At 59.0% G+C, this 55,316-nt stretch carries 60 protein-coding genes and 1 tRNA gene; 36 read left to right on the top strand and 25 right to left on the bottom strand.

Features of this window, described 5'->3' with window-relative positions:
- Positions 1-28 precede the first annotated feature (28 nt).
- Both ACTIEN_RS06880 and ACTIEN_RS06875 read right to left on the bottom strand, forming a co-directional pair.
- Entirely contained in the window at positions 29-778 is a 750-nt protein-coding gene (locus ACTIEN_RS06880) for an EcsC family protein (protein WP_439522382.1), read from the bottom strand.
- Positions 779-808: 30 nt separating this feature from the next.
- Positions 809-1,294 carry a GNAT family N-acetyltransferase gene (locus ACTIEN_RS06875; protein WP_439522381.1) on the bottom strand — a complete coding sequence of 162 codons (486 nt, stop codon included), beginning with the start codon at positions 1,292-1,294 and terminating at the stop codon, positions 809-811.
- A gap of 100 nt (positions 1,295-1,394) precedes the next feature.
- Here ACTIEN_RS06875 and ACTIEN_RS06870 point away from each other — a divergent pair, with 100 nt between their 5' ends.
- The 3 genes from ACTIEN_RS06870 (at position 1,395) to ACTIEN_RS06860 (ending at position 2,772) form a co-directional block, all read left to right on the top strand.
- A complete protein-coding gene (locus ACTIEN_RS06870) occupies positions 1,395-2,000 on the top strand; it encodes a flavin reductase family protein (protein ID WP_439522380.1) in 606 nt (201 codons plus the stop codon).
- A gap of 77 nt (positions 2,001-2,077) precedes the next feature.
- Positions 2,078-2,428 carry a Lin0512 family protein gene (locus tag ACTIEN_RS06865; protein ID WP_439522379.1) on the top strand — a complete coding sequence of 117 codons (351 nt, stop codon included), beginning with the start codon at positions 2,078-2,080 and terminating at the stop codon, positions 2,426-2,428.
- The gene (locus ACTIEN_RS06860; RefSeq protein WP_439522378.1) at positions 2,425-2,772 is read left to right on the top strand and encodes a Lin0512 family protein; all 348 of its coding nucleotides are present in this window, start codon (positions 2,425-2,427) and stop codon (positions 2,770-2,772) included. Before ACTIEN_RS06865 ends, ACTIEN_RS06860 begins: the two co-directional genes overlap by 4 nt.
- 30 nt (positions 2,773-2,802) lie before the next feature.
- Here the strand turns inward: ACTIEN_RS06860 and ACTIEN_RS06855 are convergent, their stop codons facing one another.
- Positions 2,803-4,119, bottom strand: a complete 1,317-nt coding sequence (locus ACTIEN_RS06855; protein WP_439522377.1) for a glycine cleavage T C-terminal barrel domain-containing protein — start codon at positions 4,117-4,119, stop codon at positions 2,803-2,805.
- 122 nt (positions 4,120-4,241) lie between these two features.
- On the opposite strand from ACTIEN_RS06855, the gene ACTIEN_RS06850 reads away from it, so the two are divergent.
- Genes ACTIEN_RS06850 through ACTIEN_RS06840 form a run of 3 tightly spaced genes read left to right on the top strand, consistent with a single transcriptional unit; the run spans position 4,242 to position 6,318 of the window.
- Positions 4,242-5,138, top strand: coding sequence for an S-methyl-5'-thioadenosine phosphorylase (locus tag ACTIEN_RS06850; RefSeq protein ID WP_439522376.1), 897 nt, complete (start codon positions 4,242-4,244; stop codon positions 5,136-5,138).
- Between the two features lie 6 nt (positions 5,139-5,144).
- Positions 5,145-5,768, top strand: coding sequence for a LysE family translocator (locus ACTIEN_RS06845; protein ID WP_439522375.1), 624 nt, complete (start codon positions 5,145-5,147; stop codon positions 5,766-5,768).
- A 7-nt stretch (positions 5,769-5,775) separates the two neighbouring features.
- Positions 5,776-6,318: an adenine phosphoribosyltransferase gene (locus ACTIEN_RS06840; RefSeq protein ID WP_439522374.1), complete on the top strand. Its 543-nt coding sequence runs from the start codon at positions 5,776-5,778 to the stop codon at positions 6,316-6,318.
- A gap of 142 nt (positions 6,319-6,460) precedes the next feature.
- Here the strand turns inward: ACTIEN_RS06840 and ACTIEN_RS06835 are convergent, their stop codons facing one another.
- The 8 genes from ACTIEN_RS06835 to tldD all read right to left on the bottom strand — a co-directional run bounded on the left by ACTIEN_RS06835 (position 6,461) and on the right by tldD (position 15,603).
- On the bottom strand, positions 6,461-7,087 hold the full coding sequence (locus ACTIEN_RS06835) for a CoA transferase subunit B (protein ID WP_439522373.1): 627 nt from the start codon (positions 7,085-7,087) through the stop codon (positions 6,461-6,463).
- 44 nt (positions 7,088-7,131) lie between these two features.
- Positions 7,132-8,202: a PAS domain-containing protein gene (locus ACTIEN_RS06830; protein WP_439522372.1), complete on the bottom strand. Its 1,071-nt coding sequence runs from the start codon at positions 8,200-8,202 to the stop codon at positions 7,132-7,134.
- Positions 8,203-8,225: 23 nt separating this feature from the next.
- On the bottom strand, positions 8,226-8,930 hold the full coding sequence (locus ACTIEN_RS06825) for a CoA transferase subunit A (protein WP_439522371.1): 705 nt from the start codon (positions 8,928-8,930) through the stop codon (positions 8,226-8,228).
- Between the two features lie 156 nt (positions 8,931-9,086).
- A complete protein-coding gene (locus tag ACTIEN_RS06820) occupies positions 9,087-9,647 on the bottom strand; it encodes a L,D-transpeptidase (RefSeq protein ID WP_439522370.1) in 561 nt (186 codons plus the stop codon).
- A gap of 114 nt (positions 9,648-9,761) precedes the next feature.
- Complete coding sequence (topA, locus tag ACTIEN_RS06815; RefSeq protein WP_439522369.1) at positions 9,762-12,377, bottom strand: type I DNA topoisomerase; 2,616 nt, start codon at positions 12,375-12,377, stop codon at positions 9,762-9,764.
- A gap of 278 nt (positions 12,378-12,655) precedes the next feature.
- Positions 12,656-12,799, bottom strand: a complete 144-nt coding sequence (locus tag ACTIEN_RS06810) for a hypothetical protein (RefSeq protein WP_439522368.1) — start codon at positions 12,797-12,799, stop codon at positions 12,656-12,658.
- A gap of 120 nt (positions 12,800-12,919) precedes the next feature.
- The gene (dprA, locus tag ACTIEN_RS06805) at positions 12,920-14,053 is read right to left on the bottom strand and encodes a DNA-processing protein DprA (RefSeq protein ID WP_439522367.1); all 1,134 of its coding nucleotides are present in this window, start codon (positions 14,051-14,053) and stop codon (positions 12,920-12,922) included.
- A 128-nt stretch (positions 14,054-14,181) separates the two neighbouring features.
- Entirely contained in the window at positions 14,182-15,603 is a 1,422-nt protein-coding gene (tldD, locus tag ACTIEN_RS06800) for a metalloprotease TldD (RefSeq protein ID WP_439522366.1), read from the bottom strand.
- A 189-nt stretch (positions 15,604-15,792) separates the two neighbouring features.
- Between tldD and coxB the strand changes: the two genes are divergently transcribed.
- From coxB to ACTIEN_RS06745, 11 genes are all read left to right on the top strand, one after another.
- Entirely contained in the window at positions 15,793-16,671 is an 879-nt protein-coding gene (coxB, locus tag ACTIEN_RS06795) for a cytochrome c oxidase subunit II (RefSeq protein ID WP_439522365.1), read from the top strand.
- A 74-nt stretch (positions 16,672-16,745) separates the two neighbouring features.
- On the top strand, positions 16,746-17,687 hold the full coding sequence (gene cyoE / locus ACTIEN_RS06790) for a heme o synthase (RefSeq protein ID WP_439522364.1): 942 nt from the start codon (positions 16,746-16,748) through the stop codon (positions 17,685-17,687).
- A complete protein-coding gene (locus ACTIEN_RS06785; RefSeq protein WP_439522363.1) occupies positions 17,684-17,848 on the top strand; it encodes a hypothetical protein in 165 nt (54 codons plus the stop codon). The genes cyoE and ACTIEN_RS06785 overlap by 4 nt, the downstream gene beginning before the upstream one ends.
- The gene (locus ACTIEN_RS06780; protein WP_439522362.1) at positions 17,845-18,432 is read left to right on the top strand and encodes a cytochrome c oxidase assembly protein; all 588 of its coding nucleotides are present in this window, start codon (positions 17,845-17,847) and stop codon (positions 18,430-18,432) included. The genes ACTIEN_RS06785 and ACTIEN_RS06780 overlap by 4 nt, the downstream gene beginning before the upstream one ends.
- A 25-nt stretch (positions 18,433-18,457) precedes the next feature.
- A complete protein-coding gene (locus tag ACTIEN_RS06775) occupies positions 18,458-19,258 on the top strand; it encodes a cytochrome c oxidase subunit 3 (protein ID WP_439522361.1) in 801 nt (266 codons plus the stop codon).
- A 101-nt stretch (positions 19,259-19,359) separates the two neighbouring features.
- Positions 19,360-20,043: an SURF1 family protein gene (locus tag ACTIEN_RS06770; RefSeq protein ID WP_439522360.1), complete on the top strand. Its 684-nt coding sequence runs from the start codon at positions 19,360-19,362 to the stop codon at positions 20,041-20,043.
- The gene (thrC, locus tag ACTIEN_RS06765) at positions 20,043-21,431 is read left to right on the top strand and encodes a threonine synthase (protein WP_439522359.1); all 1,389 of its coding nucleotides are present in this window, start codon (positions 20,043-20,045) and stop codon (positions 21,429-21,431) included. Before ACTIEN_RS06770 ends, thrC begins: the two co-directional genes overlap by 1 nt.
- Complete coding sequence (locus ACTIEN_RS06760; RefSeq protein WP_439522358.1) at positions 21,428-22,690, top strand: M16 family metallopeptidase; 1,263 nt, start codon at positions 21,428-21,430, stop codon at positions 22,688-22,690. Before thrC ends, ACTIEN_RS06760 begins: the two co-directional genes overlap by 4 nt.
- Positions 22,690-23,274 (top strand): GNAT family N-acetyltransferase, encoded by a 585-nt coding sequence (locus tag ACTIEN_RS06755; protein ID WP_439522357.1) that lies wholly within the window; start codon positions 22,690-22,692, stop codon positions 23,272-23,274. The genes ACTIEN_RS06760 and ACTIEN_RS06755 overlap by 1 nt, the downstream gene beginning before the upstream one ends.
- A gap of 139 nt (positions 23,275-23,413) precedes the next feature.
- Positions 23,414-24,250 (top strand): MBL fold metallo-hydrolase, encoded by an 837-nt coding sequence (locus ACTIEN_RS06750; protein ID WP_439522356.1) that lies wholly within the window; start codon positions 23,414-23,416, stop codon positions 24,248-24,250.
- 17 nt (positions 24,251-24,267) lie between these two features.
- A complete protein-coding gene (locus ACTIEN_RS06745; RefSeq protein ID WP_439522355.1) occupies positions 24,268-25,689 on the top strand; it encodes an FAD-binding oxidoreductase in 1,422 nt (473 codons plus the stop codon).
- Here ACTIEN_RS06745 and ACTIEN_RS06740 read toward each other — a convergent pair.
- A complete protein-coding gene (locus ACTIEN_RS06740; protein ID WP_439522354.1) occupies positions 25,681-26,490 on the bottom strand; it encodes a lytic transglycosylase domain-containing protein in 810 nt (269 codons plus the stop codon). The genes ACTIEN_RS06745 and ACTIEN_RS06740 overlap by 9 nt on opposite strands.
- Positions 26,491-26,848: 358 nt before the next feature.
- On the opposite strand from ACTIEN_RS06740, the gene ACTIEN_RS06735 reads away from it, so the two are divergent.
- From ACTIEN_RS06735 to ACTIEN_RS06665, 15 genes are all read left to right on the top strand, one after another.
- Positions 26,849-27,034, top strand: coding sequence for a Flp family type IVb pilin (locus tag ACTIEN_RS06735; RefSeq protein ID WP_439522353.1), 186 nt, complete (start codon positions 26,849-26,851; stop codon positions 27,032-27,034).
- A gap of 80 nt (positions 27,035-27,114) precedes the next feature.
- Positions 27,115-27,303, top strand: a complete 189-nt coding sequence (locus ACTIEN_RS06730; protein ID WP_439522352.1) for a Flp family type IVb pilin — start codon at positions 27,115-27,117, stop codon at positions 27,301-27,303.
- A 229-nt stretch (positions 27,304-27,532) separates the two neighbouring features.
- Entirely contained in the window at positions 27,533-28,390 is an 858-nt protein-coding gene (gene cpaB, locus ACTIEN_RS06725) for a Flp pilus assembly protein CpaB (RefSeq protein ID WP_439522351.1), read from the top strand.
- A 194-nt stretch (positions 28,391-28,584) separates the two neighbouring features.
- Positions 28,585-30,006, top strand: a complete 1,422-nt coding sequence (locus tag ACTIEN_RS06720; protein ID WP_439522350.1) for a type II and III secretion system protein family protein — start codon at positions 28,585-28,587, stop codon at positions 30,004-30,006.
- A gap of 4 nt (positions 30,007-30,010) precedes the next feature.
- Positions 30,011-30,667 (top strand): OmpA family protein, encoded by a 657-nt coding sequence (locus ACTIEN_RS06715; RefSeq protein ID WP_439522349.1) that lies wholly within the window; start codon positions 30,011-30,013, stop codon positions 30,665-30,667.
- Positions 30,668-30,860: 193 nt separating this feature from the next.
- On the top strand, positions 30,861-32,102 hold the full coding sequence (locus ACTIEN_RS06710) for an AAA family ATPase (protein WP_439522348.1): 1,242 nt from the start codon (positions 30,861-30,863) through the stop codon (positions 32,100-32,102).
- 11 nt (positions 32,103-32,113) lie between these two features.
- Positions 32,114-33,556, top strand: coding sequence for a CpaF family protein (locus ACTIEN_RS06705; protein ID WP_439522347.1), 1,443 nt, complete (start codon positions 32,114-32,116; stop codon positions 33,554-33,556).
- A 2-nt stretch (positions 33,557-33,558) separates the two neighbouring features.
- Entirely contained in the window at positions 33,559-34,527 is a 969-nt protein-coding gene (locus ACTIEN_RS06700) for a type II secretion system F family protein (protein WP_439522346.1), read from the top strand.
- Between the two features lie 10 nt (positions 34,528-34,537).
- Positions 34,538-35,512, top strand: a complete 975-nt coding sequence (locus ACTIEN_RS06695) for a type II secretion system F family protein (RefSeq protein WP_439522345.1) — start codon at positions 34,538-34,540, stop codon at positions 35,510-35,512.
- A 4-nt stretch (positions 35,513-35,516) separates the two neighbouring features.
- Positions 35,517-36,077 (top strand): tetratricopeptide repeat protein, encoded by a 561-nt coding sequence (locus ACTIEN_RS06690; protein WP_439522344.1) that lies wholly within the window; start codon positions 35,517-35,519, stop codon positions 36,075-36,077.
- Between the two features lie 28 nt (positions 36,078-36,105).
- The gene (locus ACTIEN_RS06685; RefSeq protein WP_439522343.1) at positions 36,106-36,966 is read left to right on the top strand and encodes a tetratricopeptide repeat protein; all 861 of its coding nucleotides are present in this window, start codon (positions 36,106-36,108) and stop codon (positions 36,964-36,966) included.
- 8 nt (positions 36,967-36,974) lie between these two features.
- The gene (locus ACTIEN_RS06680; protein WP_439522342.1) at positions 36,975-37,466 is read left to right on the top strand and encodes a prepilin peptidase; all 492 of its coding nucleotides are present in this window, start codon (positions 36,975-36,977) and stop codon (positions 37,464-37,466) included.
- Positions 37,467-37,563: 97 nt separating this feature from the next.
- Positions 37,564-38,868, top strand: coding sequence for an ATPase (locus tag ACTIEN_RS06675; RefSeq protein ID WP_439522341.1), 1,305 nt, complete (start codon positions 37,564-37,566; stop codon positions 38,866-38,868).
- Positions 38,869-39,004: 136 nt separating this feature from the next.
- Positions 39,005-39,081, top strand: a tRNA-Met gene (locus ACTIEN_RS06670).
- A gap of 134 nt (positions 39,082-39,215) precedes the next feature.
- On the top strand, positions 39,216-40,163 hold the full coding sequence (locus ACTIEN_RS06665) for a DMT family transporter (RefSeq protein WP_439522340.1): 948 nt from the start codon (positions 39,216-39,218) through the stop codon (positions 40,161-40,163).
- A gap of 126 nt (positions 40,164-40,289) precedes the next feature.
- Here the strand turns inward: ACTIEN_RS06665 and ACTIEN_RS06660 are convergent, their stop codons facing one another.
- Together ACTIEN_RS06660 and ACTIEN_RS06655 are read right to left on the bottom strand one after the other, a co-directional pair.
- The gene (locus ACTIEN_RS06660) at positions 40,290-41,015 is read right to left on the bottom strand and encodes an STAS/SEC14 domain-containing protein (protein ID WP_439522339.1); all 726 of its coding nucleotides are present in this window, start codon (positions 41,013-41,015) and stop codon (positions 40,290-40,292) included.
- A gap of 366 nt (positions 41,016-41,381) precedes the next feature.
- The gene (locus tag ACTIEN_RS06655) at positions 41,382-42,080 is read right to left on the bottom strand and encodes a winged helix-turn-helix transcriptional regulator (protein ID WP_439522338.1); all 699 of its coding nucleotides are present in this window, start codon (positions 42,078-42,080) and stop codon (positions 41,382-41,384) included.
- A 187-nt stretch (positions 42,081-42,267) separates the two neighbouring features.
- Here ACTIEN_RS06655 and ACTIEN_RS06650 point away from each other — a divergent pair, with 187 nt between their 5' ends.
- From ACTIEN_RS06650 to ACTIEN_RS06640, 3 genes are read left to right on the top strand one after another with little or no spacing between them, the layout of a single operon-like run.
- Positions 42,268-42,489, top strand: coding sequence for a tautomerase family protein (locus tag ACTIEN_RS06650; protein ID WP_439522337.1), 222 nt, complete (start codon positions 42,268-42,270; stop codon positions 42,487-42,489).
- A gap of 33 nt (positions 42,490-42,522) precedes the next feature.
- Positions 42,523-42,924, top strand: a complete 402-nt coding sequence (locus ACTIEN_RS06645; protein WP_439522336.1) for a group I truncated hemoglobin — start codon at positions 42,523-42,525, stop codon at positions 42,922-42,924.
- Positions 42,925-42,966: 42 nt separating this feature from the next.
- Entirely contained in the window at positions 42,967-43,332 is a 366-nt protein-coding gene (locus tag ACTIEN_RS06640) for a cupin domain-containing protein (RefSeq protein ID WP_439522335.1), read from the top strand.
- Between the two features lie 104 nt (positions 43,333-43,436).
- On the opposite strand, the gene ugpC is transcribed toward ACTIEN_RS06640, so the two are convergent.
- From ugpC to ACTIEN_RS06590, 10 genes are all read right to left on the bottom strand, one after another.
- The gene (ugpC, locus tag ACTIEN_RS06635; protein WP_439522334.1) at positions 43,437-44,435 is read right to left on the bottom strand and encodes a sn-glycerol-3-phosphate ABC transporter ATP-binding protein UgpC; all 999 of its coding nucleotides are present in this window, start codon (positions 44,433-44,435) and stop codon (positions 43,437-43,439) included.
- A 3-nt stretch (positions 44,436-44,438) separates the two neighbouring features.
- A complete protein-coding gene (gene ugpE, locus ACTIEN_RS06630; protein ID WP_439522470.1) occupies positions 44,439-45,275 on the bottom strand; it encodes a sn-glycerol-3-phosphate ABC transporter permease UgpE in 837 nt (278 codons plus the stop codon).
- A gap of 17 nt (positions 45,276-45,292) precedes the next feature.
- Complete coding sequence (gene ugpA, locus ACTIEN_RS06625; RefSeq protein WP_439522333.1) at positions 45,293-46,174, bottom strand: sn-glycerol-3-phosphate ABC transporter permease UgpA; 882 nt, start codon at positions 46,172-46,174, stop codon at positions 45,293-45,295.
- Between the two features lie 49 nt (positions 46,175-46,223).
- Entirely contained in the window at positions 46,224-47,534 is a 1,311-nt protein-coding gene (gene ugpB, locus ACTIEN_RS06620) for a sn-glycerol-3-phosphate ABC transporter substrate-binding protein UgpB (protein WP_439522332.1), read from the bottom strand.
- A gap of 100 nt (positions 47,535-47,634) precedes the next feature.
- Positions 47,635-48,573 carry a TIGR01459 family HAD-type hydrolase gene (locus ACTIEN_RS06615; protein WP_439522331.1) on the bottom strand — a complete coding sequence of 313 codons (939 nt, stop codon included), beginning with the start codon at positions 48,571-48,573 and terminating at the stop codon, positions 47,635-47,637.
- Entirely contained in the window at positions 48,537-49,352 is an 816-nt protein-coding gene (gene phnE, locus ACTIEN_RS06610) for a phosphonate ABC transporter, permease protein PhnE (RefSeq protein WP_439522330.1), read from the bottom strand. Before phnE (ACTIEN_RS06610) ends, ACTIEN_RS06615 begins: the two co-directional genes overlap by 37 nt.
- Positions 49,352-50,167 (bottom strand): phosphonate ABC transporter, permease protein PhnE, encoded by an 816-nt coding sequence (gene phnE / locus ACTIEN_RS06605; protein WP_439522329.1) that lies wholly within the window; start codon positions 50,165-50,167, stop codon positions 49,352-49,354. The genes phnE (ACTIEN_RS06610) and phnE (ACTIEN_RS06605) overlap by 1 nt, the downstream gene beginning before the upstream one ends.
- Positions 50,164-50,961 (bottom strand): phosphonate ABC transporter ATP-binding protein, encoded by a 798-nt coding sequence (gene phnC, locus ACTIEN_RS06600; RefSeq protein WP_439522328.1) that lies wholly within the window; start codon positions 50,959-50,961, stop codon positions 50,164-50,166. The genes phnE (ACTIEN_RS06605) and phnC overlap by 4 nt, the downstream gene beginning before the upstream one ends.
- A 62-nt stretch (positions 50,962-51,023) precedes the next feature.
- Positions 51,024-51,998: a phosphate/phosphite/phosphonate ABC transporter substrate-binding protein gene (phnD, locus tag ACTIEN_RS06595; protein ID WP_439522327.1), complete on the bottom strand. Its 975-nt coding sequence runs from the start codon at positions 51,996-51,998 to the stop codon at positions 51,024-51,026.
- 50 nt (positions 51,999-52,048) lie between these two features.
- Positions 52,049-52,864 (bottom strand): DeoR/GlpR family DNA-binding transcription regulator, encoded by an 816-nt coding sequence (locus tag ACTIEN_RS06590; protein WP_439522326.1) that lies wholly within the window; start codon positions 52,862-52,864, stop codon positions 52,049-52,051.
- 169 nt (positions 52,865-53,033) lie between these two features.
- Between ACTIEN_RS06590 and ACTIEN_RS06585 the strand changes: the two genes are divergently transcribed.
- Positions 53,034-54,695 (top strand): Na/Pi cotransporter family protein, encoded by a 1,662-nt coding sequence (locus ACTIEN_RS06585; protein ID WP_439522325.1) that lies wholly within the window; start codon positions 53,034-53,036, stop codon positions 54,693-54,695.
- A gap of 200 nt (positions 54,696-54,895) precedes the next feature.
- Here the strand turns inward: ACTIEN_RS06585 and rpsU are convergent, their stop codons facing one another.
- Positions 54,896-55,096 carry a 30S ribosomal protein S21 gene (gene rpsU / locus ACTIEN_RS06580; protein WP_114869331.1) on the bottom strand — a complete coding sequence of 67 codons (201 nt, stop codon included), beginning with the start codon at positions 55,094-55,096 and terminating at the stop codon, positions 54,896-54,898.
- Positions 55,097-55,316: the final 220 nt, after the last annotated feature.

Genomic DNA, 55,316 nt, shown 5'->3' with positions numbered 1-55,316 from the left:
TGAACCGGGCGGGCGATTTACCAGAAATTCAGACGGTTTTCACAGCCCGCTTCAATTCCGCGACCAGCAAAGCCTCGGACATGCCGCTGTCGATCGCGAGCCGTCGCAGCCCGAAATGCACATGCGCCATTTCCTGGTAATAGCTGGTGTAGGCGTAATTCGTCGCCGCCCCCACAGCAGCCCCCAAAATGGGCACCGTCTGCGCCGCGAGTTTCTGGCCCAGCACGGTCGCCAGCCGTGGGGCCACCGATTTCAGGATGCCATGCACCGCCGCGCCGTTCAGGGTCACGCGCGTCGACAGGAAGGCCATGTTGGCCCCGTCGTCATCCGCCAAGGGTCCGGCGCTGGCAAAGACAGTCAGGCAATCGGCCAGAATCTCCGGATCGTTCGGATCAAATTCGTACTCTGCCGCGATCCCCTGAATCGCGCGCAACAGCACGGTCGTCGTCACCGGCAATTCCGCCAAGGCCGTGGGCAACCCACCTGCCCCGCCAAAAGCCCCCATCGCGGTCGTCATCGCGGTGTTGAGCCAGCCCTTCTGGTCCGGCACCACTCCGCGCGACTGTTTCGCAGCGTTCAACGCCACCCGCAGCGCACGTTCGGTCGCGCCCTCTAGTCCCTGCTTCACAGGATCGGGCAGCCGTTCAAGAAGGTTCTCGGCCCGCCCACCGATCATGTTGAGCACTTGCAGCCCCACCCCTCCGGCGGCCTTGTGGCGACGGGCAAGCGAGGCGATGGCGGTCTGGGTGTCCAGCGGGACAAGATCGGTTCCGGTCATAGACTACAATTGGGGGTTTTTCCGTCCGGTTCAAGCGTCCCGCTCCACATGCCCCGTCACGCCGTCCCACGCACCCGGCTCAAGCTCAAGTCCCAACACCCGGTCCGGGTTGGTCGGCGGCGGCATCTCGACCCCGTCCAGCCGGGCAAATCCGAACCGCCGATAATAGGGCGCATCCCCCACCAGAAGCACCCGCGACCAGCCGTCGCGGTGCGCCTGATCCAGACTGTCCCGGATCAACGCTCCCCCCAGACCTTCGCCCTGTGCGGTCGGGTGAACAGCCACCGGGCCAAGCAGCAAAACCCTGTGTTCTGAAATCCTTACCGGCCAGAACCGGATCGCCCCACCAAGGATACCCTGATCGTCCCGCGCCACGCGCGACAGGCTGGCCACTGGCGGCACGCCATCCCGCAACCGATACGACGACAACGCCTCGCGCCCCGGTGCAAAACACAGGTCATAGAGGGCTTCGACCTCCCACCAATCGTCTTTGGTTTCCGGGCTCAGGGTGAACATGACACCGCTCTTTGTTGACGCGCGGCACACCCCCGTGCATTCCGCTGCGAAACCGCCTATCACGCAGGGTAACAATCGGCAAACAGGGACCTTTCTCCAGATGTTCTACCGCCCCGAAGACGGCCACGGCCTGCCCCACAACCCGTTCAACGCCATCGTGACCCCGCGCCCCATTGGCTGGATCTCGACACGGGGAAGCGACGGGCAGGACAATCTTGCCCCCTACTCGTTCTTCAACGCCGTCGCTTATGTGCCGCCACAGGTGATGTTCGCGTCGACCTCGGCCAAGGAAGACCGCGGCGACACCAAGGACAGCGTGGCGCAAATCCGTGACACCGGTGTGTTCGCCGTAAACATCGTCGAATACGCGATGCGCGACGTGATGAACCTGTCCTCAGGTCCGTGGGACCGCGATGTGGATGAATTCGCCAAGGCAGGCATCGACAAGGCCGAATGCGACACCATCACCTGCCCCCGCGTGGCGAATGCGCCGGCCACGCTGGAATGCAAGCTGACGCAGATCGTGCAATTGCCCGGAGAGGCGAATTTCGCCGTCTTCGGCGAAGTCACCGGCGTGCACATGCGCGACGATTGCATCAAGGACGGCGAGTTCGACGTGTTGAGCTTCAACCCGCTGACCCGCATGGGCTACCGCGACTATTCGGTGATCCGCGAGAAATTCAGCCTGAAACGCCCCGGCGAATAGGTCACCTCTTGCACCCTATTGTTTCGCGCGCGAAACATTGGGTCCGTTCCGGTCCTTTAACAAAAGAGTAACACGCCATGGCCGTCAAACGTCTGCTCACCGAATTCGGCATGGGATCGTCCCTGCGCCGTCAGGATTACACCGAAGCGGCGTCCCGCGCGGTCAAGGACGCGCTGTGGCACAATTCGATCAACCTTGCAGAGCTGTACGGCACCGACAAATCCGACATGATGATCACCGTCGAGGTGGGGGTCCAGAACCCCGACGCGGTCGATACCAACGCCATCGCGGCGATCTTTCCTTACGGCCAGATCACCGTCACCGCACGCAAAGGCGGGCTGGACGTGCCGCGTGCCGATGGAGGCAAGCCGACGGTGATCGCCAATGTCGCCATCTCGGTCGCACTTGATCTGGAGGGCGTGGCATGAGCGACCAGCGCTTCATCATCGAAATGGGCATGGGCAACGACCAATACGGCATGGATTACACCAAGGCCGCTGCCCGCGCGATCGAAGACGCGATCCGCCATTCGTCGATCCCGCTCTTCGACGCCACCGGCCTGCCGCATGACCAGATGCGCGTCCAGGTGACGGTGGGTGTGGCCGACCCCGACAAGGTGGATTGCGCCGAACTGGCCAAGGGACTGCCGCGCGGTCGCGCCACCGTGACTGCTGTGACAGGTGGGCTGAACGTCACAAACCCCGACAGCGGGGCAACGCTGGTGATCGCCACCGCCGCAGTCGAGGCGTTCTTGCCACGACAGGCGGGTTAGGCAAACAATCGGTCATTCCCTGCTGGTCACCTAGACAGCAATGGCCCTTTCGCGGGCGCTCGGGTGCGCAGACGGGCGGAACGGGACATCGCAGACCTCTGCCGCGACGGCTTGGCCCGAGTTCTCGCTGTAGGATTCGGGCAATTCGACCTTCAACGGCGTGCCGATATCCGCAAGCTCGGGCGGAACCTGCGCCAAGGCGATGTTCACGCCAAGTTCGGGCGACCACCAGGCCGAAGTCACATAGCCGACGCGGTGACCGTCCTGGTCCTGAACCAGCCAGAAATCCGACGCGTAATCGGTGATCGCAAGGCCACCCAGCTTGAGCCCCGCCAGCTTCAGCTTGAACGGAAAACCACCCGCGTCGATCACGGCACGTTGGCGTTCAAGCTCTTGCTTGCCGATGTAATCCGCCTCTTTCTTCTTTGGCACCTGGTAGCCAAGATTGACCTGAAACGGACTGGTTTCGTTGTCCATGTCCTGCCCCCAGGACAGGATGCCCGCCGCGATCCTGCGATGGTGGCCGGGCGCGATGATCCGCAGCCCGTAAGGCGCCCCTTGGCCACGGATCGCGTACCAGACCGCCTCGGCGTTTTCAGACGCGTCCCTGACATAGACCTCATAGCCTTTCTCGCCGGAAAACCCGGTCTGGCTGATCACAACAGGCGCGCCGCCGATCGTGGCTTCCATCATGCCGTAATAGGGCACGTCGCGCAGCTCGGGTCCAACGATGTCGACCATCAGGTCTTCTGACAACGGTCCCTGTACCTGCAATGGCGCAACGTCGATCTCGTCGATCTCGACCTGCCAGTCTCCCCGGATGTTCACGCCCTTAAACCAGAGCAGGACATCGGAGTCCGAAATGGAAAACCAGAACTCGTCTTCGGCAAGCCTCAGCAGAACCGGATCGTTCAGGATCCGACCCTCCTGATCGCACAGGATACAGTATTTGCCACGCATCGGCGCGATCCGGGTCGCATCGCGGGTGATGACGAAATTGACGAAGGCTTCGGCATCCGGTCCGCGCACCCGAATCTGCCGTTCCACGGCGACGTTCCAAAGCGTGACGCGATGCACAAGGCTGCGATATTCGGCCATTGTGCCGCCGTCCTTGTCTTTGACGTACCCACGGGGATGGTACATGCGGTTGTAGACGGTCGCCCGCCAGGCGCCTGCTTCGACGGACAGGTGCCAGAACGGCGACTTGCGCACCCGTGTCGAAATAAGCATCTCGACGGGCGTGGGCCCGGTCTGTCGCAGGTTGATCGGCACGAAGCGATCACTTTGATCGACGTCCGGAACATTGGGGTGGCTGAAGCTGTGTGCGGCTGAATTGCGTGTCGGCATAATCTTCTCCTCCTGACGCCTGAGACCAACGCATCAACGCGATTCGCGTTCCAACCAGACCGCTTGAAGACACGCCCCCCGCCTGCCAGAGTATTCACAAGGGCAAGGATGGAGCGGACATCATGGCAGGCCGAAAACTGGGCGTGATCGGCGGATCGGGACTCTATGGTGTGGACGGGGTGCAGCACGGCAAATGGACCGCCGTGGACACCCCGTGGGGCGCGCCGTCGGACCAAGTCTATTGCGGAACGCTCGACGGGCTCGAGATCGTGTTCCTGCCCCGTCACGGGCGCGGCCATGTCCACAGCCCCTCGGACGTGCCCTACCGCGCCAATATCGACGCGCTGAAACGGCTGGGTGTAACGGATGTGATCAGCGTCAGCGCCTGCGGGTCGTTCCGCGAACACATGGCGCCTGGCGATTTCGTCATCGTGGACCAGTTCATCGACCGCACCTTTGCCCGGCCCAAAAGCTTTTTCGGTTCGGGATGCGTCGCCCATGTGTCGATGGCGCACCCGGTCTGCGAAGGCCTCGGTGCCGCCTGTGCCACAGCGGCCCGCGCCGCCGGCGTCACGGTGCATGACGGCGGCACCTATCTGGCGATGGAAGGCCCGCAATTCTCCACTCTGGCCGAATCCAACATGTACCGCGATCAGTGGGGCTGTTCGGTGATCGGCATGACCAACATGCCCGAGGCGCACCTCGCCCGCGAAGCAGAGCTGTGCTACGCCAGCGTCGCGATGGTCACCGATTACGACTGCTGGCACCCGGATCACGATGCGGTCGAGGTGTCCGACATCGTTCGCGTGCTGACACGCAATGCCGACGCCGCCCGCGCCATGATCCGGGGACTGCCACAGCTGTTGGGACCGGATCGCACGCCTTGCGCGCAGGGCTGTGACACGGCCTTGACCCACGCGCTGATCACGTCACCCGAAGCGCGCGATCCGGAGATTGTCAAAAAGCTGGACGCGGTTGCGGGTCGTGTGCTTTCTGGGGCAGCTGACCCAATAGGATAACCGCATATGAGTCTTGATCTCTGGCTGACCTTCGTCGCGGCATCGACCGCCTTGTTGCTGATCCCCGGCCCCACCGTCCTTCTGGTGCTGTCCTATGCGCTCAGCCAGGGCAAGCGGGTTGCCATCGCGTCGGCCAGCGGTGTCGCTTTGGGCGATTTCATCGCGATGAGCCTGTCTCTGGCCGGTCTGGGTGCGCTGGTTCTGGCCTCTGCCACGCTGTTCACGGTGCTGAAATGGGTTGGCGCGCTCTATCTTGTCTGGCTGGGGATCAAGCTGTTGCGCTCGGCTCCGGGCGCGGCCCTGCCCCTGACCGACCGCGATGTGCAGCCGAGGTCAGTGTTTTCGCACGCGGCGCTGGTCACGACGCTCAACCCGAAATCCATCGCGTTCTTCATCGCCTTCGTGCCGCAGTTCATCACACCCGGGGCACCCCTCTTGCCGCAATTCGCCATTCTGATCGCCACCTTCGTGGCCCTTGCCGCCTTCAACGCCTTTGCCTATGCGCTGGCCGCCGACCACCTGCGCGGCTGGATCGGACGCGAGAGCGTCATCACATGGCTGACCCGCGCCGGAGGCGTCACCCTCATTGCCATGGGCGCGCTGACCGCCATGGCTCGTCGCACAAACTGAGACTGACATGACCAAAAGCACCAAGACCGTCAAAGACTACATCCGCACCATCGTCGACTTCCCACATGAGGGGATCATGTTTCGCGACGTGACCACGCTCTTTGCCGATGCGCGCGGGTTTCGCATGGCGATTGACCAATTGTTGCACCCCTATGCCGGGGTCCGTTTCGACAAGGTGGTCGGCCTCGAGGCGCGCGGTTTCATCCTGGGCGGCGCAATTGCGCATCAGCTGTCGGTCGGCTTTGTTCCGGTGCGCAAGAAGGGCAAGCTTCCCGGCGCGGTGATCTCGGAAGACTACGCGCTGGAATATGGCGAGGCGGTGGTCGAAATCCACGACGACGCCATTCAGCCGGGCGAGAAGATCCTGCTGGTGGACGATTTGCTGGCCACCGGCGGCACGGCGGAAGCCGGGCTGAAACTGATCGAACGGCTGGGTGGAGAGGTGATCGGCTGTGCCTTCATCATCGACCTGCCAGAACTGGGAGGACGCAAGAAACTCGAGGCGATGGGCATGGATGTCCACGCGCTCTGCGCTTTCGAGGGGCTCTAGAGCTTCTTCTTTTTGAAAATATGCTGGGGGTTTGGGGGTGAAACCCCCAAGGTGATCGTTCGGCCATCCCGCATTTCGTTTGGGAAGGGGATGCAATTCTTCGAAGAATTGCATCCGAATTTTCGAAAATTCGTCCGCCGCCTCAGACGATGGTCGCCTCGGTGGCCGCCTTGATTTCATCCTCGGTCACACCATCGGCGGTTTCCACAATCTTCAACCCGCCGTCAACCACGTCCAGAACACCCAGATTGGTGATGATCCGATCGACGACGCCCGCGCCGGTCAGCGGCAGGGTGCATTCCTTCAGCAGCTTGCTGTCGCCGTGCTTGTTGGTGTGATCCATCACCACGACCACGCGGCCAACACCGGCGACAAGATCCATCGCGCCACCCATGCCCTTGACCAGCTTGCCGGGGATCATCCAGTTCGCCAGATCGCCCTTTTCGTCCACTTCCATCGCCCCAAGGATGGCCATGGCGATCTTGCCGCCCCGGATCATGCCGAAAGATGTGGCGCTGTCGAAATAGCTGGTGTGCGGCAGTTCGGTGATGGTCTGCTTGCCCGCGTTGATCAGGTCGGGATCCTCTTCACCCTCGTATGGGAACGGCCCCATGCCCAACATGCCGTTTTCGGATTGCAGGGTCACGGTCACCCCATCGGGGATGTAGTTCGAGACCAGCGTCGGGATGCCGATCCCGAGGTTGACATACATGCCATCCTTAAGCTCCTGTGCCGCGCGTGCGGCCATCTGGTTGCGGTCCCATGCCATAGTTGTCTTCCCCTCGTTTGTCGTCAGAGCCGCGTCATGCGGCATTATTTCCTGGAATCGGTGAATCCCACCGGGACGTCGATCATGATGACCGTCCCCGCCGCACCGCGTGCAACATTGAGCGTCGCATCCAGCCCCTGAAGCAGCGAGGAGACCAGTTGCCCCCCAACCGACTCCGAGGACGGAAACGCAATCTTGGCCGGAATGCCCACGCCGTCATCCGCAATGGTCATCCGCATGCCACCTGCCGCAAGCCTGTTGACGCGCAGTTCAAGATAGCCCTGATCCAATCCGTCAAACCCGTGCTGAAACGCGTTCGAAACCAGTTCGAACATCACCAGAGACACCCGGATCGCGGTCTCGAGATTGACCTCGAGCGGTTCGACAAGGGACACAAAGCGCACGCCGGGGCGGCCTTCGTTGTGGGCGATCGTGTGCGAAATCCGCGACAGCAGAGACCCAAGGTCAATGCCGTCACGATCCCATTGCGCATCGGCCAGCTTCATTTCCTCGTAGACGAATTGCAGGCATTCAAGCCTGCGTGGCAACACGTCAAGCATCCGAAGCTGCAATTTCCCGGTCGTTTTTGTCGCCGCAAGATCCGCATTGCCGCGTTTCACCAAAGAGCTGACGATCAGCCCGAGATCCTGATTGACGCGGGAACAGACCGTATCAAGATGCTGGCGCGTGGTCTCGATGGATTTGTCTTTCTCGTCGTCGCGCAGTTCCTTCTGCACGCCCAGAAAATACATCGGCTTGCCCTGTCCGTCCAGAATCGGCGCGATCAGCAGACGGTTCGTGAAGGCCTCACCGGTGGCGCGGTAATTCACGACATCAACGCTCACTTCTTCACCGGCCTCGATGGCATGGCGCATTCTGTCAACGCTTTCCGGATCCGTTGCCGCGCCTTGCAGAAACCGGCAATTCCGCCCGATCACGGTTGATCGCTGGTAACCGGTGGTGCGTTCGAACGCATCGTTGATATAGACGATCGGATTGCCTTCGGTGTTGGGGTTGGTGATCACGATTGCGACGCTGAGCCGGGAAAAGCCGACCAGTGCCTGACTGTCGTCAAGCACTGATGCAAGCTTGGGCTTTTCAGCGTATTGTTCCACAGGCGCCTACGTTTCGCTTTGGATCAGGCAGCAGGTCTCGGACGGGTCGTGCGCTGTTCGATGCGCTTTTCATGTGCGCCCTGAATGAGCCGCGTGACATAGATTCCCGGCAGGTGGATGTGATCGGGGTCAAGTTCGCCGGGTTCGACGATTTCCTCGACTTCCATGATGCAGACCTTGCCGCACATCGCCGCCGGCGGATTGAAGTTGCGCGCGGTCTTGCGGAAAATCGCGTTCCCGGTTGTGTCGGCTTTCCACGCCTTGACGATGGAGAGGTCGGCAAAGATGCCCTCTTCCATGACATAGGTTTCGCCGTTGAAATCCTTGTGATCCTTGCCTTCGGCAATCACCGTGCCCACACCCGTCTTGGTGTAAAAACCTGCGATGCCCGCACCGCCGGCCCGCATGCGTTCGGCAAGCGTGCCTTGCGGGTTGAATTCCAACTCGAGTTCGCCGGACAGGTATTGGCGCATGAATTCTGCGTTTTCACCGACATACGAGCTGATCATCTTCTTGACCTGGCGGGTCTGCAACAGAATGCCGATGCCGAAATCGTCCACACCCGCGTTGTTCGAAGCGAAGGTCAGATCCTTCACACCGCTGTCGCGAATGGCGGCAAGCAGCAATTCGGGAATTCCGCTAAGGCCGAAACCGCCCGCTGCGATCAGCATTCCATCGGACAAAACACCGTCAAGCGCTTCGGCTGCTGATCCATAGACCTTCTTCATTGCGATCTCCCCTGCTGTTCAACGCCATGCCGTTTTGGCGTGTCGTTTCAGCTAAGTCAACGGCACGAACGGTTGTCCTGCAATGGGACAACTCTGAACATCATCAACAGGGTTGTCCCGTTTCCACAAGCTGACGCCTCGAGGCGAAACACGGGTTCAGATCAGACGGACCTGGGTTCCGACAGGCACCAGCGCATAGAGCTCTTCAACCGTTTCATTGAAAAGACCGATGCAGCCATCGGACGATCTTCGCCCGATCTTGCGTGTGTCATGCGTCCCATGAATGAGGTAGGCTGGCCAATCAAAATAAAGCGCATGGGTTCCAAGCGGATTGTCCGGCCCCGGCCCCATCGGCCGCCACTCCGGAAAACGCTCCATCTGCGACGCGGTCGGCGTCCAGGACGGACCTTCCTTCTTGCGGACGATCCGGGTGTAGCCACGGCGCGTCAGGTCATCGGTCTTGGGAACAGACGTGGGGAAAACGCGGTAATCCTCGTCATCCGCGCTCCAGAAATGCAGCGCACGGGAAACCGTGTCACAGACAATCGCCCCCGTTCCGAGGTTTTCGAAGTGGTCGCGCCAGTCCTGTTGCGCAAAGGACGAAATATTGCGTCGGTTGAACCCCTCGGCCTCCTGCGCACGGATAAGGCTCGGCATGGCGAATGTGGCCGCAGCGGCCCCGATCAGGGCGCGGCGGGAAAGGATTGTGGTGGTCATGGAAACTCCTGCACGATGTCTGTTGTTTTTCGTGCAACCTGCCTACAGGCTATCCGCTTGGCCAATCACAATAATTTCAACCGTTGTGTTGGGGCCGACCGCCAAGACCCGCCGCTATTTCGCTGCGGGTTTCTTCTTGGCAGCAGGTTTCTTGGCCGCCGTCTTCTTGGCAGCGGCCTTCTTTGGTGCGGACTTCTTGGCGGGAGCCTTCTTCTTGGTCCCCTTTTTCGCCGATTTCTCGGCAATCAGGGCAACGGCCATGTCCATCGTGACATTGTCCGGTTCCACATCCTTGGGCAGCGTCGCGTTGACCTTATCCCATTTCACATAGGGACCATACCGGCCTTCCATGACGGCAATCATGCCACCATCCTGGGGATGTTCACCGATCTCTTTCAATGGCTTGGCCGCAGCACCCCGCCCGCGTCCCGGATTGGCGCGTTTTTCGGCCAAAAGTTCAACGGCGCGGTTCATCCCGATCTCGAACACCTCCTGGAATTCCTTCAGGTTGACGTAGACCGGCTTCGCCTCATCGGGCAGCTGATGCATGATGTAGGGGCCAAAGCGCCCAAGATTCGACTTCACCTCTCCGCCATCGGGGTGCATCCCGACAGGGCGCGGCAGGGTCAGTAGGGTCACGGCCTTTTCCAGCGTCACATCGTCCGGGGACCAGCCGGGCAGGTAATCGCCCTTGGCTTTTGGCAGACTGGCGCGCGGGGGTTTCTTGTTTTCGGGCGTCGCCTCGCCGCGCTGGACATAGGGGCCAAAGCGGCCGGTCTTCAGCCAGATTTCCGCGCCCTGATCCTCGCCCAGAACACGCTCATCGCCCTCTGCGCCTTCTCCGGCAATGGGCCGGGTGTAGGTGCATTCCGGATAATTGCCACAGCCGACAAAACCGCCGGTCCGAGAGGTCTTCAGGTGCAAGTTGCCCTGACCGCACTTGGGGCAGATCCGCGGATCACTGCCATCTTCGCGCGGCGGATAAAGCTGCGGGGCCAGCGCATCGTCCAGCACATCCAGCACCTCGGTGATGCGCAGATCGGACGTTTCGGCAATGGCAACCGAGAAATCCCGCCAGAACCGCTTGAGCAGTTCCTTGTAGTCCCCCTCACCTGCGCTGACATGGTCAAGCTCATCCTCAAGCGCGGCGGTGAAATCGTATTCCACATAGCGTTTGAAGAAATTCAGCAGGAATATGGTGACGATCCGGCCCTTGTCTTCGGGGATCAGGCGGTTCTGTTCCTTGCGGACATATTCGCGGTCCTGGATCGTGGTGATGATGCTGGCATAGGTCGACGGGCGGCCAATGCCCAGTTCTTCCATCCGCTTGACCAATGTCGCCTCGGTGTAGCGCGGCGGCGGCTGGGTAAAGTGCTGGTCGGGTGTGATCGACTTTTTATCGGCCTTCTCGCCTTCGGAGATTTGCGGCAGACGCTTGTCGTCATCATCGACCACGGCATCGTCGCGGCCTTCTTCGTAGACGCGCAGAAACCCGTCGAACAGCACAACCTGACCATTGGCGCGCAGAACAACCTGACCATCGGCGCTGCCCACATCGACCGTGGTGCGTTCAAGACGCGCCGATTCCATCTGGCAGGCCAGCGTGCGTTTCCAGATCAGATCATACAGCTTGCGCTGGTCCGATTCCGACAGCTTGAGCGACTGCGCATCGCGCGACATGTCCGTCGGACGGATACATTCATGCGCTTCCTGCGCGTTCTTGGCCTTGTTTTTATAAATGCGCGGGTTGGACGGGACATATTCCGCGCCGTAGCGATCCTTGATCGCGCCGCGCGCCTCCTGCACAGCTTCGGGGGCCATGTCGATGCCATCGGTCCGCATGTAGGTGATGTGCCCCGCCTCGTAGAGCCGCTGCGCCGCGTTCATCGTCTGGCGCGCACCCATGCCGAACTTGCGGCTCGCCTCCTGCTGAAGCGTCGAGGTCATGAAGGGGGCCGACGGGTTGCGCGATGCGGGCTTTGCCTCGACCGATTGCACGGTCAGATCACGGCTGGTGATCGCCTGCACCGCCAGTTCGGCCTGCGTCCCATTCTCAAGGTCGTAACGGTCAAGCTTCTTGCCCGCCAGAACCGTCAGACGCGCCTCGTATTCCTGACCACGCGGCGTCGACAGCAGCGCCTTCACCGACCAGTATTCCCGGGCGCGGAACGCCTCGATTTCCATCTCGCGTTCGACGATCAGGCGCAGGCAGACCGACTGCACCCGTCCAGCGGACCGCGCACCCGGCAATTTGCGCCACAGCACCGGAGACAGGTTGAAGCCGACGAGGTAATCCAGCGCGCGACGGGCCAGGTACGCCTCGACCAGCGGCGCGTCGATGTCGCGCGGATTGGCCATCGCTTCGGTCACAGCGGCTTTGGTGATGGCGTTGAAGGTGACACGCTTGACGTCGGTGCTTGCCTTGATCGACCGACGCTTGGTCAGCGCTTCCTTAAGGTGCCACGAGATCGCCTCACCCTCGCGGTCAGGGTCCGTCGCAAGGATCAGCGCGTCATCGGATTTGAGGGCTTCGGCAATCGCTGCGACATGTTTGCGTGAGTCTGCACCAACTTCCCATTTCATGTCGAAATCGTTGTCTGTATCAACCGATCCGTCTTTCGGCGGAAGGTCGCGAACATGCCCGTAGGATGCCAGCACAGTGTAATTCGCGCCCAGATATTTGTTGATCGTTTTGGCTTTTGCCGGGGATTCGACAACAACTACGGGCATAAAAAGAACACCTTTCTACATGCGATTTACCGACACGGCTGGGCTGCATATGGCCGGGCAGCATGTGGTGTGCAAGAACCAATTGTCAATTCATGCCGGACCTGGGCGGCGGCACAGGACCATTGCACAAGCGTCCGCAACCCGCCCGGCGGCCAGACACCGGGCCGGGTTTTCGGGACTGCACGGCGCACAGGGAAACGGTCCGAAACCTATCGTCCGGACAGGTTGAAACGGCACTTTATCAGACTTTGACCGATGTGCCGGGGCTGGAGTGTTTTCTAGATACCCTCATTATCATCAGGAGAGATGATGCCGGTTTCGTCGCGTGGCATCGCCTGTTCTTCGGTGCCTGTGATTTCGCCACAAGCGGAAAGTGACAGGATTGAAAGGCCAAACAGGGCAAGCGTGATTTTGGAAAACATGGGAGGTTGTCCTTTGTTGAACTTGTGTTGAAATGGATCACAGCGTGCAGTTTTCGCTGCGGGTTCAACACATCAACACGACAAGGTCGCGCGAGTTCCGGGATGGCCTTGAATTGATGCTCATGCGCGCAGCGCGATCAGACCCCCCGGTTCCCGACTGATCCTGCCCTCAAGTTCCAGATCCGTGAGAGCCGGAGAAATGGCGCGCGAGGTCGCGCCCAGGTCGCGGATCAACTGATCTTCACCCACGGGGGACGGTCCCAGACGATCCAGGATTTTCTGGTGCAGCTTGGCGATTTCGGCCAATGGCCGCTCCACTTGGGTGGGCTCAAGCGGCAGTTCCGGTGCAGGCTGTGCCAGGGGCGCCAAGGCTTCGATCACGTCGTCCGCGTTTCGAACCAGACGCGCACCATCACGCAAAAGCATATTGCAGCCGCTGGCACGGGCATCGAAGGGATGACCGGGAACCGCCATCACCTCTCTTCCCTGATCAAGCGCCGTGCGGGCCGTGATCAGCGAGCCCGATTTGGCCGCAGCTTCGATCACGACAACGGCTAGGCTCAACCCCGAAATGATCCGGTTGCGCGCCGGGAAATGGCGTGCTTGCGGTTGCAGTCCCATCGCCTGTTCACTAAGCCGCAGACCACCCTGCGCCACGATATCCTCGGCCAGCCCGGTGTTTTCGGCGGGGTAGAGCACATCAACCCCGCCCCCCAGAACCGCGATGGTTCCGGTCTTGAGCGCTGCCAGATGCGCCGCGGTATCGACGCCGCGCGCCATACCCGAGGTGATGACAAACCCCGCCTCGCCCAGTTCGCTGGCCAAGGCGCGCGCCATGCGTCCCCCAAGCGAAGAAGCATTGCGCGCACCGACAAGGGCGATTTGCGGTTTGGCAAGGGTGTCAGAGTTGCCCATCACCCAGATCATCGGAGGAGCATCGTCAAGGTCCATGAGCGTTTGCGGATAGATCCCATCACCGCGGCAGACCAGCCTTGCACCAACGGCACGCGCCGCCTTGAATTCGGCGTGAATCACTGCTTCGGGGCAGATTTCGTAACTCTGGACACCGGCGGCCATGGCGATCTCCGGCAACTTTGCCAGCGCGGCCGCAGCGGTGCCGTGATCCCCCATGAGCCGATAGAACGTGCTGATCCCGACCCGACGAGAGCGCAAGAGACGAAGCCAGTCAAACCTTTGGTCTTCCGTGGTGGGTGGGAGTAGGGGGTGAGTGGAAGAGTTGTGTTCCAATGTCATCCTGCCTCCGTCTGCTTGCAGAAACAGGGATAGTCTCTCACTGGTTAATCACTGATGAATCAGCGACAGCGACCCGCGAAAAAATCGACACCCTTCCGCTAAGTCGCTGTTTTGTATAACGCCTTTTCTCAGGTCTGGGCACCACCAACGGTCAGACCGCCGATCATCACGGTGGGCTGACCCACCCCGACAGGCACCCATTGGCCCTGTTTGCCGCAATTCCCCATGCCGGGATCAAGCGCCATGTCATTGCCAAGCGCGCGAATCTGCTGGAGCGCCGTGGCCCCGTCGCCGATCAGCGTGGCGCCTTTGACGGGTGCGCCGACCTTGCCATCCTTCACGCGGTAGGCCTCGGTGCAGGAAAAGACGAACTTGCCATTGGTGATGTCCACCTGCCCGCCGCCGAATCCCACCGCCCAGATCCCGTCCTTGAGATCGGCCACGATGTCGCCCGGTGCCACGGTGCCACCCAGCATGTAGGTGTTGGTCATGCGCGGCATCGGGATATGCGCATAGCTTTCGCGGCGTCCGTTGCCGGTGGGATCGACCCCCATCAGCCGCGCGTTCTGGCGGTCCTGCATGAAGCCCACCAGCTTGCCATCCTCGATCAGCACGTTCTTGGCCGACGGCGTGCCTTCGTCATCCACGGTGATCGACCCGCGCCGGTCGGGGATGGTGCCATCGTCCAGAACGGTCACGCCACGGGCGGCGACCTGCTGGCCCATGAGCCCGGCAAAGGCCGAGCTGCCCTTGCGGTTGAAATCGCCTTCGAGTCCGTGTCCCACCGCCTCGTGCAGCAGGATACCCGGCCAGCCCGGCCCAAGCACGATGTCCATGACACCGGCGGGTGCGGGCACCGCATCAAGGTTGACCAATGCGATGCGCAACGCCTCGCGGGCCTTGTCCTGCCAATCGGTTGGATCAAGCAATCCTTCCAGCAGCACACGACCGCCACCCCCTGCCGTTCCCGTTTCCCGGCGACCGTTCTCTTCGACGATCACACTCACGTTCACGCGCGTCATCGGGCGGGTGTCCGACACAAGTGTGCCTTCGGGGCGCAGGATCGCGACTTCCTGAAGCGACGCCGCAATCGTCGCGCTCACCTGCACCACGCGGGGGTCCAGTGCGCGGGCAAAGGCGTCGATCTCGCGCAGGGTGTCGACCTTGACCGGAAAGCTGTGCCCGGCAATCGGATCGCCATCGGTGTAAAGCCGTATATTCGTGCCCGCCGGTTTGTCGGCAAGCGTTCCGCCACCCTCGCCCACGGCAAGCCGCGCGGTTTCGACCGCCCGCTTGATCGCCGATTCGGAGATGTCGGTGGAATGGGCATATCCGGCCACTTCACCGCGCACGGCCCGTAATCCGAATCCCTCGGACGCATCGTAGCTGGCAGTGCGAATACGACCATCGTCGAAGACAAGAACCTCTGAGCGACGCCGTTCGAGGAACAGTTCGCCATCATCGGCCCCCGCCACAGCCTCGCGCAAAAGCGTTAGCGCCTTGCCTTGATCAAGGTGCGTGTCGAATGGTTGAAAGGGCGTGTCGGTCATGAAACCTCCAGAGGTGAAATTGATCCAGATCAAAGAAAGCGCGTTTTTGCCGCAAGCAAGCTTCTTTAACTGGTGGTTAGAATATGGTTTTAACCGCTGCCAAGACAACGGGATGATTTGGACCGGTGCTCACCGACTTCGGACCATCCTGAGAAACTGAACAATATACGCAACCGATCAGGGTAAGACATGCAACTCAAATCTTTGCTCTTGGGTCTGGCGACCACTCTCGGCGCAGCACCGGCGTTTGCCCAGCAGACGCTCGAGACAATTGGCGCTCCGAAAGACCGGGGAATAGGCTTTCAACCCGCGGCAACCGAACTGGCGCGCGACCTTCAATGGCTGGACGGGATGATCCTCATCATCATCACCGCCATCGTCCTGTTCGTCACGGGGCTCATGGCCTACTGCATCGTGCGCTACAACAAACGGGTGAACCCGACCCCTTCCAGCTTTACCCACAACACCCCGATCGAGATTGCATGGACCGTCGGTCCGATCCTGATTCTGGTGTTCATCGGTGCGTTCTCGCTGCCGGTGCTGTTCAAGCAGCAGGAAATTCCCGATGGCGATCTGACGATCAAGGTCACCGGATACCAGTGGTACTGGGGCTACGAATATGTCGGTGAAGACCTGGCGTATGACGGCTACATGATCGGTTCCCCCTTCACCGGTGGTGACAACCGCATGAACGCCGATGTCGAGGCTCAGTTGATCGACGCGGGCTACCAGAAAGAAGACTTCCTTCTCGCCACCAACACAGCCGTGGTTGTTCCTGTCGGCAAGACTGTCGTGATGCAGGTCACCGGCGGTGACGTGATCCACTCCTGGACCATCCCGGCCTTCGGTGTGAAACAGGACGCGGTTCCCGGTCGTCTTGCTGAACTGTGGTTCACAGCCGAGAAAGAAGGCGTTTATTTCGGCCAGTGTTCCGAACTGTGCGGCTTGGCCCATGCCTATATGCCGATCACCGTCAAGGTCGTAAGCCAGGCGTCTTATGATGCATGGCTGGCCGCGTCGAAGGACGCGGGCGATTATGTGGACGTTCGCACTGTCCTGACCAATTGATCAGAGCGGGCGCAGGCGATTCCCGTCTGCGCCCGTTTTGACGGCTTACCTGACCCAGCTTTGTTGAGACGCACGTGACCGATACAAGCATAAACACACAGACGCGCAGCTTCGAAAACGAAGCGCAGTTCGGCGATTACTTCGCGCTCCTGAAGCCGCGTGTGATGACGCTTGTCGTGTTCACCGCGTTTGTCGGACTGCTGGCCGCGCCAATCGGGGTTCACCCGTTTATCGGGTTCTGCGCCATCCTGTTCATCGCCATTGGCGGCGGCGCGTCGGGCGCACTGAACATGTGGTGGGATGCGGATATCGACGCGGTGATGAAGCGCACGCAGCGTCGGCCGATCCCGGCAGGCAAGGTGACCGGCGACGAAGCCCTGTCGATCGGTCTGGTGCTTTCGGCGTTTTCGGTGGTGTTCCTTGGCCTTGCGACCAACTGGTTTGCGGCGGGACTGCTGGCCTTTACCATCTTCTTTTATGTCGTCATCTACACGATGTGGCTCAAGCGGTGGACACCGCAGAACATCGTCATTGGCGGTGCTGCTGGTGCCTTCCCTCCGATGATCGGCTGGGCGGCGGCAACCGGTGGCGTGAGTGTCGAATCGGTGCTGATGTTCTGCCTGACCTTCATGTGGACGCCGCCGCATTTCTGGGCGCTCGCGCTGTTCATGCGCAAGGATTACAACAATGCCGATGTGCCGATGCTGACCGTGACCCACGGTCGCCGCGCAACCCGCAATCATATTCTGGTCTACACCGTTCTGCTGGCGATCCTTGCCGTGGCGGCGGGCTTCACGTCGATTGGCGGGCCGGTCTATATCGCCACATCCGTCGTGCTGAACGCGATGTTCCTGCGCGGTGCCCTTCAGATCTGGCGCCGGGATGAAGACATGTCCGAGGAAGACAACTTCCTTGCCGAGCGCAAATTCTTCAAACTGTCGCTTCTGTATCTTTTCGCCCATTTTGGTGCGATCCTGATTGAAGCAGGTCTCGACAAATTCGGGGTTTGGGCATGAGCCTGTCCAAACAGCACGAACTGCATGAACGCCGCTTTGGTCGCAACCTGGGCGTTGGGCTTGTCCTGGTCGGGCTGATCGCTATCGTGTTCGGTCTGACGGTCGTCAAGGTCACACGCGGCGATTACGAAACCCCGGCAACACAATCGGTAGATCAATGACAAAGATGGACCCGAAAAAGAAAACAGCGTTTCAGGGTTTGGCCGTGGTTGTCGTCATGGGCGCATTGGCCTGGGCCTCTGTTCCGCTTTACGACTGGTTTTGCCGGGTGACCGGCTATGGCGGCGAAACAAACGTTGCGCTGGCGGGAAGCTCCGAGATTCTGGACCAGACGATCAAGGTGCGTTTTGACGCCTCGCTGGAACGCGGGATGCCTTGGGAATTCAAGCCGATGCAACTCGAGGTCGAATTGCGCCTGGGCGAAGAGGGACTGGCCTTTTACGAAGCCTACAACCCGACCGACCGACCCATCGCCGGCACCGCAAGCTATAATGTGGCCCCCTTTGGCGCGGGCTCGTACTTTACGAAGATCGCCTGCTTCTGCTTTGAAGAGCAGATCCTGATGCCGGGTGAGCGAGCCGAGATGCCCGTGAGCTTTTTCGTCGACCCCGATATCCTGAACGATGCCGACGCGAAATTCGCAAAACACATTACCCTGTCTTACACGTTCCATGAGATCGAGCTGACCGACGATATGCAGGCCATGCTTGACAGTGACGTAACCGACAGCGGTTCACTGAACTAAAGCCAAGTAGCCACGAGGGACCAAAATGGCGCACGCAAAAGATCATGACTATCACATCCTGAACCCCTCCGTCTGGCCGTTCATCGGCGCGGTATCCGGGTTCGCGATGCTCTTCGGGGCTGTGCTCTGGATGCACGGAAATGGCCCTTGGCTTTTCCTTATCGGATTGGTCGGCGTTCTGTACACCATGTTTGCATGGTGGTCCGACGTCATCGCGGAAAGCCAGGTGGGCGATCACACGCCGGTGGTGCGGATTGGCCTGAAATACGGCTTCATCCTTTTCATCACATCCGAGGTCATGTTCTTCGCGGCGTGGTTCTGGAGCTTCTTCAAACACGCGCTGTACCCGATGGGACCGGACAGCCCGGCCATCGACGGCGTTTGGCCGCCGGTCGGAATCGAAACGTTCGATCCGTGGCACCTGCCACTGATCAACACGCTGATTCTGCTGTGCTCGGGCGCTGCGGCCACATGGGCGCACCACGCGCTGGTTGAGGAAAACAACCGCGAGGACATGAAGTGGGGTCTGATCATCGCCATTGCATTGGGCGCGATCTTCACCTTGTTGCAGGCCTACGAATACAGCCACGCGGGCTTTGGCTTTGCCGGCAACATCTACGGGGCGAACTTCTTCATGGCGACCGGCTTTCACGGTGCGCATGTGGTGATCGGAACGATCTTCCTGTTTGTCTGCCTGATGCGGCTGACACGCGGTCACTTCACACCGGAAAAGCACGTCGGCTTCGAAGCGGCGGCCTGGTACTGGCACTTCGTTGACGTTGTATGGTTGTTCCTTTTCGCCGCCATCTACGTCTGGGGCCAATAACCTGTCTCGGCATTGGCGTTCCGGCTTGAACGGGACGCCTCTTCAAGGATAAAGCAAGGCGCGCCGGATCGGCGCGCCTTTGTCACTCCCAGGAGCCAGATTTGTCTCGTATCGCGATCCCCTTGCTGTTTGGTCTCATCGGTGCCGCCATCCTTGTCTGGCTGGGCACCTGGCAGATGCAGCGGCTGGACTGGAAGCGCGGAATCCTGACCGAGATCGAGACTCAGATTGTGGGCGACCCGGCCCCCCTGCCCGTCACCGGCGATCCGGACACCGACAAATATCAGCCCGTACGCTTGGTCGGTACGGTTGAACCGGACGAACTGTACGTTCTGGTCTCGCAGAAACGCATCGGCGCGGGATACCTCGTGATCTCTCCCTTCGTGACCGACGACGGGCGCCGCATCCTTCTGGATCGCGGGTTCATCCCTGTCGAAGCCCGCACCACATCGCGCAGCGCAGGCCCCGTCAAGGTGACAGGCAACCTGCACTGGCCGGATGACCGCACCTCGTCGACACCCGAGAATGACATCACCGGAAACACCTGGTTCGCCCGCGACATTGACGCGATGGCCGAAGTGCTAAACACCGAACCTCTGCTGGTGATTGCCCGCAACATGTCGCCACCTGATCCCGGTGTGACACCCCTGCCAGTGGACACGAGCGGCATTCCGAACGATCACCTCCAATACGCTATCACCTGGTATTCGCTGGCCGTCGTTTGGTTGGTGATGACCGCCACCTTTTTATGGCGGCAAAGCAAAGGCAAGGAAGGCACGGCCTGATGCAGTACATCTCGACCCGAGGCAAAGCCCCGGCGCTTGGATTTGAAGACACGATGCTTTCGGGACTGGCCCGTGACGGCGGACTGTATGTGCCCGAAACGATCCCGACCCTGTCAGCCGACGACATTCGCGCGATGCATGGTCTGTCTTATGAAGAGATCGCCTTTCGTGTCATGCGCCCGTTTATCGGTGACGCCTTCACCGACGAGGTGTTCGCCGATCTGATCGCCAAGGCCTATGCCAATTTCGGACACGGTGCGCGCGCGCCGCTGGTGCAACTGGGGTCAGGGCATTTCCTGCTGGAACTGTTTCATGGCCCCACGCTGGCGTTCAAAGACTTTGCCATGCAGCTGATTGGGCAGATGTTTCAAGAAGCCCTGACGCGGCGCGGCGACCGTGTCACCATCGTTGGCGCGACCTCTGGTGACACCGGGTCCGCCGCGATCGAGGCCTTCCGGGGGCTGGATGCAGTGGATGTGTTCATCCTTTATCCGCATGGCCGCGTGTCCGACGTGCAGCGTCGCCAGATGACGACTCCGGTTGAATCGAATGTCCACGCGCTGGCGCTGGATGGCGATTTTGACGATTGCCAGGCGCGGCTCAAGGACATGTTCAACGATTTCGACTTCCGCGACGGGGTGAAACTCGCCGGGGTGAACTCGATCAACTGGGGCCGCGTTCTGGCGCAGGTGGTCTATTATTTCTCGTCCGCCGTTTCGCTGGGCGCGCCCGACCGCACCGTCAGCTTTACCGTGCCCACCGGCAATTTCGGCGACATTTTCGCAGGCTACATCGCCAAGCGGATGGGCCTGCCGATCGACCGGCTGGTGGTGGCGACGAACCAGAACGACATCCTGCACCGCTGCCTGTCCACGGGCGGATATGTCACCGACAGCGTCACGCCGTCGATAAGCCCGTCGATGGACATTCAGGTGTCCTCGAATTTTGAACGCGCGCTGTTTGATGCCTACAACCGCGATGGAAATGCCGTCAGCCAGTTGATGAACGAACTGAAGGCCGGTGGATTCCACGTCAGTCAGGGTGCGATGCAGACCTTGCGCGACCAGTATGACAGCGGCCGTGTCAGTGAAGGCGAAACGCTCTCCATGATCGCTCATGCGCACCAACATATGGGTGAGCTGCTCTGCCCCCACTCTGCCATCGGCGTGGCCGTGGCAGAAGCGCAGCGTGACCCCAACGTGCCGATGATCACATTGGCCACGGCACATCCCGCAAAATTCCCCGATGCCGTCGAAAAGGCCAGCGGCCTGCGCCCGCCTTTGCCCGACCGCATGGCCGACCTCTTTGATCGCGAAGAACGCTTTACCCGCGTTCCCAACGACCTCACGCATCTTGAAACGCTAATACAGGATCGGATCGCCTCTTGACCGTTCAAACCACCACACTCCCCAACGGATTCCGTATCGTCACCGAACACATGCCCGGCCTCGAAAGCGCCGCCATCGGGATCTGGATCACCGCTGGTGGCCGCCACGAGCGCCCGGAACAGAACGGCATTGCCCATTTCCTGGAGCACATGGCCTTCAAGGGCACCGCGACACGCAGCGCCTTGCAGATCGCCGAGGCGATCGAAGACGTGGGCGGCTATATCAACGCCTACACCTCGCGCGAAGTGACCGCCTATTACGCGCGGGTGCTGCGCAACGATTCCGGTCTGGCGCTTGACGTGATTGCGGACATCCTGCGCAACCCGGTGTTTGATCCCAAGGAAATCGAGGTCGAACGCCATGTGATCCTGCAGGAAATCGGTCAGGCGGCAGATACGCCGGACGACATCATCTTCGACTGGTTGCAGGAAAGCGCGTACCCGGATCAGGCTCTGGGTCGCACCATCCTTGGCGAGACCGACCGGGTGTCGCGATATTCCAAAGAGGATCTGGCGACCTTTGTGACCGAACATTATGGGCCCGATCAGATGATTCTGGCGGCTGCGGGTGCGATAGATCACGAGACCGTCGTCAAACAGGCCGAACGTCTTTTCGGGGACATGGTTTCACGTCCATCACGGGTTGCAGACGCCGCACGGTTCAAGGGGGGCGAAAGCCGTCAGGTCAAGGATCTGGAGCAGGCCCATATCGCGCTGGCGTTTGAATCACCGGGCTACCGCGACCCGAACTTCTATGCCGCGCAGGTCTATTCGGTTGCTCTGGGTGGCGGCATGTCGAGCCGCCTGTTTCAGGAAATCCGCGAAAAACGCGGGTTGTGCTATACGATCTTTGCCCAGACAGGCGCCTATTCAGACACCGGCATGACCACGATCTACGCGGGCACCAGCGGCGAAGAGATCAAGGATCTGACCAACCTGACCATCGACGAGATGAAACGTGCTGCAGACGACATGTCGCCCGCCGAGGTGGCCCGCGCCCGTGCGCAGATGAAAGCCGGTCTGCTCATGGGGCTGGAAAGCCCGTCATCGCGCACCGAACGCCTTGCCCGGATGATCCAGATCTGGGGAGAGGTTCCGTCGCTCGAAGACACCGTGTCACGCATCGACAGCGTGACAACCGGCGATGTACGGGCGTTTGGAGAACAGCTGGTGCGCGAAGCCCCTGCTGCGCTGGCGCTGTATGGGCCGGTCGGGACGGCACCCGATCTAAGCGCCCTGTCGCAACGACGCGTTGCCTGATGCTCAGTCTGCGGCGCAAGCTTCGGCTCGATACCGAACGCATGGTCTTGCGCCCGCCGATGCACAGCGATTTCAACCCATGGAGCGCGCTGCGCCGTGACAGCGAAGCGTTCCTAGCCAAATGGGAACCCAGCTGGGCCGAAGATCATCTGAGCCGCCGGGCCTTTACCAACCGCGTCTACTGGGCCAATCGCGCCATCGGCAATGGATCGGCGGTGCCCCTGTTCCTGCTGCGCCGAAGTGACGACATGCTGCTTGGTGCGATCACGCTCGACAACATCCGGCGCGGACCGGCACAGGCCGGAACGCTGGGATACTGGATTGGTGAGCCGTTTGCGCGCAACGGATACATGCGCGAGGCGATTGATGCCGTTGTGCATCATGCCTTTGATCGCCTTGACCTCAGTCGGGTCGAAGCGGCCTGCCTGCCCGAGAACAAGGCGTCCCGCGGATTGCTGGAGAAGGCGGGGTTCAAGTACGAAGGTGTTGCACAGAGCTACCTGCAGATCGACGGGCGGTGGCGGACCCATGTTCTTTACGCGTCGCTTCGATCAGATCGCCGTGGGCGCACCGATGTCGGTTAGGGCCAAGGTCTTTGCAAAGACCTTTGTCACGCGGTTTGGAAACCGCGTAAGAAGCGCGGTCGAAAGCGCTTGCCCGGCTGCAAGCTTTCACTAGACCGGCCTTGACGCTGCGCTATCTTCCACGTCAGGAGGTATCGCGATGCGTTTCATTTCACTCTGGATGGCGCTGGCCATCATGATCATGGGGTATGCCGCGATGGCGCAGGACACCCGCCGCCCCAGTCATTGCCTTGCCATTGCTGAATCAACACCCGGTGCCGCTTTTGTCCAGAAAGCGTCATGGACCAATCCGGTGCCGCAGTATTCCGTGCGGATCAATTACCTCGCCCACGCGACCTTTCTGCTTCAGACACCCGGAGGTCTGAACGTTGCCACGGATTATACCGGATTTCTGGGCAACACCCGGATGATCCCGGATGTAGTCACGATGAACCACGCCCATGACACGCACTGGACTGCGAATCCCGATCCGGCAATCACGCATGTCCTGCCCGGATGGGGCCCCTTCGGCGAAGGCATCGACCATTATGTCGATGTGGGCGAAATGCTGATCCGCAACGTGTCGACCGATATCAGGTCGCAGTTTGGCGGGCGGGAGGACAATGGCAATTCGATTTTCATCTACGAGGTCGAAGGCCTGTGCATCGGTCATCTGGGCCACCTGCATCACGAACCGAATGACCAGCAATACGCGGCTATCGGACGGCTTGATGTGGTTATGGTGCCGGTCGATGGCGGCTATACCCTCCCGCGCGAGATGATGGTGCGCATCGTGGATCGGCTGCGCTCGAGCGTGGTGATTCCGATGCACTGGTTCTCGGGATTTGCGCTTGAGGCGTTTCTTGAGGAAGTGCAGGACAGCTTTGTCATTGACCGGCGCGACACGTCTTTTCTCGAGATCTCATTGCGCGATCTTCCGTCCCGTCCTACGGTGGTTGTCCTGCGTCCTGAATGGTTGCGGGACGCACAGGACTAACCCACTCGGAGACACCCATGCCACGCGATTCGGCGGATAGCGGATTCATCGATTCCCTGTCGCAACATTTTCCTGCGGACATGTTTTCCCGCGCTGAACAATCCTATCTCGAAGAGCCGCGGGGCCGGTTCAAGGGCGCGCATGGCTTCGTCGCACGTCCCCGCAGCACCCAAGAGGTCGTGGCGCTGGTCAAGGCCTGTAGCGCATCCGGGGTCGGGATTGTGCCCTATGCTGGCGGCACCGGTCTTGTCGGTGGCCAGATCGCGCCAGACGGCGAAGCGGAAACGCCGCTGATCCTGTCGCTGGAGCGGATGACGGAAATCCGCGCAGTGTATCCGCAGGAAAACGTGCTGATCGCGGATGCCGGTGTGATCCTTGCGAATATTCAGGACGCTGCGGCCGAGGTGGATCGGCTGTTTCCGCTGTCTCTCGCCTCGGAAGGGTCTGCGCGGATTGGCGGGCTCTTGGCCACCAACGCTGGCGGCGTGAACGTCTTGCGTTATGGCAATTCCCGCGATCTTTGTCTTGGACTTGAAGTGGTCATGCCGGATGGATCCGTGTGGAACGGGCTCAAGAGACTGCGCAAGGACAACACCGGGTACGATCTGCGTAACCTGATGATCGGATCAGAAGGGACGCTTGGCGTGATCACAGCGGCGTCGCTCAAACTGTTTCCACGCCCGGCGGCGACGGGAACGGCCGTATTTGTGATCCGCGATGCAGAAGCCGCGCTTGAACTGTTGTCGCTGGCCAAGTCGCAGCTTGGCGAAAGCATCAGCGCCTTTGAACTGATGCACCGCACCGGTTTGGACTTTCTGTCAAAAACCTTGCCCGAAGTGCGCAAGCCCTTTGGCGACCACCACCCGGAGTGGATGATCCTGATGGATATCGGCCTGCCCAAAGGCCTTGATCCAACCGAGGCGCTCGAGACCCTGTTCATGGCAGCCGAGGCCGAGGGGGTGTGTTCAGACGCCGTGATTGCACAATCCGAAGGGCAGCGGAATGACTTCTGGTCGGTGCGCGAACATATCCCCGAAGCGAACCGCCGGATCGGCGCAGTGTCGAGCCATGACGTGTCAGTGCCGCTTGGGGAGTTGCCGAGTTTCATCACACGCGTGCGTCAGGCCATCGCGCAGGTCGGGGATTTCCGGATCAACTGTTTTGGCCATGTCGGCGACGGCAATCTGCACTTCAACGTGTTCCCGCCAGAAGGCCAGTCGCGCGACCTGTTCCTTGACGACACCAAACAGATCAAGCGGCTTGTCCATGATATCGCGGTAGACCTTGGTGGAACGTTCAGCGCCGAACATGGCGTCGGGCGTGCCAAGAAAGCCGATCTGGCACGTTATGGCGATCCAACCAAGCTGGCCGCGATGCGGGCGATCAAGGACGCGCTTGATCCGAAGGGCATCATGAATCCTGGTGCCGTTCTATCGTGACGCCACGCGAAACACGCATCCGTCTGTGACAAGCTGCGGCGGCGTGAGGCACAGGCCTTTCGCCGTCTGAAACGCTTGCAGCACCTTTGGCACATAGGCGCGGGTTTCGGCGTAGTCGGGGACGCCGTTGTTCTTGACGACGGCGTTTTCGCCAGCATTGTATCCTGCAAGGACAAGGATCACGTCGTTGTCGAACTTCTGCATCAGGAAATCGAGGAAGGCGACACCCCCCTTGATGTTCTGTGAAGGCGCGAAACTGTCCGCGACGCCAAACCGTTCTGCTGTTGCGGGCATGAGTTGCATCAGCCCTTGCGCCCCGACCGAGCTTTGCGCATCAACCCGGCCAGCGGATTCAACCGCAATCACCGCCAAGGCGAGGGCGGGCGACACGCGTGTGCCCACCGTATGAATCAGGATATCGCGCCCGTGGTGTTCCGCGATGTTCTGAAGGTCCTGAAGGCGCGGAGCAGCGATCCCCTGCCCCGAAGGCGGGTTCGACAGGCGCACAAGGGCTGGCTCCAATCGCCCCGGACCTTGCGCGTCCATGGACGGAGAGACATCATTCCAGAACCACGCCAGCGTTTCGCCACCGGGCGCGCGGGGTTGCCCCGTCGGGCGGGCGGGTGCTGCGGCGATCTTTGGGGCCTGCGGCGCGATCTGCACATTGATCCGCTTCTTCGCACTGGAGGATGGCGGTTTTACCCGCTTTGCAGAGAACTCCGGGAACGGGGGCGGCTCTGCCCAAGCAATGCTCATGCAAAGAGACATGGCAAGACCTGCCATGGCGATCAGTCGTTTCATATGCAGGCTCCTGCTCGATGCCCGTTTTATTGCTTGTAAGTATTGCACAATCCTGACGGCAAGGCCATTTCGTTTCGAAAATCACGTCAATCCTGTGGAGCCTGTGCCCGAAAACCTGGCTGCCAGATTAAAAATTTACGAATTAATCATTTTTATATTGTTTGTTTTCATATGCTTAGCCATTTTTCGTTTACTTTTTTGTCTGGCTGCAAAATCGGACCAATGCTGTCAAACTGCTGCCCCAATCCGACGACTATAACAGGTCATCCAAGACGGGATGGAGCGAAAGAGAGAGCGCTCAACACAAAGTCCCGAGCTTGGCGAACGTGAGCAAAAATCTAGGACTATGGAGATCAACATGATCAATTTCATCACAAACTTCCGCAAAGACGAAGACGGCGCCGTAACAGTTGACTGGGTCGTTCTGACCGCTGCTGTTGTGGGTCTTGCAATCGCTGCCTATGGCGCGATCCAGGGCAACACATCCGACGTTCTGGCCGCAACTGGTACAGCGGTTCTGGGTGCGTCTGACTACCTGAACTAAGTCAGGTCGCCTTACAAACCTGCAAGAAGGAAGGCGCGTTTTTCGCGCCTTCTTTTTTCTCCCTTACGTGGTGCCTCGTTTTGACAAAGTTGTTTGGACGTTTTGTAAAAAGTGAACGTGGCGCAATCACCGTTGATTGGGTTGTGATTACCGCAACCGCCATTGGCCTCGCAATTGGGGGCCTGTCGATGTTTCAGAGCAACGTCACCACGGTGTCTTCTGCCACGGGCGACAGTCTGGAAGACTACAACAACGACATGGACTGGTAAGCCAGAGCGGCAACGTCCATCCAGACAGGTCTTCCCGGCGATCCGAACCCCGGCTTCAGGCGTGCGACAGCGCGCCTTTGTTGTTTTCACCAGACCCTTTCACACGTCTTAACTCCTCAGTTTCGCCACAAAGTCCCCAACAGGCGGACACATTGACCGGCTAGGTCCGAACACTGAACCATGTTTCCGCACGCAACAATTGCATCATCGAAACATGTAAGGAGGCAAAATGCGCATCGTTTTTGGACTTGTCCTTATTGCTGGCCTGGCTTTGGCCGGTTTTGCGGTCTACATGGCCCAAAATTACATCGGCGCTTACCAGACTGCGCTTGAACAGGAACGCAACAAGGCCACGGACAGTGTTCCCGTTCAGCAGATCTACGTTGCCAAGCGGGCGATTGATTACGGCGAACCGGTCACAGCCGAAGACATGGCGTTGATGCCGTGGCCAAAGCAGTCGCTGCCCGAACAGTTCTATGATGAGGCCACACCGGTGAACGCCGAAGGGGCCAAGCCGCGCGTTGCCTTGCGCCCTATCGAAAAGAACGAGGCGTTCATGGCGGTCAAGCTGAGCGATCCGGGTGCGGATGCGGGCCTGACATCGCGGCTCGAACGCGGTCAGCGTGCGTTCGCCATCAAGGTTGACGTGGCTTCGGGTGTGTCAGGCTTCCTGCGCCCCAGCGACCGGGTTGATGTGTACTGGACCGGCCGGGTCAGAAGCAACGATGCCAACGCCCCGGTTGGCGACGTGACCAAACTGATCGAGACCGGCGTCAAGCTTATCGCGATTGACCAGACATCCCAGACACAGACCGCCGCAACCACAATTGCACGCACCGTGACCGTTGCCGCAAGCCCGCAACAGGTTGCCGCGCTGGCACAGGCACAGTCGACCGGCCGTCTGTCACTGTCGCTCATGGGACGCAATGACGACACCGTTGCAGAGGTGATTGAGGTCGACCAGCGGTCGCTCTTGGGTCTTGAGGAACGTCAAGTGATGGAAACGCCAACAGCTGCAGAGGTTTGCAGCATCCGGACCCGCAAAGGCGGCGAAGTGGTTGAGATGCCCATCCCTTGTACGAATTGACCTTTGCGCCACCTGATCTGGTGACGTAACGACAATCAGCGAAAAAAGAGGCGCAGCATTATGTTGCGCCTTATCCACATGAAGCGCACCTCTGAAATCATTGATTCTTGCAATAAATCACGACTTGACGCAGGTTGGTCGCAATATCGGGCGAAAAGACCCATATCTGAGGCGTGATCGGAAAGGCAGGTCACATGTATACGAGCAGTCCACTCAAGGCCGCCCTATTGGGTGCGGTTCTTGCCATTTCTCCGATGGCGCATACGGCATTTGCTGAAACGCTGCGCGTCATCCGGACAAATACTGAATCTACCCTGAGCGTTCCGATGAACCGCGCGGTGGTTGTGGAAAGCGAAGTTCCCTTTGCAGAACTGAGCATCGCAAACCCGTCAATTGCAGATATCTCATCGCTTTCAGACAGAACCATTTACGTCCTCGGCAAAACTCCGGGCACGACAACCCTGACCATTCTCGATGGGAACGGTCAATTGATCACAAATGTCGATGTTCGGGTTGCACCGGACCTGAGCGAATTCAAGGAACGGCTTCGCCAAATCCTTCCGGACGAGAAAATCGAAGTCCGTACTGCGAATGACGGCATTGTTCTTTCCGGAACGGTGTCCAGCACCCAGCGCATGCAACGGGCGCTTGACCTCGCGACACGCTATGCGCCGGAACGGGTGTCCAACCTGATGTCGGTGGGGGGTGTGCAGCAGGTGATGCTGAAAGTCCGCTTTGCCGAGATGCAACGCTCTGTGTCAAAATCACTGCAAGCGTCGCTGGCGACGGGGGGATCTGTTCTTGACGGCGACCTCGGGCTTGAAATCGGCACTGGCAACGCCGCGCCTGCGGCTGCGGTTGACAGCGTTGCCGACAAGCTTGGGGCTTCTGCATCGTCGCAGGGCGCAATCCTTTTCGGATTCAACGCTGGCGGGCTCGAAGTGGGTATCCTTCTGGAAGCGCTTGAATCCAAAGGGGTTGTGCGCACTCTGGCAGAACCCAACCTGACATCCCTGTCAGGCCAGGAAGCAAAATTCCTGGCAGGTGGCGAATACCCGGTTCCGATCTCGCAGGACAACGGCACCATCGCGGTCGAGTTCAAACCGTTTGGTGTGGAGTTGAACTTTATTCCGCGAGTTCTGGATGACAATTTGATCAATCTCGAACTTCAGGCGGCCGTGTCGTCGATCGACCCCAACAGTGGAATCGACGTCGGCGCGATCCGGATTGATGGCTTCAGACGCCGCGAGACAAGCACAACGGTCGAATTGCGGGACGGTGAAAGCTTTGCGATTGCCGGTCTCTTGCAGGATGACTTCCGCGATCTGAACAGCCAGGTTCCCTGGCTTGGCGATATTCCGGTGCTTGGTGCCTTGTTCAGAAGCGCCGAATACCAGCGCGAGCAGTCAGAGCTGGTGATCATCGTCACTCCACATCTCGTGACACCGACACGCGGCGAAGCGCTTGCCTTGCCAACTGACCGTGTTCGTCCACCAACCGAAAAAGACCTGTTCCTCTTTGGACGCGTCGCCAACGACTCGCGCAATCTGCGCGGTGCTGCGGGTGAAGTGGCCAAACAGGACTTCAACGGTTCCTATGGCTATGTGATGGATTGAGGCGATGGCAGTTCAAATAAACCTCCGCATTCCCGCAGCAATAACCGGTTTGGCCATTCTGGCAGCATGTGGCAGCGACCCTGTCTACAGTGCCTTCAACCGCGAGGCCGGGGCACTGGTGGACACCGGAAATTTCGGCAACGCCACCATGAACAACACGCAGATCATGAATGGCGAAAAGCGCTATACCTATGATTTGTCTCAACGATTTGCCAGCGAAGTGATGACGACCGTCAACTTTGCGTTCAACAGTGCGGTGCTTGACAGCGGCGCGCGGGATACGTTGCGCGAACAGGCAAACTGGATCCGCCAATTCCCGGAAATTCACTTCCGGGTTTACGGCCACACGGATGCGGTTGGCAGCGAGGCGTATAACAAGCGTCTGGGTCTCAACCGGGCCCACGCGGTTGTGAACTTCCTCGCGTCCCAAGGGATCAGCAAGTCGCGGCTCGAGGCGGTTGTCTCATTTGGTGAGACGCAGCCGTTGATCGTGACCGAAGGCCGCGAACGCCGCAACCGGCGCACCGTGACCGAAGTTTCGGGCTTTGTCAGCTCGCATCCCACTGTGATGGATGGCAAATACGCGGAAATCATCTACCGCGAGTACATCAACAGTGCTGTTCCCCCGACCACATTGACGGGCATCCAAAGGTCTGAATAAAGGCAGAGCCCCGTCAGGGGCTTCGCCATCGGCCTGAAATACCGTACAATTTTGGTAATTCGGCCCCAATGTTGCCAAGTTTTCCACCGATCTTCTGACTGTAGCAGTCCTTCCCGAGCGACTCGGGATTGACGTGTGTGATGTGTGCAGAACGCAATTCATGCGCGTCGTGAAGTTAGAGGAAACGAGGCACATGACGAGTACCCTTCCAAGCACCCCGGAGCCGGCACCGCTTGTCGCGTGTACGATCAGTCGGGATGTTCAGGAATTCGACCTCCTGATCGAAGACATGGAAGCTGTTCTGGGTGAAGCCTGGGGCGATCTTGGTTTTGACGAGGCCATGCACTTCTTCTCGCAGAATGAAGGCGAGGATCTGGAGTTTGTTGCTTTGGCGATGGACGCCGAAGATGAAGCCAATGTTGACCACCTGTCTTCGATCATCGCGGCCGCAAAGGCCCGAAAAATCAAAGTCGTTCTGATCGCGCATGATGTGACGCCGTCGGCCTTGCATCATCTGCTGCGTCAGGGTGCGGATGAATTTGTTCCCTACCCTCTTCCTGAAGGCGAGCTTGAATCGGCCATCGAACGGATGCGCAGACCGGAAGCGCCACAAGTCTCGGCGGCCAAAGACCCGTCTGGTGTCAAGCTGTCGCAAGATGGCGATGGCGTGATCATCGCGGTGCAAGGCATGGCTGGAGGGTGTGGTGCAAGCACCTTTGCAACCAACCTTGCATGGGAACTGGCAACAGTCAGCAAGGACAACGCTCCGCGTGTCTGCATCATGGATCTTGGGCTGCAATTCGGCGCCGTGTCCACATATCTGGATGTGCCGCGCCGCGAAGCTGTGCTTGAGCTTTTGTCTGACATTGAATCAATGGATCAGGAAAGCTTTGGTCAGGCACTTGTGACGTTTGAAGAAAAACTTCAGGTCTTCACCTCGCCTGCTGATCTTCCCCCGTTGGACATTATCGGCCAGACCGAAGTGCAGGCCTTGCTTGACACTGCCGCGCGTCACTTTGATTTTGTGGTTGTGGATATGCCGCCCAGCCTTGTTCAGTGGTCGGAAACCGTTCTTTACGCCGCGCAGGTCTATTTCGGCATCATCGAGCTCGACATGCGTTCGGCGCAGAACACGTTCCGGCTCAAGCGGGCGTTGCAGGCAGAGGATCTGCCTTTCGACAAAATCCGTTTCGTTCTGAACCGCGCACCCAAGTTTACAGATCTTCAGGGCAAGAGCCGCCTGAAACGGATGCAGGAAAGCCTTGATATATCGGTAGATCTTCATCTGCCGGACGGTGGCCGCGCAGTTGCGGAGGCTGGCGACCATGGTCAGCCGCTTGCCTTGCAGCAGCCGAGAAATCCGCTTCGCAAGGAAATCGCCAAACTGGCGCAGTCGCTCTACGAAGTCGGCCGCTCTGATGCTGAAGCCGCTTAAGGAGGACAGACATGTTTTCGCGCTACAAGAAGACGGCTGATGAACCGGTCATCGCGACCAAGGCCATTGCCCCCAAGGCAGAGGCTGCCGCAAATTCACCTGGGCCTGCAAAAGCCTTGCGACGGGTTCTACCGCAAAAGGCCGCCGTTGCGGAATCGGCGGATCGGGACAAGAAACGCAAGGAACGATTGAGCGAAATCAAGCTTGAACTGCACCGTGCGCTTCTGGACAACCTGAACCTGGCGGCGCTGGATAAAGCGACCGAAAACGAGCTGAAAGACGAAATCAGCTCGATCACAGCCGAAAGCCTTCAGGAAAAGGGCATGGTGCTGAACCGCGAAGAACGGGGGGCCCTGAACCAGGAACTGTATGACGAGGTCAAGGGCCTCGGGCCGCTGGAAACGCTTCTGAAAGACGAAACCGTCAGCGATATTCTGGTCAATGGGCCACATCAAATCTTTGTGGAACGTGAAGGCAAGCTGCAAATCAGCGATGTGACCTTCAAGGACGAAAAGCACCTGATGCGGATCATCGACAAGATCGTGTCCGCCGTTGGTCGTCGTGTCGATGAATCCAACCCCTACGTTGACGCCCGTTTGCAGGACGGCTCGCGTTTCAACGCGATGGTCCCGCCGATTGCGGTAGATGGTTCGCTTGTCTCGATTCGTAAGTTCAAGACCGACAAGTTGAGCATTGACGACCTGGTCAACTTTGGCGCCTTCACCGAAGAGATGGCCGTGTACCTGCAGGCGGCGGTTGCCACCCGTCTGAATGTGATCGTTTCTGGCGGTACTGGTTCGGGCAAGACGACTACGCTGAACGCCTTGTCCTCTTTCATCGACGACGCGGAACGCATCCTGACAATCGAGGATACGGCGGAACTTCAGTTGCAACAGAGCCATGTGGGCCGAATGGAAAGCCGTCCCGCCAACGTTGAAGGCAAGGGCGCAGTCAGCCCGCGGGACTGTCTGAAGAACGCGCTGCGGATGCGTCCTGACCGGATCATCGTCGGGGAAACGCGTGGCGAAGAAGTGATCGACATGCTTCAGGCGATGAACACCGGCCACGACGGGTCGATGACCACGATCCACGCCAACAGCGCGCGGGACGGTGTCAGCCGTCTTGAGAACATGATCGCGATGGCCGGGATCGAGATGCCGCTCAAGGCGATGCGATCCCAGATTTCCTCGGCTGTGAACCTGATCGTGCAGGCCTCGCGCCTTCAGGACGGGTCGCGTCGCATGACCTCGATCACGGAAATCACCGGGATGGAAGGTGACGTCATCTCGATGCAGGAAATCTTCCGCTTCCAACGCGTCGGCCTGACCCCGGAAAACAAGATCATCGGGCATTTCACCGCGACGGGCGTTCGGTCCAACTTTTCGGAACGCTTCAAGATGTGGGGCTATGATTTGCCGCCATCGATTTATGAACCCTTCAACGGGAACCACTGATTATGACACTTAGCGCAGAACCGATTGTCTACGGGCTTATCTTCATTGCCGTTCTGGTGCTTGTCGAAGGCGTGTACCTTGTCGCATTCGGCAAATCGATCAGTCTGAACAAACGCGTCAACCGCCGGCTTGAGATGCTCGACAAGGGCTCCAAGCGCGACGAAGTGCTGGCAAAACTCCGCAAGGAGATGGACCAGCACATGTCGTCGCGGGGTTTGCCGCTTTATTCGATCCTTGCCGACCGGGCGCAAAAAGCCGCCATCGCCTTTACACCCAGGCAACTGATCATGGTCATGATCGGCGTGAGCATCGTCGCCTTTGTCGGTCTGACCGTCGGCACCGAAGCCGGGCTTGCCGTGCGGGTTGTGATGGGCGTTGCCATGGGTGTCGGGGGTGTCTTTTTCTGGATCAGCACCAAGGCCAACAAGCGCGTCAGCATGATCGAAGAACAGCTTCCGGATGCTGTGGAACTGATGGTGCGGTCTTTGCGTGTCGGTCATCCCTTTTCCTCCGCCATTTCCATTGTCTCGAAAGAGATCAAGGATCCGCTGGCGACCGAATTCGGCATCATTGCCGATGAATCCAGCTATGGCCGCGATATTGGTGAAGCTTTGAAAGCCATGGCGGAACGTCTTGATATGCAGGATTTGCGCTTTCTTGCGGTGGCCGTTTCGATTCAGCAGCAGTCAGGTGGTAACCTTGCGGAAATCCTCGAAGGTCTGGCAAAGGTCATCCGTGCGCGGTTCCGGTTGTTTCGCCGGGTCAAGGCCATCACCGCCGAAGCGCAATGGTCAGGCAAATTCCTGTCCGGCTTTCCTGTTGGCGCGCTGATCGTCATTCAGTTGACCGATCCGCACTACTATGACGAAGTGATCGAACACCCGTGGTTCATCCCGGCGTGTTTTGTTGTCGGCGCTTTCCTGATCGTCAACCTCATCGTCATGCGCGCCCTTGTGAACATCAAAGTCTGAGGTCCGGAACATGCAAGCCTTCAACCAATTCGCATACAACCTTCTGGGCCCAGCCGGACCGATGATCATCATCGCCAGTCTTGGATTGCTTTTGCTGGTTCTTGCCATCCCGATGTTCTTCCTGTCGCGGTCCAACCCGATGGACCGGTTGCAGAACACATCGGGCCGCAAGAGCATTGATGCAGAAACCCGTGCGGTCCTGCGCGACAGACGGAAGAATGAAAAGCTCAACAAATACGCGCAGTTCCTGGAACCACAGGATGCCAAGGAACTGTCTGATGTCCGGATGAAGCTTCTTCAGGCCGGGTATCGGACCAAAGACGCGGTGCAGCTTTACTATTTTGCACAATTCGCTCTGGGCATCGGCGGTCTGATCCTGGGCGTGGGCTATTTCATGCTGGTCATGGACCCGTCCCAGGCAACCACACAGCAAACCGTCATGTATACGCTTGGGCCTGGCGCCGCCGGCTACTATTTCCCGAAATACTGGATCACCAAACGGGTCCAGACCCGTCAGGAAGAGATTGAGAGCGGGTTTCCGGACAGTCTCGATATGATGCTGGTCTGTGTCGAAGCGGGACAGTCGATGGATCAGGCCATTGTCCGCGTCAGCACAGAACTGCGCGCCTCCTATCCAAGCCTTGCTGACGAATTCGAACTTGTCAGCCATGAAATGAAGGCGGGCAAGGACAAGTCTGCAGTGCTGAATGACATGGGCGAACGCTGCGGCGTGCAGGATGTGATGTCCTTTGTGACCGTTCTCAACCAAAGCCAAAGTTTCGGTACACCGATTTCGGACGCGCTTCGGGTCTATGCGGCAGAAATGCGCGACAAACGGGTGATGCGGGCCGAAGAGAAGGCAAACAAGTTGCCAACGAAAATGACTTTGACCACAATGATGCTTACGGTGCCACCGCTGTTGATCATTCTCGTGGGTCCATCTGCGATCGGCATTCAGAAACTGGGTGAAATGGGGGGACCGTAACCCTATGAGGCTAGGCCGAATTTGGGCCTTGGTGATCGCTTTCGGATTGGCCGCCTGTGGACCGGGCGGCTTTTCCGCGTCTGATGACGGGGTGTTTGCCCCCAGCGTGGACCCCAGGGGTGCTTCCGTGGATCAGTTGACGGTTGGCCATCGCCTGATGGCGGCTGGGGAATATGAACTTGCGCTCAGTTCGTTTCAACTGGCCGCTGCGGAAAGCGGTCTGACACCCGAAGTTGTATCGTCGCTTGGGTCCGTAAACCTGGCCCTCGGGCGGCTCAACCAGGCAGAAGAGCTTCTGCGACGCGCCGTCAAGGACGACCCCGAGAGCCCGGATGCATGGAACAATCTGGGTGTTGTGCTGATTGAAAAGGGCGAAACGGCCGAAGCCGCACAGGTTTTCCGCCGGGCCTTTGCGCTTGATAATGGCGAAAGTGTTGCAATTCGCGATAATCTTCGCTTGGCACTCGCAAAAATGGAAAATTCGCAGTATGATGCGGAAATAGAACAAGAATACAAACTTGTGCGGCGCGGCAGCAGTGACTTCTTAATCCGTCCGACACAATAACGAGGCAGAGCAGTAAAAGGACGCAAAAATGCGCCATCCCTTTATCTTGACCCTGTGTTTTACGGGGGCGTTTGTGCTTGCTGGATGCGAGCAAGGCATTGATACCGAAGCGGTTGACCGGGAATTTCAGGGGGTCAACGTGATTGACGGGACCAACCTGAACGAAGTGATGTTGTCGGTCTCGGATCCCAACGAGGCCGTGTCGTATTTCCAACGCGCAAGCAGCGCCAATCCGGAAAGGATTGATCTTTTGCGCGGGCTTGCCGCGTCGCTGATCCGCGCCAAACGCAACACCGAAGGTGTCGCAGCCTGGGCGCGCGTTGTGGAAAACGAGGAATCCTCAAATGGCGACCGGGTTGAACTCGCCGATGCGCTGATCCGCAACAACGAATGGGAACGTGCGGAAACCGTGCTCAATGCCATTCCCCCCACCCATGAAACCTTCAAGCGCTACCGCCTCGAAGCGATGATCGCCGACAGCAACAAGAAGTGGGACAAGGCGGACAGCTTTTACGAAACGGCTGTTGGTCTGACGACGACACCCGCATCGGTGATGAACAACTGGGGGTTCTCCAAGTTGAGCCGGGGCGATTATTCCGGGGCGGAACGCCTGTTCACCCAAGCCATCCAGAACGACAAAGACCTGTTTACGGCCAAGAACAACCTTGTTCTCGCGCGTGGGGCCCAGGGCAATTACGTCCTGCCGGTCGTGCCCATGACACAAATCGAACGGGCCCAGTTGTTGCATTCGATGGGTCTGTCTGCGGTCAAACGGGGTGATGTCGTCACCGGCCAAGGGTTGATGCGCGAAGCCATCGAAACCCATCCCCAGCATTTCGAAGCCGCCTCACGGAGCCTGAAGGCGCTTGAGTCCAACGTCGTGAACTGAGCGGTCTGATGGATATCTCGGCTTACGCGGCACTGGTTTTCTTGCCGTTTGTGCTCCCCATCTGTGTTTATGTAGCGTTCTCGGACATGCGCGACATGCGCATTCCGAACCAGATCGTGGTGCTATTGTTCGTCGTGTTTGCTGTTGTCGGCCTGATCGCCCTGCCCTTTGACGCCTATGCATGGCGCTACCTGCATCTGCTGGTGGTCCTGGTCGCCGGGGTCGCCTTGAACGCGGGCGGCGTCATGGGCGCAGGTGATGCAAAGTTCGCAGCAGCAGCCGCACCTTTCATTCATGTGGGCGATTTGCGGTTTCTCATGGCATTGTTCGCAGCCAATCTTCTGGCCGCGTTCGTGGCCCACCGCATCGGCAAGCACACAGGGCTTCGCAAGATTGCACCACATTGGAAAAGCTGGACAAATCCCAAATTTCCGATGGGCCTGGCGTTGGGCGGCACGCTTGCTCTTTATCTGGCATTAGGGGTTTGGTACGGTCGGTAAAGTGCCAACAACCCGTCCAGCCTAAGCCCTCGTGTTGCCACAATGCCCTGACAGGTTCAGACCGACAAGATTTGGCTGAACCGATCCGGGGCTACTGATGAACATGCAACCCAGCGCCGTCATGGCGCCTCCTCCGCCCAAGCGCATGGAAGACATGCAGCTGCAACCGGTCATGATGCGGGACATCCTGCTCAAGACGATCTTCCGCAAGAACGTGTCAACCGCCACCGCAATTGCCCAAAGCATTTGCTTGCCGGTTCCGATCACGCAGGAACTGATCGATTACGCACGCGGTCAATTGCTGCTTGAAGCAACCGGCACGCTGAATGCGAACAACGGCTCTGAAATGGGCTACCAGTTGACCGACGCCGGCAAGGCGCGTGCGCTCGACGCCTTGGCCCAGTCTGAATATTACGGCGCAATGCCGGTGCCTCTGGCTGTCTATTCCGAACAGATCAAACGTCAGTCGATCCGCAACATCCATATCTCGCGACAGCAACTGACCGATGCGATGGGTCACCTGATCCTGCCGGCGGACCTTCTGGGCAATCTTGGCCCGGCGGTTGGCGCTGGACGGTCGATCCTGATGTATGGCCCTCCCGGCAACGGGAAATCGTCCATCTCGAATGGTATCCGCGATGCGATGGGGGACAAGATCTATATCCCGCACGCGATCGAATATGCCGGTCAGGTCATCACGGTCTATGACCCGATTGTGCACAGCGCAGCCGAAGGCGCGGCAAGTTCGTCAGGGTTGCGTCTGACCAACCGGTTCGACACCCGATATGTGCTCTGCGCACGGCCAACGGTGGTGACGGGGGGTGAATTGTCGCTCGACATGCTGGACCTTGTCTACAACCCGACCGCCCGAACCTATCAGGCGCCGCTTCAGCTTAAATCCACCGGTGGCATCTTCATCGTGGACGACCTTGGCCGTCAGGCAGAACCGCCTCAAAAGCTGGTCAACCGCTGGATTGTCCCGCTTGAAGAGTCGCGCGATATTCTGGCCCTGCAATCGGGCGAAAAATTCGAGGTGCCCTTCGACACTCTGGTGATCTTTTCGACCAACTTCCACCCGAACGAGATCTTCGATCAGGCGGCCTTGCGCCGGATCTTTTTCAAGATCAAGATCGACGGGCCGGATCAACAGAACTTCCTGAAGATTTTCTCGATGGTGGCGAAGAAAAAGAAGATGCAACTGTGCGAGAAGTCGCTGATTCATCTCCTGAAAACCAAGTACCCGACAATCCAGAATATCTACGCGAACTATCAGCCCGTGTTTCTGATCGACCAGATGATTGCCGTCTGCGATTTCGAAGGCTGGCCTTACAAGATGACCCCGGAATTGATCGACCGCGCTTGGGCAAACATGTTCGTGAAAGACGAAATAATCGTCAAGTAATCCCAAGACACAGATTCATGCGGGCGCTGGATTGCTGGACACACCACCGTGTCCAGTGCACAAAAAATTAGGGCCATGAAAACACATGATTTGCCCTTGACGCCACGCAGAGTCGCCCGTACTCACGCGTCGGTCCGGCGCGGTAGCTCAGTTGGTTAGAGCGAACGACTCATAATCGTTAGGTCGGGGGTTCGAGTCCCCCCCACGCCACCATTAACCTCCATCACCTGCCTGTTTCGGTGCCTGTCGGCGCGGACGGTCATCATTGGCTCATTCCAATGGACCGCATTCGGACAAATGTCAGAAAAAAGATAGACCTGCGCCGGTTGCCATCCTATGCGGGACACATGACCAGCGCCACTTCTGCCACCCCGTCCACCGACCGCATCCTTGCCGGTGTCGTCCTGATGCTTGGGTTCTGCGTGACAGCGCCGCTGCTGGATGTCGCGGCGAAACTGGCATCACAAAGCATTCCGGTGGGACAGATCACTGCCGCACGCTTTGTCGTGCAATGTGCGCTGATGGCGCCGTTTGTCTGGATCATGGGGTTGTCGTTGCGGGTGCCACGGGGGCTGTGGTCGGCGCTGCTGTTTCGCGCGCTGCTTCTGTTTGTCTCGACCTTCTGTTTCATCGCCGCGATCAGCGTCATGCCTCTGGCGGATGCGCTGGCGATTGTCTTTGTGGCCCCGTTCATCGTGCTCTTGGTGGGCAAGTTCTATCTGGGCGAAGATGTCGGCCCGCGGCGCGTCGGGGCGGCAATGGTGGGCTTTGTAGGTGTCTTGTGCGTGATCCAGCCCAGCTTTGCCGCCTTTGGCGCCGTCGCGCTGTTTCCGCTGGGGACGGCCGTCGGTTTCGCGTTCTATATCCTTGTGACACGCGGCCTGTCGCGGCGTGTACATCCCGTAACCCTGCAATTTCACACCGGCCTGATCGCAAGCCTGCTCTGCCTGCCCGTGATACTGCTGGCTCAAGGCACGGGATCCGAACTGCTCGATCCGGTTTGGCCTACGGGCATCGTGTGGCTTTGGTTGTTCGGGGTCGGATTCTTTGCAACGATCAGTCACATGATGATGACCTACGCGCTGTCGCTGGCCCCTTCGGCCACGCTGGCACCGCTGCAATACCTTGAACTTCCGGTGGCAACCTTGCTGGGGTATCTGGTGTTCCACGACTTCCCCAACGCGCTGACCCTAACCGGAATTGCCATTATCATTGGTGCAGGTCTTTACATGATCCACCGCGAACGGGTCACCGCCCGCCAGCTGATCACCGAACGCGCCGCCCCACCGATCTGAGGAGGCGTGCTGTCAGAAGACGTGTCTGCGGTGGCGCGCCAGATTTACCGTCTGCTCTAAGGCCGTCAGCCGTTTACGCGCAATCGGGTGCTGCGATTGCCAATCGTGAACCTGTCTTTGGGTAAGTCACTCGACGAGCCAAGATTTTGCCGCCTCGAAGTCATCGGCCGAAAAGTGTCTGGCATCTAGATCGAAAGCCCGTTTGCCAATCTGAACAGCCATCTCTTGCCATCCAGCGTCTCCAACAATCGCGGCCCGCTCTACCCGGCCTGCATGGCCGCGGACAAGATGGAAGTGATCCCTGAGCGCGCCCAGACCCTGCCACCCGTCGAATTTACGGAGATCGACCAGAAGGCGGATCTTCTCATGGCCTGCAATGAAGTCGTTCAAGTCCTCAAGGTCGTTTTCATATTGCTCGGTGTCGAGCTTTCCAAGAAGCGACACATGAAGAACGCCGTCCCCCAGATCTTCCTGATGAATACTGCCAAGGCTCTCTCGCAGCCACCGGCGTGCATCCTCCACGTCGCTCAGTTTGAAAGTTGCAACAGGACAAGGCATGAAAACGGAAAAGGCGCCGATGGCCTTGTCGAGGGCGCCGTTGTCGGTCACCACAGCCACCCGATCGAAACCGCGCCAATGTTTGAGCCCCATGCGCGCGTCCTGCATCATGGCGCCCAGCGTGAAGTCAGAGAAGCCTGCCTCGACGATAGCCAGCATGCGCAGGCGGTCACCTCGGGAGATGGCCTTGTCAATTGCCGGCATGAGCCTCTCTTTGTAGTCGCTGTCCGAAACCGGGGCCATCATCCGGATTTCGATCATGCCATGCTTACCAACGTGTTCAACTTCGATCATGAAAAATCTCGCCTTCCCATTTTTGCCGCAAGTAGGATGAAGTTTGAGTGCGCCGGTAGCGTCCCCTGAGCGCGTCCTCTGAGAGAAACCGAAAGACCCTTTGCTTTCCAAGTCCAACGCACACGCTGAACATCATAGAATTCCGACTCTCTGATCTGAAAATGATGCGCCCTCATTAGGCTCAGGGCATTGATGCAGATCAACGTCGTCCCAAGCGCAACAAGGTCAACAACCGCAAATGACAGGCATGAGCGCCACACCGGCCTTTCAGCCGTCGGAATCCTGCGCCCGGCATCGCGTCAAACCCGACGCAGCAAATTTCACCAGCGGCCATTCTACGGTCGGCTTCGCGAATGTCCCTTACGCTCAGCTTGCCAGTTTTTCCTGCTGCGCGAACGGGCTGAGGCCAAGCCAGGATTGCATGGAGCGCGTCAATTGCGAAGGCCCAACCAGCATCATTGCCTCTCGCTCGACAGCATCGGACACCGACCGCAGCCCCATCCAGATCTCTGTCATCGTCCGCAAATCCACCGTGACAAAGAGGTCCACATCGAAGCCGGGGTCAATGTGGCAAAGGTCCACCGTCCGGTCCGGCTCTACGATCAGCCACCATTTGCGCTGAGCCTCCGGCAATTCCGGGTAGATGAATTCGATCACAACCCGCCGATCCGGGACCGGGTCAGTGTCGAGATTGCGGCGCATGTCCCACATCAATAGTTCCGGATCGAGGTTCTCCAGCGATGGTTCGGTCTCTACCCATTTCTGGCCCCACATCCCGATGGATTCGATCACCGGCTGCAAATCCCGGCCTGCCTGGGTCAGCCGGTAAGCATCCACCTCCTGCGGACCGGCCAGCCGATTTCGCTCGACCACTCCCACCGCTTCCAGTTCGCGCAAGCGTTTCGAAAGCAGGGCAGGTGACATTCGCGGCACGCCGCGGCGCAATTCGTTGAAACGGGTCGATCCGGCGACAAGCTCGCGCAAGAGGACGACGGTCCAGCGCGTGCAAAGGATTTCCGCCGCCATCGCGACGGGGCAGAATTGCCTGTAGCTCGCATTGGTCATTGGAGTGCCTCCTTTCCCTGATGGTTCCGCAGCCTGACATATCCAGCCCACCTCCGGCCAGTTCAGATTCTGTATCGCCGCCGATTCAGTTCGTGAACTGGCCGCAAGGGGGGCGGGAATGCCATTGTCTCCCCACGTCGGAAAGATCTGGCGCAATTTGAACCGTCAAAAGGAAAAGGAGCACGCAATGCCTCTTGTCGATATCCAGCTGATCGAGGGTGTCTTTGACGACACCCAGAAGCAACGAATGATCCATGACGTGACTGAAGCGATGGTCGCTGTCGAAGGCGAAGCCCTGCGCGGCGTCACCTGGGTGCGGGTGCAGGAAATCGCCAGCGGCGAATGGGCCATCGGCGGCAAACCGATGACGGCAGACGCCGTCAAGGCGGTGCAGTCCGAACCCGCCTGAGTCATCTTACCGACAGACGAGAAAGGAGCAACCATGCCCCAATCGCTCGCCATGAACCTGGAAACCGTGACCCTTTATGAACGCCTGGGCGCCGACGCCGGCATTCGTCGGATCGTCGACGGCGCCGTCGCGGCCCATATGGAGAATCCCCAGATCGGCCACCGGTTTCAGCCCTACGCCGACCAACCCGAGCGGGTCGAGGAGATCAAGCAGCACACCTGTGATTTCTTCGCCGCCGGAAGCGGCGGGCCGGACAAATACCAGGGCCGAAGCATGACCGAGGCCCATCGCGGGATGGAGATCGACGGGGCGGAGTACGACTCCGCCGCAGGCGATATCCTGGGAACGATGAAGGCCCTGAACTACGACGCGGATACCCGCGCCGAGGTCGAAGAGATCCTCCAATCCCTGAAACCCGAAATCACCCATGTATGAACGGACCGGCCCAAGGGCCGGTCCGTGGAAAGGCAGGCAACCATGACAGCCATCATCGAAATCCGACGCTTCGAAAGCCCCGACGACCGTCTCGACATGAAGGCGCGCGGCGGCATCGACATCGTCAAGACCGGGCAAGGCTCAACCGGCATGCACGCCGTTTTCGAACCCGGCTGGACCTGGGAGGCGGACGAGAAACCGCTGCTTGGATCCCCCGACACATGCCCGATGCACCACACCGGCTATTGCCTTTCGGGCAGACTGGTCGTCCGCATGGTCGAGAGCGGCGAAGAGACGTCGATCACACCGGGCGATTTCTTTGAAATCCCGCCGGGCCATGACGCGTGGGTCGCGGGAGAAGAACGGGTCGAAATGATCCTCTTCGAGGCACCCGAAAATCAGTCCTGATCCAGTTTGCCACTTCGGTCTGGATGTCCACCCAGAAGTGACACGGTTTTTTCATTGAGTACTGACCCCCTCGAATGTTTCATTCGGGGGTCAGGTCTGGCAAATCAAAGCCGCTTTCCAGTTGCATCAAAGCTCATTTCGTTGGCATCCGCCCAATCCAGACCAATCTCGGTCCCTTCTTGCGGGAACTCTGCTGCCGCGTCCTGGCGAACGGTGAGTTGGGTTCCGTCGGCGCATTTGAGATGCACAAGCGTTTCCGCGCCAAGCGCTTCGCAATAGGTCACTCGCGCCCTCAGCTTCCCGGTGTCGGACAGGTACATATGTTCCGGGCGCACGCCGATCCGGGCTTCTGCCGACCGCCCCAACAACGCCCCATCCATAAAGTTTGTCGGGGGCGACCCGATAAACCCCGCGACAAATTCGGTTGCCGGATTGGCATAGACCTCAAGCGGTTTGCCGATCTGATCGGCCACACCGCCATTCATCACGATCATCCGGTCCGCCATGGTCATCGCTTCGACCTGATCATGGGTCACATAAAGCGCCGTCACTCCCAGTTCACGCTGAAGTGCCCTGATTTCAAGCCGCATCTGCACGCGTAGCTTGGCATCGAGGTTGGACAGGGGTTCATCGAACAGGAACACTGCCGGTTTGCGCACGATGGCGCGGCCCATGGCCACGCGCTGACGCTGGCCGCCGGACAATTCACGCGGTCTGCGCGTGAGGTAAGGTTCAAGCTGCAACAGCTTGGCGGCCTGGGCGACGCGCTCCTCGATCTCGGACTTGCTGACCTTTGCAATCTTCAACCCATACGCCATGTTGTCGAAAACCGACATATGGGGATAAAGCGCGTAGTTCTGGAACACCATGGCGATGTCGCGGGCCATCGGTTCTTCGTCATTCACGCGCCGCCCGCCAATCTGGACTTCACCATCGGTGATGGTCTCAAGCCCGGCCACCATGCGCAGCAACGTGGATTTGCCACAGCCAGATGGCCCGACGATCACGATGAATTCGCCATCCTCCACGTCGATGGACACGCCATGAATGACGTCCGTCTTGCCAAAGGATTTCTTGACGTTGTTGAGCGTCAGCGTTGCCATTCTTTACTTCTCGCTTTCCACAAGCCCACGGATAAACAGTCTTTGCATGCCAACCACCACGATGACCGGCGGCACCATGGCAAGGATCGAGGTCGCCATGATCACTGGCCAGTCAGCGATATCATCCCCGGATGGGAACATCTGTTTGATGCCCATGACGATGGTGTTCATGTCTGAATCGGTGGTGATCAGAAGCGGCCAGAGATACTGATTCCAACCGTAGATGAACAGGATCACAAAAAGCGCCGCGATGTTGGTTCTGCTCATTGGCAGCAGGATATCGACGAAGAACCGCATCGGCCCTGCCCCATCGACCCGCGCCGCCTCGGCCAGTTCATCCGGGACCGTCATGAAGAATTGCCGGAAGAGGAAGGTCGCGGTCGCCGACGCGATCAGTGGAAGGATCAGACCTTGATAGCTGTTGAGCATCCCGAAATTCGCGATCACCTCGTAGGTGGGCACGATCCGCACCTCGACCGGAAGCATCAGCGTCAGGAAGATCAGCCAGAAGAATAGCTTGCGCCCCGGAAAGCGGAAATAAACGATGGCAAATGCGGAGATAAGCGAGATCGCGATTTTGCCAATCGCAATGCCCATAGCCATCACAAGCGAGTTGCCCAGCATCAACGCCACCGGCGCGTTGACCCCTGCCGTCAGTGCCCTTGCGTAGTTCTCGAAGAACTTGTCGCCCGGCAGCAGCGGCATTGGCGGGCGCACGATGGCTTGCTGTTCGACGGTCGAGGCGACAAAGGCCAGCCAGATTGGGAAAAAGATGAACGCAACGCCGATGATCAGCCCCAGATGGGTCAGCCATAAACCGGCGCCGCGTTTTTCGACCATGCCAGAACGTTCAGCCATCAGTAGTGCACCCTGCGTTCGATATATTTGAACTGTACCACGGTCAGGATCGACACGATGAACAACAGGACCACGGATTGCGCCGCTGATGACCCCAGATCCTGCCCGACGAACCCGTCGGAATAAACCTTGTAGACAAGGATCGTCGTGGCCTGTTGCGGCCCACCCGAGGTGATCGTGTGGATCACGCCGAAGGTTTCGAAAAACGCGTATATGATGTTCACGACCAAAAGGAAGAACGTGGTCGGCGACAAGAGCGGAAAAACGATGGTGCGAAAGCGCGTCCAGAAATGCGCGCCGTCAATCGCGGCGGCCTCGATCACCGATTTCGGGATTGCCTGAAGCCCCGCGAGGAAGAACAGGAAGTTATAGCTGATCCGTCCCCAGGCGCTTGCCACAACGACAAGGCCCATCGCCTCTTCTTCGTTCAGAACATGGTTCCAATCATACCCCAACAGGCCAAGATACCACGTCACCACTCCAACGCGGGTGTTGAACATGAAAAGCCATAGCACCCCAGCCACGGCTGGCGCGACGGCATAGGGCCAGATCAAAAGTGTGCGGTAGGTGCCCGATCCCTTGATCAGACGGTCAGCCAGAACAGCCAGATACAGCGCGACCCCCATCGACACCACTGTGACGAGGATCGAAAACACCGCCGTGGTCACAAAGGAGGCGCGGTAATACCGGTCAGAAAACAGGTATTCGAAATTGCCCAAACCCACCCATTGCATGGACAGGCCGAACGGATCGGGAATGAACAGCGACTGCCAGATCGCCTGCCCCGCCGGATAGAAAAAGAAAATGGCGGTGATCAGGATCTGTGGCAGCACCAGCAGCAGCGGCAGCCAGATGCCTTTGAAGGTAACGCGCTTTTCCATACAGCCCCAAGACGGCTGCCCCGGTTTCCCGGAGCAGCCATTCCCCGTGTTAGCGTGACGCCTGCTCGAACCGACGCAGAAGCGCGTTGCCACGCTCTACCGCGCTGTCCAGTGCTTCTTGCGCGGACTTGTCACCCGCCCAGACGGCCTCGAGCTCTTCGTCGATGATGCCGCGGATCTGGTCGAACGACCCAAGCCGCAGACCCTTGGAATTGGCCGTCGGTTCCTTGGCGGTCATCTGGATCACAGCGATATCCGTGCCGGGGTTTTCGTCATAGAACCCTTGGCTGCGGGTCAGCTCACCTGCTTCGTTCGTGATCGGCAGATACCCGGTATCCTGGTGCCACTTGGCCTGGATTTCCGAGCTGGACAGAAAGTTGAGGAACGCGGCAACGCCTTTGTATTCCTCGTCGCTCTGGCCTTCCATCACCCACAGGGATGCACCGCCGATGATGGTGTTCTGCGGCTCGTCGACCAACGCATCCCAATAGGGCAGCGGGCGCACTTCAAAGTCGAATTCGGATTCAGATTTGATGCCGGCGTAGCCAGCGGACGATTCCGTGAAAAGCGCACATTCGCCAGCTCGGAAGTTCGCACCACCTTCGTTGCGCCGACCGGCATAGATGAACTTGCCTTCGTCCGCCCATTCGCCCATCGCGCTGATATGCGCAACCTGTGGTTCGCTGTTGAAAACCAGCTCTGTGTCGGTGCCTTCAAAGCCATTGGCCTTGGTGGCAAACGGAACATCATGATAGGCCGACAGGGTTTCAAGGTGAATCCAGCTTTGCCAGGCGGTCGTCATCGGGCAATCAACACCCGAGTCCTTGAGTTGATCAAGCACGGTTCCGACCTGTTCCCATGTGGACAGATCCGTGTCGGGATCGATCCCCGCCTCTTGCAGCATATCGCGGTTCACCCAGAGAACCGGCGTCGATGAATTGTACGGCAGGGACAGCATGTCGCCATCCGCAGAGGTGTAGTACCCGGCAACCGACCCGATATATTTGGATTGGTCGAACTCGGCACCTGCATCGGCCATGACCTCGAAAACCGGCTTTACTGCGCCCTTGGCGGCCATCATCGTCGCGGTACCCACCTCAAAGACCATGAGGATGTCGGGCTGTTCACCCGCACGGAACGCGGCGATCCCGGCGTTCAGGGCTTCCGAGTAGTTGCCTTTGTGGGTTGCAACGACGGAGTAGTCGGATTGCGAACTGTTGAAGGTGTCGACCTGCTCGGCCAACAATTCACCAAGACGACCGGTGAAGGCATGCCAGAATTCGATTTCAGTCTGGGCCATGGCGGATTGCGCCGATCCCAATACGGCCGATACGGCAAGGATACTAATCGCGTGTTTCATGTTGTTCTCCCTCTTTGGCTGAACTTTTTTGGCTGAATAGCCACGGTGGTCTCAAGCGCATTCCTGACGCGCTTCACAGCGCGGGCGGCAACGATCTGGGTCATGGCCGCTCCACGATGAAATCGGGAAAGATGCCAGTGGCCATGACGGCCTTTTCGGCATCGTGTCCCGCAAAAAATCCGTATTGCGCCACCAGGGCTGACGCGATGCCCACCGTCCGCGCACCCAGAATATCGGTGTGCAGACTATCACCGACCATCAGTACCCGCGAGTGGTCAATCGGGCCAAGCCTCTTGAACGCAAGATCGAAGATGTCGGGAAACGGTTTTCCATAGAATTCGGGCGCAATCCCGGTGCAATCCGCCAGCCGGTGCGCAAAGTGGCCCGGTTCGACAGAGAACCCGGTTTCGCGCGGGGCGACAATGTCCGGGTTGCCGACAAGAACCGGGCGCGCCCGCTGTTTCAGCGCCGCTTCCAAAAGAGCCTGGCGGTCTTCCGTCCACGCAGCACTGCCGACAAGCAGGAACCCTTCGACGCGATTGTAATCCTCTGGGTCTTCTTCCAGATAGGTGATGTTGAGCTCTTCCAGATCACGCAACCCGGTGCTGCGCGTGGCCATCAGACCCCAATGAAGATCACGACGCCCGTCCAGCCCAGCAAGCAATGTGACCCGGCTTGTAATCACGTCTTCCGGGGCAAAGTCATACCCAAGCCGAGAGTACTTTTCCATCAGCGCGGCATGCGGAAAACCGGCAGCGTTGGACACTACCAGAACACGTTTGCCCGCTGACCTGAAGCCCTCGATACGCTCTCGCGTGCCGGGGATCGCGGCTTCACCTATGTTCAGAACACCAAATGCATCCAGCAGGAAGACATCGAATTCGTCAGCAATGTCTTCCAGAGTCGCAGCCCGCCGGTATCCCGCCTCTGTGGGCAAAAGGGACGGTAAGCGATGTCGCACCGCTTCGTAGGCCGCAAAGGCCGTTTCCGTCGAAAGCGCCGTCAAATGATCGCCCCCCGCACCTTGGCCGAAACCCATTCGCTGATGACGACAGCGGCCAGAATGACAAGCAGGATCAGGCTGACCTGCGGCCACGCCAGAACATTGAGCGATGATGAAAGCTGCAAACCGATGCCGCCGGCACCCACCAGACCCAGAACGGTCGACTCGCGGATGTTGATGTCCCAACGGAACACCGCGACGCCTGCAAAAGCGGGCAGGATCTGCGGAACGATCCCGTAGGCCATGACTTGCCAGCGTGACGCGCCGGTGGCTGTAATAGCCTCAACCTGAGATTGGTCGATTTCCTCGATCGCCTCGTACAAAAGCTTGGCACAGAACCCGATGGACCGGATGGCGATTGCGATGACCCCGGCAAAAACGCCTGGCCCGATGATCGCGATAAGCAGCAAGGCCCAGATCAGCGAATTGATGGACCGGGTCGACACGATGATCAGCAAGGCAATCGGCCGAACGATCAGCGCCGATGGCGTGGTGTTGCGCGCCGCCAGAAACGCCACGGGCACGGCCAGGAACAGCGCAATCAGCGTGCCCAGAGTCGCGATGTTCAACGTGTCCCAGATCGGACGGCCCAGTTGGGTGATGTATTCCCATCGCGGCGGCGTGGCGCGGGTCCAGATGTCATTGGCGATACGCGGAGCGTCCCAGACAAAGAACCACGTCGTCGATTCCGAAATCCGCTGCCAACAGACGGCAAAGATCGCCACCCCGACAAGCCAGCCAAACCAGCGCACAAGAGTTTCATTTGTTGTTCGCTTGCGCCAGACCTGAGCGCCTTCTTTTTCAAGCACCGGCATTATTGCACCCTCGCCCGAATGACACCGGACAGGTACTCAAGCGCCATCACGATCACGATAATCAGGATCAGGATGGCCGCCGCCGTGTCATATTCGTAGCGGTCAAACGCCGTGTTGAGCGTGGCACCAATGCCCCCCGCACCCACAAGACCAAGGATCGCGCTTTCCCGGAAGTTGATGTCGATCCGGTAAATCGACAGCCCGACAAGCCGTGGCATCACCTGGGGTTGGACCCCGTAGTTGATCCATTGCATCCAGCGCGCTCCCGACGCGCGGATCGCCTCGGCCTGTGTCTTGTCCATCGATTCAATGTCCTCGGCCAACAGCTTGGACAGAAAGCCAATCGTCGCAAACGACAGGGTCAGGAACCCGGCAAGCGGTCCAAAACCAAAGATCGCCACCAGAAGGATCGCAACGATGATTTCCTGTAGCGCCCGACTGATGGCAACGATGCCGCGACAGATCACATAGACCGGAAGCGGTGCAATATTGCGCGCCGCGCCAAGGCCGATCGGAATCGAGATCAGGATGCCAACCACAGAGGCCGCGACCGTCATCACGATACTTTCCAGCAAGCCTTCCCAGATGTCGCTCGCGCGGCTCACGAAATCCGGTTTGGTAAAGGCCAGGACAAACTGCCATCCGCGATCCAGCCCGTCGTAGACGCGGCCCCAATCCACCTCGATGGTCATGAAGGCTGCGATCAGATAGGCGACGAAGCCTGCGATCAGCCCCCAGCGCAAAAGCGGGTTCCGTACGAAATGCGGCTTGCGCCACCCCTTCCCCAACATGTCGTCAAGCTCGCGATGGCTCATTCTGCGGCCTCGATCTCTTCTTCTTCTTCTTCGACCGCTTCAATGGTCGCTTCCCAGTCTTCCTCGCCGTAAATCTCGGTCAGCTTTTCGGGTGTAAGCGCATTTGGCACCCCGTCGAACACGATTTCACCAAAGCGCAGCCCCACGATGCGCGGCACAAACATTTGCGCCAGTGCCACGTCATGAATGTTGATGATCGCCGCAAGACCGCGTTCGAGACACAGTTCGGTGATCAGTCGCATGATCTGGCGGCTGGTCTTGGGATCGAGCGACGCTGTCGGCTCGTCCACCAGCAAAAGCTTTGGGTTCTGGATCAACGCCCGGCAAATACCAACCCTTTGACGCTGACCACCCGACAATTCGTCCGCGCGTTTGTCAGCCATGTGCAAGAGCCCGACGCGGTCCAGAAGGCGAAACGCCTCGTCCACATCCGATTGCGGATAACGCCGCAGGAAACTGCGCCAAAAACCAACATATCCCAACCGGCCGGACAGGACGTTTTCCATGACGGTCAGTCGTTCGACCAACGCGTATTCCTGAAAGATCATGCCCATCTCGCGGCGGGCACGGCGCAACGCCCCGGCCCCAAGCTTTGTCAGGTCCGTATCATCCAGAAGGACCGCACCGCTGGTCGGTTCAACCAGACGGTTGATGCAGCGGATCATGGTCGATTTGCCCGCGCCGGACGGCCCGATCAAAGCAAGCACCTGTCCTTTCGGCACATCGAGGTCGATGTCCTTCAAGGCCTGGTCGCCCGTCTTGTATGTTTTTGTAAGCTTTTGAAGGCGCAGCATAAGTAAGCCCCTAACGCGGCAGTGTGACAGGCCCATGACGGGCCTGCCTTATCAAGGGTTGATCACTCGCAGGCGTAGGATACGCCGTTGGCCGCGTCGATCTTGCGGATCACGTCCCAGAATTCCTGATAGGTCATCTCGAGGAACTGGCCTTCATTCGACTTTTCGAACTCAGCCTGAAGCGACGTGCCTTCCCATTCGAAATTGAGGAACGCGTTGCGGATCTGGTCCTGAAGTTCGGGCTTGAGGTTGTAGACCACACCAAAGCCGGTGGTCGGGAAAGTCTGCGACTTGTAGATCGTGATCACGTCTTCTTCCTTGATCACATCCCGGCTGATCATGCGCGACTTGACCGAGTTGGCGATTGCCGCAGCATCATAATCCTTGTTCGCAACACCAAGGATCGAGTTGTCGTGCTTGCCTGAATAGACCGGTTCGAAATCGGTCTCGGCTTCCAGACCGAATTCGCTTTTCAGGATGGCGCTGGGGGCCTTGAACCCGGAATTCGATGTCGGTGCGGTAAAGGCAAGCTGTTTGCCCTTGAGATCCGGCACCTCTTCGATGCCCGAACCCGGATAGGTGATGATTTCCATCTCATAGCCGAAGTTGCCGTCTTTGGACGCCATGATGGTGAACGGACGGAAGCCCGCGCAGTTCACGGCCAATGGGTTTGACCCGGTGTTGAAGCCCGCAATGTGAAGACGTCCCGACCGCATCGCCTCGATCTGGGCGGCGTTGTTCTGGACCGGGAAAAACACCACGTCCTTGCCGGTTTCCGCCATCAGGTGGTCCAGAAAATCAGACCATGCTGTCTTGTAGACGGCCGGATCTTCAACCGGGGTGTAGGCGAAAATCAGGGTGTCCGGGTCGATTTGGTCCGCCGGATCTGTGGGAATATCGGCAATCAGGTCGCCGTCGGCATCGCAGAAGCGCTGATCCAGATCGCCGCGCGGGCAATCCTGTGCCGATGCGGTGCCGCTAAGCGACATAAGCGCAATGGCTGATGCCCCCAGCAAAAGTTTGATATCAAGTTTCATGTTTTCTTCCTCCCAGTCACGCGGTTTTTCGCACCGCTATAATTCTCAATTCATCCCGATGTCGCGATGACGATGTCAACCTCCGCTCCGCCCAACGCCGCCAAAAGCTCCCCCTTCGGGCGTGCATCGACAATGACGGAATTGAGGTCCGCCAACTCTCCCACATGGGCCAAACCTTTCCGCCCGAACTTGTGGGAGTCAATCAACAAGTGCCTCTTTGCAGCGCGGCTCAGCATCATCCGCTTGACCGCCGCAAACCCGCGAACAGTCTCTGACGGTCCCTCGGGCGACAGGCCCGATGCGCCGATCATGCACCTGTCCACATTGAACCTGGACAGGAACTCCAATGTCTCGGTCCCAATAACGGCAGACTCCGCAGCCAGATATTCGCCTGGGCAAAGCAGGACCTCGGACACCCCATACCCGATGGTCATGGCGACCGGGATCGAATTCGTAATGACAGTGCAAGGCGTTCCCCGGAACGCAAGCGCGCGCGCCATCTGGATCGTGGTAGAGCCGGAATCGATCATCACGGTCTCGCCATCCTGAACCATTTCGGCAGCCTTCAGTCCAATCCGCTCGCGTTCCTCGATCCGCGCACTGGTTCTTTCATCCAAGTTTGGGTAATGCCCTTGCGCAGGTGCCGAAGCGCCGCCATGCGCGCGGGAAATCAGACCATCATCAGACAGCGCATCCAAGTCCCGACGCACGGTTTCCGTGGATACGTTGAACCGTCGCGCAAGTTCGCTGATGCGGACATGGGGGCGCAGTTTGAGTTCCAGCAGGATCTGGCGACGACGGTCAGATTTCTTGAGTCGGCCCATACCTTTCTCCGCACTGTCATCCCGTGTTTCGGTATTCGACATTCAAGGCTCCGACTCGATCTCGGACTCAGTTTTGTGGTCTTTCTGGCATTTTGCAATTATTTTTGTTGCACTAACCGCACTCAAGTGGTCAAAAATTTCCAAACACCAATAAAAAACGGGGCACGTCACAAACCATGTATCGGCTTTTTGCAACAACGGGTGACCACGCATGATTATTCTTGCCGCACATCTTGCGGCTGCGGTCGCGCTTCTGCTCTGGTCGACCCGCCTGATCAGAACGGGGGTGGAGCGTGGCTTCATGCCTGAATTGAAAAACGGCCTGAAAAGCCTTTCCGGCAACTCCTTGTCGGCTGCGGCCGGTGGCGGACTGGCCGCAATGGTGATGCAAAGCGCGACAGCTGTTTCCCTGATCGGCGCGGGCTTTACGGTGTCCGGCATGCTTGCGCCACATTCCGCCCTGGCGCTGGTTCTGGGGGCAGAGCTTGGTTCTGCGCTGATGACCCAGGTGCTTGTTCTGCCGGTCCAGACTCTGATCCCGTTTGCCTTGTTGTTCGGAGTCGCGGCCTTCCTCAAGGCCAAGAGCCGCAAGACCAAGCAAGTTGGCCGTATCATCATCGGCTTCGCGCTAGTCTTCATTTCGCTGGGGATGATCCGCGAGGCCACGTCACCAATCGGTGAAAACGCCATTATCCAAAGCATTGCCGCCTATTTTCAGGATGACCTTGTTAGCGCCTACGCGCTTGGAGCCCTTTTGACCTGGGCCATGCATTCAAGCCTGGCTGCGGTATTGACCTTTGCCACCTTTGCCGCGACGGGGCTGATAGCGGCACCGGTCGCAGCCGCACTTGTCATCGGCGCGAACCTTGGGGGTGCGGTAATCCCCTTTGCCCTTCTCTGGTCGACCGAACGTCCGGCCCGTCTGTTTGTCCTTGGAAACCTTGTCGCGCGTGGCAGCGTGACGGTTGTTTTTCTTGCGCTGCTCCTGAGCGGCACCGCCGACATCGCCATGCTCGGAACCGGCGCGGGGCAACAGGCCATCACGCTTCACATCCTGCTCAATGCGACACTTCTGTTACTGACCTTGCCGTTTGTCGGGGTGCTGACCAGTTTGGCCGACCGCGTCCTGCCCCGGCACACGGATGCCGAAACCGAATCCCTGTCGGCGCTTGATCCAGCGGCGCTTGATCATCCGCCCTTGGCGCTTGCCTGCGCACAGCGTGAACTGTTGCGCATGTCAGAAACAGTCCAGGCCATTCTTGTGCCGGTCATGCAGCTGTTTCGCAATTGGGATCCGGAACAGGCCCGCATCATCGCAAGACGCGAAGACGACATCGACCGCATGCATTTCGAAACCAAGATTTACGTTTCGCGTCTGCGCGAAGGCAACATTCATCCGTCACAGGAAAAGAAGACGCTGGAAATTGTCGCCATGGCCAACAGCCTGGAAGAGGCCGCAGACCGGATCGCCGTCAATCTTGTCGCGCTGGCCAAGAAAATGTCGGACGAGGCTATCACGTTCTCTGAAGAAGGCCTTGCCGATATCGAGAACTTCCATGACCAGATTGTCACCAACGGACAGTTGGCGCTCAGCGTGCTGACCACCGGCGACGCAGAAGCCGCGCGCCAACTTGTGGCCGAAAAAGACCGGATCAGGATTGAAGAGCAGAAATTGCAGGAACGCCATCTCAAGCGCCTTCAGCCGGGCGCCACGGCGAGCATCGAGACAACCAACATCCATCAGGAAACGCTGCGGGTGCTCAAACAGATCAACGCTGCCCTGACCTATGTTGCCTACCCTATCGCAGAAGAAACCGGCGATCTTCTCAAAAGCCGCCTTGCCCGCCCGCGCAGCATCGGGGGCCCCAGCTGAAAAAGGTCAGGCCGTTCGACCAGATCGCGGCCCGTCCTGTGCACAAAAAAAGGACGGCAAACCTGCGCGTCCCACTCGAAAAACATCAAGGATCAGCGAACCCTGAAAATCCTGAACGTACAGCCTTCAGGAAAACATCAAACCCCCGCAGCGATCAGCCAACGGGGGTTTTGGTCTTTGGCAGCAACGGCTGAATTACATCACCCTTCGCGTTCCAGTTTCTTCCGCGCAAGTTTGCGGGCGCGACGGATCGCTTCGGCTTTCTGGCGTGCGTTTTTCTCTGATGGTTTCTCGAAATGTTGCTTGAGCTTCATTTCCCGAAAAACGCCTTCACGCTGAAGCTTTTTCTTTAGAACCCGAAGAGCCTGATCGACATTGTTGTCGCGAACACTGACCTGCATGGAGTTTAGACCACCTTCCTAGATTGACCGCGCGATAATCTGCAGGAATTGGCGGAATAGCAAGCCTAAGAAATCGGTTTCTACGTTCAACAGAGGTCAAATGCGCGGGAATTGCTACACCCTGCCCCAGTCTTTTCGAAAATGCGCGGCGAATTTCGCCCCTTGCACCGGAAACAAGGGAATATAGCGCCGTTTTCTGACGCAAAGGCAAGCGTCATCG

This window comes from Marivita sp., from assembly GCF_051859345.1.
In the GTDB taxonomy this organism is placed as follows: domain Bacteria; phylum Pseudomonadota; class Alphaproteobacteria; order Rhodobacterales; family Rhodobacteraceae; genus Marivita.
The sequence above is the reverse complement of the archived record's forward strand: the minus strand, read 5'-3'. Positions and strand labels throughout refer to the sequence as shown.

Excerpts from the sequence above, each read along its gene's own strand:
- cpaB (WP_439522351.1), top strand. The coding sequence starts at position 27,533 with ATGCGCATCGTTTTTGGACTTGTCCTTATTGCTGGCCTGGCTTTGGCC.
- topA (WP_439522369.1), bottom strand. The coding sequence starts at position 12,377 with ATGCCCGTAGTTGTTGTCGAATCCCCGGCAAAAGCCAAAACGATCAAC.
- tldD (WP_439522366.1), bottom strand. The coding sequence starts at position 15,603 with ATGACCGACACGCCCTTTCAACCATTCGACACGCACCTTGATCAAGGC.
- ugpA (WP_439522333.1), bottom strand. The coding sequence starts at position 46,174 with ATGGAAAAGCGCGTTACCTTCAAAGGCATCTGGCTGCCGCTGCTGCTG.
- ACTIEN_RS06700 (WP_439522346.1), top strand. The coding sequence starts at position 33,559 with ATGACACTTAGCGCAGAACCGATTGTCTACGGGCTTATCTTCATTGCC.
- ACTIEN_RS06855 (WP_439522377.1), bottom strand. The coding sequence starts at position 4,119 with ATGCCGACACGCAATTCAGCCGCACACAGCTTCAGCCACCCCAATGTT.
- phnE (WP_439522330.1), bottom strand. The coding sequence starts at position 49,352 with ATGCCGGTGCTTGAAAAAGAAGGCGCTCAGGTCTGGCGCAAGCGAACA.
- ACTIEN_RS06665 (WP_439522340.1), top strand. The coding sequence starts at position 39,216 with ATGACCAGCGCCACTTCTGCCACCCCGTCCACCGACCGCATCCTTGCC.
- ACTIEN_RS06880 (WP_439522382.1), bottom strand. The coding sequence starts at position 778 with ATGACCGGAACCGATCTTGTCCCGCTGGACACCCAGACCGCCATCGCC.
- ACTIEN_RS06750 (WP_439522356.1), top strand. The coding sequence starts at position 23,414 with ATGCGTTTCATTTCACTCTGGATGGCGCTGGCCATCATGATCATGGGG.
- ACTIEN_RS06655 (WP_439522338.1), bottom strand. The coding sequence starts at position 42,080 with ATGACCAATGCGAGCTACAGGCAATTCTGCCCCGTCGCGATGGCGGCG.
- ACTIEN_RS06860 (WP_439522378.1), top strand. The coding sequence starts at position 2,425 with ATGAGCGACCAGCGCTTCATCATCGAAATGGGCATGGGCAACGACCAA.
- ugpE (WP_439522470.1), bottom strand. The coding sequence starts at position 45,275 with ATGGTCGAAAAACGCGGCGCCGGTTTATGGCTGACCCATCTGGGGCTG.
- ACTIEN_RS06675 (WP_439522341.1), top strand. The coding sequence starts at position 37,564 with ATGAACATGCAACCCAGCGCCGTCATGGCGCCTCCTCCGCCCAAGCGC.
- phnE (WP_439522329.1), bottom strand. The coding sequence starts at position 50,167 with ATGAGCCATCGCGAGCTTGACGACATGTTGGGGAAGGGGTGGCGCAAG.
- ACTIEN_RS06875 (WP_439522381.1), bottom strand. The coding sequence starts at position 1,294 with ATGTTCACCCTGAGCCCGGAAACCAAAGACGATTGGTGGGAGGTCGAA.
- ACTIEN_RS06845 (WP_439522375.1), top strand. The coding sequence starts at position 5,145 with ATGAGTCTTGATCTCTGGCTGACCTTCGTCGCGGCATCGACCGCCTTG.
- ACTIEN_RS06705 (WP_439522347.1), top strand. The coding sequence starts at position 32,114 with ATGTTTTCGCGCTACAAGAAGACGGCTGATGAACCGGTCATCGCGACC.
- rpsU (WP_114869331.1), bottom strand. The coding sequence starts at position 55,096 with ATGCAGGTCAGTGTTCGCGACAACAATGTCGATCAGGCTCTTCGGGTT.
- ACTIEN_RS06785 (WP_439522363.1), top strand. The coding sequence starts at position 17,684 with ATGAGCCTGTCCAAACAGCACGAACTGCATGAACGCCGCTTTGGTCGC.
- ugpC (WP_439522334.1), bottom strand. The coding sequence starts at position 44,435 with ATGGCAACGCTGACGCTCAACAACGTCAAGAAATCCTTTGGCAAGACG.
- ACTIEN_RS06645 (WP_439522336.1), top strand. The coding sequence starts at position 42,523 with ATGCCCCAATCGCTCGCCATGAACCTGGAAACCGTGACCCTTTATGAA.
- ACTIEN_RS06835 (WP_439522373.1), bottom strand. The coding sequence starts at position 7,087 with ATGGCATGGGACCGCAACCAGATGGCCGCACGCGCGGCACAGGAGCTT.
- ACTIEN_RS06825 (WP_439522371.1), bottom strand. The coding sequence starts at position 8,930 with ATGAAGAAGGTCTATGGATCAGCAGCCGAAGCGCTTGACGGTGTTTTG.
- ACTIEN_RS06640 (WP_439522335.1), top strand. The coding sequence starts at position 42,967 with ATGACAGCCATCATCGAAATCCGACGCTTCGAAAGCCCCGACGACCGT.
- ACTIEN_RS06650 (WP_439522337.1), top strand. The coding sequence starts at position 42,268 with ATGCCTCTTGTCGATATCCAGCTGATCGAGGGTGTCTTTGACGACACC.
- ACTIEN_RS06740 (WP_439522354.1), bottom strand. The coding sequence starts at position 26,490 with ATGAAACGACTGATCGCCATGGCAGGTCTTGCCATGTCTCTTTGCATG.
- ACTIEN_RS06840 (WP_439522374.1), top strand. The coding sequence starts at position 5,776 with ATGACCAAAAGCACCAAGACCGTCAAAGACTACATCCGCACCATCGTC.
- ACTIEN_RS06590 (WP_439522326.1), bottom strand. The coding sequence starts at position 52,864 with ATGTCGAATACCGAAACACGGGATGACAGTGCGGAGAAAGGTATGGGC.
- ACTIEN_RS06755 (WP_439522357.1), top strand. The coding sequence starts at position 22,690 with ATGCTCAGTCTGCGGCGCAAGCTTCGGCTCGATACCGAACGCATGGTC.
- ACTIEN_RS06710 (WP_439522348.1), top strand. The coding sequence starts at position 30,861 with ATGACGAGTACCCTTCCAAGCACCCCGGAGCCGGCACCGCTTGTCGCG.
- coxB (WP_439522365.1), top strand. The coding sequence starts at position 15,793 with ATGCAACTCAAATCTTTGCTCTTGGGTCTGGCGACCACTCTCGGCGCA.
- ACTIEN_RS06780 (WP_439522362.1), top strand. The coding sequence starts at position 17,845 with ATGACAAAGATGGACCCGAAAAAGAAAACAGCGTTTCAGGGTTTGGCC.
- ACTIEN_RS06690 (WP_439522344.1), top strand. The coding sequence starts at position 35,517 with ATGAGGCTAGGCCGAATTTGGGCCTTGGTGATCGCTTTCGGATTGGCC.
- ACTIEN_RS06660 (WP_439522339.1), bottom strand. The coding sequence starts at position 41,015 with ATGATCGAAGTTGAACACGTTGGTAAGCATGGCATGATCGAAATCCGG.
- ACTIEN_RS06685 (WP_439522343.1), top strand. The coding sequence starts at position 36,106 with ATGCGCCATCCCTTTATCTTGACCCTGTGTTTTACGGGGGCGTTTGTG.
- dprA (WP_439522367.1), bottom strand. The coding sequence starts at position 14,053 with ATGACATTGGAACACAACTCTTCCACTCACCCCCTACTCCCACCCACC.
- ACTIEN_RS06865 (WP_439522379.1), top strand. The coding sequence starts at position 2,078 with ATGGCCGTCAAACGTCTGCTCACCGAATTCGGCATGGGATCGTCCCTG.
- thrC (WP_439522359.1), top strand. The coding sequence starts at position 20,043 with ATGCAGTACATCTCGACCCGAGGCAAAGCCCCGGCGCTTGGATTTGAA.
- ACTIEN_RS06585 (WP_439522325.1), top strand. The coding sequence starts at position 53,034 with ATGATTATTCTTGCCGCACATCTTGCGGCTGCGGTCGCGCTTCTGCTC.
- phnC (WP_439522328.1), bottom strand. The coding sequence starts at position 50,961 with ATGCTGCGCCTTCAAAAGCTTACAAAAACATACAAGACGGGCGACCAG.
- ACTIEN_RS06745 (WP_439522355.1), top strand. The coding sequence starts at position 24,268 with ATGCCACGCGATTCGGCGGATAGCGGATTCATCGATTCCCTGTCGCAA.
- ACTIEN_RS06615 (WP_439522331.1), bottom strand. The coding sequence starts at position 48,573 with ATGGGTTTCGGCCAAGGTGCGGGGGGCGATCATTTGACGGCGCTTTCG.
- ugpB (WP_439522332.1), bottom strand. The coding sequence starts at position 47,534 with ATGAAACACGCGATTAGTATCCTTGCCGTATCGGCCGTATTGGGATCG.
- ACTIEN_RS06850 (WP_439522376.1), top strand. The coding sequence starts at position 4,242 with ATGGCAGGCCGAAAACTGGGCGTGATCGGCGGATCGGGACTCTATGGT.
- ACTIEN_RS06775 (WP_439522361.1), top strand. The coding sequence starts at position 18,458 with ATGGCGCACGCAAAAGATCATGACTATCACATCCTGAACCCCTCCGTC.
- ACTIEN_RS06870 (WP_439522380.1), top strand. The coding sequence starts at position 1,395 with ATGTTCTACCGCCCCGAAGACGGCCACGGCCTGCCCCACAACCCGTTC.
- ACTIEN_RS06695 (WP_439522345.1), top strand. The coding sequence starts at position 34,538 with ATGCAAGCCTTCAACCAATTCGCATACAACCTTCTGGGCCCAGCCGGA.
- ACTIEN_RS06735 (WP_439522353.1), top strand. The coding sequence starts at position 26,849 with ATGATCAATTTCATCACAAACTTCCGCAAAGACGAAGACGGCGCCGTA.
- ACTIEN_RS06715 (WP_439522349.1), top strand. The coding sequence starts at position 30,011 with ATGGCAGTTCAAATAAACCTCCGCATTCCCGCAGCAATAACCGGTTTG.
- phnD (WP_439522327.1), bottom strand. The coding sequence starts at position 51,998 with ATGAAACTTGATATCAAACTTTTGCTGGGGGCATCAGCCATTGCGCTT.
- ACTIEN_RS06810 (WP_439522368.1), bottom strand. The coding sequence starts at position 12,799 with ATGTTTTCCAAAATCACGCTTGCCCTGTTTGGCCTTTCAATCCTGTCA.
- ACTIEN_RS06820 (WP_439522370.1), bottom strand. The coding sequence starts at position 9,647 with ATGACCACCACAATCCTTTCCCGCCGCGCCCTGATCGGGGCCGCTGCG.
- ACTIEN_RS06720 (WP_439522350.1), top strand. The coding sequence starts at position 28,585 with ATGTATACGAGCAGTCCACTCAAGGCCGCCCTATTGGGTGCGGTTCTT.
- ACTIEN_RS06680 (WP_439522342.1), top strand. The coding sequence starts at position 36,975 with ATGGATATCTCGGCTTACGCGGCACTGGTTTTCTTGCCGTTTGTGCTC.